Origin of the sequence: Halochromatium glycolicum (assembly GCF_016584085.1) — a bacterium.
Lineage (GTDB): Bacteria > Pseudomonadota > Gammaproteobacteria > Chromatiales > Chromatiaceae > Lamprobacter > Lamprobacter glycolicus.
Genome location: NZ_NRSJ01000002.1, coordinates 168,621 through 221,363 on the forward strand (window position 1 = coordinate 168,621; position 52,743 = coordinate 221,363).

Here is a 52,743-nt window from a genome sequence, read left to right on the forward strand (position 1 = left end):
CACCGCGTCGCCCACCGGCACGCTTTGCAGCACGCCGATCAGCGCGGTCAGCTTGTCGGTGTATGATTCGCCGAAGACGCCGAAGGCGTGGCGCAGGACGCCGGTTATATGAGCCGGTTGGAGATGGTCGGCGGTGCCCGGTTCGGCCACGGTGCGCGCGAAGGCGGTCAGCGCCGGGGCGTCGCGGGCCTCGACCGCCTGGGCCTCGATCGCCTCGTAAAACGGCGCGGGGCGGACGAACGCCAGGTCCTGTCGGCCGGTGCGCGCCAGATAGTCGCGCAAGTACGCATAGACCAGGGTGACCGGCGCATAGAGGCGGGTGATCGAGCGCGCCGCGATCAGCGCGTCGAGCGCGGCGTCGAAGCCGTCGTCGTGGATGCTCGGCAGGCGGTGCCAGTCGGCCTCGGCCGCGATGGCATCGTGGGCGAGCGACGAGGCGGCGAGCACCGTTTCGCCCCGGCGCAGGGCGTCGCGGATATAGTCCCGGCCGGCGGGCGTGGACGAGGGAAACACAAGCGTGGTCATGGGCCCGCATAGCGCTCGCGATAGGGGATGAAAGTCGGGCGGTCGGCTAGGGGGTCAAGCGCCTTCATGGCGTTGAAAAACCCGGCGGGCGTGATGTATCGGGGCGTGTCGCCGCTCAGCTGGGCGTTGGCGTGCGCGGCTTCCTGTGCCTGGTGTTGCAGATAGGTTGACGCGCATTTGGCCATGCCCACGTGCAGGACCGCGTGCGGGCGCCGATCGTTGGGGCTTGGCGGGGGCACCATGGCGATCAGACCCGTCTCTGCGCGACGCCGAAGTGGAAGGCGACGCGGATACCGTAGAAGTCGTCGTCCTGGAAACCGAGCCGCACATTGGCGAAGTGGCGGTAGAGCGCCAGTTCCAGGTCGCCCCGGTCGGCAAAGCCGGCAAGCCGGGTGCCGTTGCGGCTGGCATAGGGGTCGGCGGCAATCTTAAAGGTGTGCCGGTCGATGGCCTTGGCGTCGCGGAAGATGAAATTGTCCGTGTGCGGCACCGAAAAAATCAGGTGCCCGCCGGGACGCAATACCCGCGCGATCTCGGCCAGATTGTCGTCGAAGCGGTCGTCGACTTCCAGATAGTAGCAGCTATGACAGGCCAGCACGGCGTCGAACGCCTGGTCGTCGAACGGAATCCGAGCGTTGGTGCCGACCCGCAGGTCGACCGGCGCGTCGGCGAAGCGCTCGCGGGCCAAGGCGACGATGTCCTCGGCCACTTCGACGCCCGCGACCCGGGCGCCGGCGTTGAGCAACAGCGGAAAGTTACGGCCGTCCCCGAAGCCCAGGTCGAGCACCGCCCGGCCCTCCCAGCCGCCGCCGAAGGTATGGCGCGGATAGGTGCCGAGCAGCGTGCGCACGACGAATTCGCTTGGGTAGAGATGGTTGCCGCGCGCGGCCCACTGCCGATAGAGGGTGGAAAACTGTTCGCCGGTCATCGCGCTATCCGTCGCCAAGCGCCAGGCCGAAGCCGGCGGTGCCGAAATCGTTGCCGCAGTAGAACAGCCAGGTGCGGTCGCCGTCCTGCAACACGGCGGGATAGGCGACCATGCCGCTGTCCCAGCCGGTGGGCGACGGCACCAGCCCGGCCAGGTCGTCGCGGCGGGTCCAATGGCGCAGGTCGTCCGTGACCGCGCAGCCGATCCGATAGCCGCGGTCGGCGGAGCGGAAGTCGGTCCCGTAGCGGTAGGAAAACAGCATCATCCAGCGCCCGTTGCGGCGGAACACGCTGGGCGTGGTCTGGCATTCGTCGTCGACCGCCAGGGGCAGGAACGGCCGGCCCTCGCGCCGCCAGGCGATGCCGTCGGTCGAGGTGGCGTGGAACAGCCGATAGATCGGCTCGATATCCTCGCTCTGCCATTCGATGCCGGCGCCGTACCACATGTGCCACAGGTCGCCCTCGCGCCGCACATGGGGGCAGGCGTGCAGGAACGGTTCGTCGGGCGTGGCGCCGATCACCGGGCCCTTGCCGTGGCGCTCGAAGGTGGCGCCGTCGTCGCGGCTGATCGCCAGGCCGATCGCCCAGTCGAACGGCACCGATACCTTGCGCGTCCAACCCACATAGTACATCCACAACTCGCCAGTGTCCGGGTGGCGGGTGATGCCCTGGACCATAGTGCCGAATTCATCAAACTCACCGCGCCGCCCGAGTGCAAGGACCGGTCCGTCCGAGACGCCGAGCAACCGGGTTGGGTTGTGGCGGTCTAAGTCAACGTAGGCAACTCGCGCACGATACTTGCCGTCAGCATCCAGGGGCGGACGCACGTTGCAGAATACGCGGATGCGGTCGTCGAGCACGAGCGGTGTGGGATTCTGAGCGTGGCTGCCGATCCAATCGATGGCATGTGCATGGAACACTAACCCTCGTTTCCGCCAAACCAGCGGTTTCAATGTTCGGCTCCTTCCGAATTATCGTCCTTGAGGATCAGTTGATCGAGCCAGGCGTGCAGGCTGATGCCCGCCTTAGCCGCCTGCTCCTGGGCTTGGCGCTTGGCCTCGGGTGTCACGCCTTCGAGCTGGCCGTAATATCGTGTGCGGTGAGTCCCACCGCGGCGTCCGGGGATCGGAAAATCCAGGTCAGCATAGGGTTCGCCCTCGCCGACGGTAAATGAGATCACGTAGAACACGCCCCCAATGATCCATTCGCAGAGCACGTCGCGTGCCTCAATAGGAATATGCTCAAACGGAACCGGGCAGCGATAGTGTGGGTTAGAATTCATCAGGACGCGACCCATTTCGGTGTCGCGCAGCCAGACTGGCATGTTCTCATCGCCGATCACTACGCGACCACCGAGTTTGGTGACGCGTGCCGCCTCGCGAAAGCAACGTCCGATATCTGAAAACATATTGACGCCGCCGAAATGAAACACGGCGTCAACGCTATTATCGGCGAGAGGGAGATAGCTACCGTTAGCCAGTGCAACTTCCGTTGGTGTAGCGAGTTGAGTCGCCTTATCGCGTGCTTGGCTGAGCACTGGCCGGGCGAGTTCCTGCAATAGCAGTCGGCCATTAGGTCCAAGGCGCTCAGCGATGAGGGCGCTGGTCCTGCCGGTACCACAGCCGAACTCCAGCACGGTCTGGCCGGCTTTGAGGTTCAGCCGGTCGACCATACGACTGCGCTCGGTTGTTTCGTCGGTATTAAATGTGTCAAACGTTAGATGGATGTATTTGTCGTAGACGTCAGCTACACCTTCATAGGTGGCTTGAGCGGTGCGCTCGGGCGCACCGAGTTGTCTTGGCCAGATAAGATCAGGTATGCCGTCTTGGATTTCAAAACGCGTACCATCGGTTCCGAGCAGTCCCGCGCTAATGCCGTCGTCACCAATGTCTAGGCTGAGTGAAGTAGAGTCGAAGGGGTGGCGATAGAGATGCGCTGCGGTAAGCGAAGGCGTGTCGTTTATCGTCATGTTCTTGGAAGTGAATGGTTAAGCTTGGATCGCCGCAAGATGTGCGCCGCGTGAAATTGAGTTGAGGTCGCCACTAATTCGATCAAGCAGAACGAACCCGTCAGGCTTGTTGAGCACTAGGAAGTCGGGGCCAGTCAACACTATTTGGTTGTCGCCTAAGTCCGCTGACATCCTATCAAGTTCGCTGCCGTAGATGATGGATGCTGCCTGCGTGCTGAGATCGACACCGTCGATTCGGAAAGAGGCCGCCTGATTAGGGGTTGCGAACGCGCGTACCTTGCGCACGATTAGAGAGGCATCGTCTTCCGGTTGAATCTGCTTATCGGCGGCGTGGATGGTGTAATAAACGGTATCGATAGCGGTGGGCTGCGCCAAGTCTGGGTCGGGGGCGAAATCACGGGCTAGGGCTTGCCGAAACACTTGACGTTCGGCTTCAAACACCATCTGGTAGAGTATTCGCACGTCGGCGCCGTTTGGAACGACAAAACGGCTACGAGCGATCAATGGTCCAGTATCGATACCGTCGTCCATCAAGTGGACAGCTGCGCCCGAATCTCGGTCGAGAAGAATGGCGCCATTGACCGGATCGGCTCCACGTAGGTCTGGTAGTGGGCCGGGATGGACATTGATGAAGCGTTGGCCAGGCCGTGCGATGTCGCTGATTGGCAGGATGTACGGCATGCCGTTGCATAAGAGGATATCGAAGTCGAGGGATGCCAATGCGTTCAATAGGTCGCGTTTGGACGCAATGCGCTGCACATTGGCGCCGACTTGCTCGGCCTGGCGGTCTAAATAGGCACCAGTGACCGCCAGAGTCTGAACCAAATTCATGCCGGCCTTTAGCGCTTCCTGCCAAACGAAGGCGCGGTTGCCGACGAAAACGACCCTTTGGTCGCTGGACTCTGCCATCGCAATTCAATTAGTTGGGGTTTTGTGGCAGGAAGCTTCAGGTATGCAGCCCAGCCGTATTTTCTCGACGATTATATCGATGAATATGCTTTGGCTCACAATCGCAGCCCTCCGTCTAACTCCAACACCCGGCCACTGAAATAATCCGCCTGCATAATCCAAAGCAGCGCTTCGACAACTTCCTCAATGCTCCCCATCCGCTTGAGCGGCACCTGATCGACCCACCGAGCCAGCTGGGTCGTTTCCAGCGCATCGGCCGTACCGGTGGTGTCGCAGAAGCCAGGTGCGATGGCGGCCACGCGGATGCCAAGCCGGCCGAGTTCTTTCGCCCAGACGACGGTCAATGCCTCAACGCCGGCTTTGGCGGCGGAGTAAGCACTTTGCCCTGCATTGCCTCGGGCGCTGATCGAACTGACATTGACGATCACCCCGCGCGCGCGGCGCTGGACCATGTCGGCAGCGACGGCGCGGGTCACATAGAACAGGCCGTGAAGATTCACGTCCATGACTTGGTGCCAAAGCTCGAGCGAGTGGCGTGGTTCGCTGCGTTCCAGCGGGTTGATCAACGGGGCGCTGCGCATGATGCCGGCATTGTTGACCAGGATGTGAATCCCGCCGAAGCGGTCTGCGACGGTGGCGACCGCCTGCTCGACCTGTTCGGGATCAGCCACGTCGCAGGGGAGGCAGAGCAGCTCCGGGTGCGCGGCGGCCAGTTGGTCCAGCCGCTCGCGGTCGCGATCGAGCGCGGCAACGCGCGCACCTTCCGCCAGTAGGCGCTCGGCGAGGGCGCGGCCGAAGCCGGCGGCGGCGCCGGTGATGAGTGTCGGTTGCTGGCGAAGATCCATCGGTGCTAAGCGGCCGAATCCTGTTCGACGTTCCACCCTGGAAAGGCCAGCGCGCCGGGATGGCATTTGAGCGCGCGAGCGAGGGACTTGGCCTGCTCGATGTCGAGGGCGGAGCGGTCGGATTCGATCTCGACTAACGCCGCCAGCGGCAGCCCAGCGCGCGTGGCGAGTTCCTCTTGGGTCAATTCCTGAAGCTCGCGCAGGATGCGCACGGATTCCCCAGGCGAGAGCTCGATGCTGCGCGTAGCCGGACGAAATTCGTTCATGTCACCTTCTCCGATAATCATGTGGCGTCACGCTCATAACGGCGACCTGGGCTAAGCCGTTGTTGAGACGATAAATCACCCGATATTGATCGTTCAAGCGTGATGATCGGTGCCCTTGCCATTCGCCTTGGAGGGATTCGTCACGAAATCCGCGAATCATCCGGATGCCAGCCGGCCCCGAGAGCGTCATGATGTCTTTCCATTTCTGATAGCGTTTGACGATGTCGGCCGGGAGCCGTCTGACTTGGCGTGCGATCCGGCGATGCTCGACGATAGTCCACATCGGCTGGCCGCTGCTGGCTACAACACGCGTTCTTCACCCAGCTGCTGCCCCGATCTTGGCGCTGATCAGTGCGCGAATCGCAGTGATCGAGGTCATATCTGCGATCTCGTCGCCGCTCAGGCGCAGGTCGTAGGCGGTTTCGATGGCCAGAATCAGTTCCATGTGCGAGAGCGAGTCCCAGGTGGGGATGTCGCCCAGGCGCAGCCCTTCAAGCTGGGCCGGGTCGCTGAGCTTGAGGGTGCGGAGCAGGATGGGGTCGAGATCGGGCATGGCGCGATGCGGGTTTCTTACAGTCGAAAGCAGGCTGAGAGCCGGACAAACTGGTCAGCGTTGAGCCGGTGCGGTTCGGTGTCCGCGGCGATGACCACGGAGCCGGCGGGTAGCGGTTTGCTGGTAGCGGTGTGGGCGCCGAGCAGGCAGCGTTCGCCGAGGGTGATCTCGTGCCCGATGGTGGCGTTGAGACCGACGAAGCTGCCTGCGCCCAGGACGCTGGCGCCGCCGATGGCGCAGCCGCCGGTGAGCCAGCAGTGATCGCCGATCTGGGTGTGATGACCGATCATGGCGCCGCCCCAGACGAAGACATCGTCTCCGAGGGTGACGGCGGGTTGAATGGCGGCACCGTCCATGACGATGCTGTTCTCGCCGAGGCTGTAGTCGCCTGGCACGTGGGGGCTGCGGTAGCTGGCGAGTCCATAACCTAGCTCGCGCGCCCAGGCGACCTTGTCGGCGCGTAGCCGGTTGATGCCTTGGTAGCCGAGCGCGACGAACAGTGCGTTTTTACCGGGTGGGTAGGCGGCTGGCAGATCGTCGGCGGCAAGCAGTGGTTTGCTGAGAAAGGTCTCGCTGGTGCGAAAGGGGGCATCGCAGGCGTAGGCGAGCAGGCGATAGTGGCTGTCGCGCTCGAAGTAATAGCTGGCCGCTTGGGCGATCTTGCCGGCGCCGAAGATGATGAGCGGTTGTGCCATGGGTCTTTATCCTGCGCTTGGGTGTGGTATGTCGCCCTGTTCAGCGATGGCCAGACGGTTGATCTTACCATTGCGATTGCGCGGCAGGTTGTCGTAGTGGGTGACGCGCGTGGGTAGCATGTAAGCCGGCAGGCGCTCGGCGAGCTGCGCCTGGAGCGCGTTTTCGGGCAGTTCGGTACAGACCGCGGCGAGGATGATCGGCGCGCCTCCGGTCTGGTCTGGCAAGGCGACGCAGGCGGCTTCGCGCACCTCGGGGAGGGCGGCAAGCGCGGCTTCGATCTCGTCGAGCTCGATGCGATGGCCCATGCGCTTGATCTGCCGATCGGCGCGGCCGACGAATAGCAAGACCGCGCGTTCGGCGTCCCAGCACACCCGGTCGCCGCTGCGGTAGAGGATGTCGCGATAGGCGGTGTGGGTGGGGTTTTGCACGAAGGCGGCGGCGGTGCGCTCCGGATCACGATAGTAGCCGAGCGCGATCTGCGGGCCGCCGAGCAGCAACTCGCCGACCTCTCCTTGCGAGACCGGGCGATGCTGTTTATCGACAATCAAGCCGGTGAAATTGGTGGCGAGCGGGCCGAGCGGTAGCAGCGCCTCACCGGCGAGGTCGGCCGCTTGTACGGGGTGGCTGGAGCAGATGCAGGTGCCTTCGGTGGGGCCGTAGACATTGATCAGCGCGGTGTGCTCGCCGAGCAGTCGGTGCAGCTCGCGCAGGGCGGGCTTCGGGAAGCCTTCGCCGCCGAACAGCATGCGGCGCAGCTGAGGGAGATCGCCTGGCTCCAGTGCGCGCAGGCGCAGCATGTAGACCAGGAGCGACGGCACCGAGAACCAGAGGGTGCAGCCGGCCGTGGCGACTGCTTTGACCAGATGGCGTGGGTTCTTGGTCAGCGCTTCGCTCATCGGGGCGAGCGCGGCGCCGGCGAACAGGGCGCCGTAGAAGTCGAAGACGGCGTTGTCGAAGTGCATCGGGTTGATGTTGGTGAGCACATCGTCCGGCGTGATGCCGATGTCTTGCTGGCACCAGCGGGTGAAGTTGAGCAGGCTCTGGTGGGCGATGACGACGCCTTTGGGGGTGCCGGTGGAGCCCGAGGTGAACATGAGATAGGCCGGCGTGTGCCCAGGCACACGATCATCGGCGCCTGTTGGGGTGAGGTTGTGCAGCTCGGCTTGGTGTGCTGGTGTGCTGTAGTTCAGCGTTGGTGGCAGCGTTGTTTGTGCTTGTTGTGCCGCTTCCTGCAGCGCGGCGATGGTGGCCTGATGCGGCTCGGCATGGGCGATCAAGGCCGGGCGGGCGGTGGCGAGCATGGCGCGCAAGCGTGCGGGTGGGCTGCCGGGATCGAGGTTGGTGTAGAGCAGGCCCAGGCGCAGGCAGGCGAGCATCAGCGCGTAGGCGGTTGGGCTTTTGTCGTGCAGGATGGCCACGGCACCGTCAAGGCCGAGGCCCTTGGCTTGCAGCCAGGTGGCCCAGCGTCCGCTGAGCTGATCCAGCTCGGCGTAGGTGACCCGGTCGCCATCGGGGGGCTGCAGCGCGATGCGCTTGGCGTGGCGGCGAGCAACATCGGCGAAGGCGAGGCCGAGGTTAAGGCTGTTCATGGACGATGAATTCGTAGTGGGGCAGCGTGGCCTGGGTGCCTTGGATGCCGACGCACATCAAGGCGTCGATAACCGAGAGGTTGGGCTCAAACGTATTGCTCTGTTGACGGTACGCCGGTGCATGGGATTGTAGGAAGCGCAGCTCGATGCACTGGGCCGCGAAGGCCTCCGCTCGGTAAAGGGTTTGGCCGTTGATCGGGTTGATGTAGAGCGTTGCGCCTTCGTGCTGGCAGCGGGCAAGGATGCGCGCTTGGGCGTTGGCTGCGGTCAGTTGGGGCGTGTCGCTTGCGCGCTTGAAGCGAGTCGCGAGGCCGAGCGCCGTGGCGAGGGCGCGCAGCGAGCCGTCCAGCCAGTCGATAAGCCAGGGGCTAGGATTGTGCACCAGTGGTGCGATCAACTCGCTGGCTTCGGCCCGGTAGGGCGCTTTGCCATAGGCGTGGGCCAAGGTCTTGAGCCATTTTCGGCGCCAGGTACTAATGCCGTCGGCCACGCGCAGATCCTTGATCAGGACGTTTTGGCTCGCGTTGGCTAAAGGTAGGGTGAAGAGCCAGGGTGCGCCGTTGACTAGCAAGCGATTGCGGTTGACCCAACCGCGGTTGATATAGGTCACGTCGTCGTAGAAGACAAAGGTGTCCACCGCGTGTATGAGCTGGAGATAGCCCAAGTAGGGGAACAGGTAGGGCTGCATGATGGCGAGGCGGTGCGGGGTCTTGAGCGCACCATCGAGCTTGCTGTTGTTTTCGGCCTGTGTGGGCGGCCGTTTCATCAGGGGGTCAGCAGTTGGATGATGCGGTTGAGGTCGTCATCGCTGAGCGCTGGAAAGATGGGCAGGCAGATGATGCGTCTGCTGATCTCGGTGGCAACGGCCAGGTCAGCGGCTTGGACGGACGGCAAGCCCCGGTACATCGGGAATTCGCTAATCAGCGGATAGAAATATCGGCGGCCGTGAATATCCGCTGCCTTGAGTTTGTCGTAGAGCTGATCTCGGCTCAGCGGATAGGTGTCCTCGACCACAATGGGGAAGTAGGCATGGTTGTCGACGACTTGGCTGCCGCGCGGGAGCAGGCGGATGCCAGGAATATGACTGAGGCCTTCTCGGTACTGATCATCGATGGCGTGCCGGCGGGCGAGGGCTTGGCTGACGTGCTTGAGCTGCAATAGTCCCAACGCAGACTGCATCTCGTTCATCTTGCCGTTGATGCCGCTGGCGACCACGGTGGTCTCGCCGACGAAGCCAAAGTTTTTCAGGTGGTCGATGTGCTGTTTGGTCTTGTCGTCCGGGCAGGCGATGGCGCCGCCCTCGCAGGTGTTGAAGACCTTGGTGGCGTGGAAGCTGAGCACCGAGAGGTCGCCATGGCGCAAGATGCTACCGCCCTGGTCCTGCACGCCGAAGGCATGCGCGGCATCGTAGATGACCTTGAGGTTATAGTTATCGGCGATGGTCTGGATGGCTTCGACGTCGCAGGGGTTGCCGTACACATGCACCGGCAAGATGGCGGTGGTGCGCGGGGTGATGGCAGCTTCGATGCGATTGGGGTCGAGGTTGAGGGTGTGCGGGTCGATGTCGACGAACACCGGCTGAATCTCGTTCCAGAGCAGGGTATGCGCGGTGGCGACAAAGGAGTAGGGCGTGGTGATGACCTCGCCGGTGATGCGCAACGCCTGCAGCGCGGTGAGCAAGGCCAGGGTGCCGTTGGCGAACAGCGCCAGGTGCTCGACGCCCAGATACTCGGCGAGCGCCTGCTCCAGCTGGTTGTGGAATGGCCCGCTGTTGGTGAGGCGCTTGTTGTCCCAGATTTGCTCCAGGTAGGGGATGAACTCCTCTAACGGAGGCAGGTGGGGTTGGGTGACGTAGATGGGTTTTGCGCTCACAATACGAAACCTATCGGCCGCTACTGGGGTTGCTTGAGTGGCGGTTCGCTATTTTTGACGATCTTGGTATGTCATTCAGTGAACACCGTCAAACGCCCGATTCACAGTCTCCGGCCAATCCGGTGAGGAGATTCGGCCGCCGCGGATGCCACGGCACATCAACGACCCGGCCTTGATGAGCTGGCTCTGCGCCTGGCGACACCGACCTCAGGCAGGCTAACAGCTAACAAGCTTACAGCGTGATGCCCAACGCCCTGCGCTGAATGCACCAGCAGAGCCCGTCATGTGGACCTGTATCGATCGGTAGATCGAGCAGGGCCGCGACTAGGGTATCGAACAAGGCGAGCGCCGCGGCGAAGGCAAGCCCCTGCTGCGCCTGATAGAGCGCACATTCGGCCCGACCGATAATCGGTTTCGCCAGCAGATTCAGTGGCAATCTGCCAGTGCTACACTGAACCAATCAACCCGAGACGCGAAGACCATGGCCACCACACTCGATGAGGTTTGGGCCCTGTTCAGGGAGACCGACCGTAAGTTTCAAGAAACTGATCGTAAGTTTCAGGACACGGATCGACTGATTGGCGAACTGCGCGAGCAGTCGCGGGAGACCGACCGTCGATTTCAGCAAACCGAGAAGCTGGTGAACACCATCAGTCGTCAACTCGGAGAGCAGGGCAACCGGCTCGGCGACTTCGTCCAGGCCATGGTCAAGCCCGCCGTCGTGCGGCTGTTGCGCGAGCGCCAGTTACCGGTGCATCAAGTCCTGAGCAATCTGCTGGCGTTCGACGACGATGGCTGCCCGCTGATGGAGATCGACCTGCTGGTGGTCAACAGCGAGGTCGCCGTGGCGGTGGAATGCAAATCCCACCTCGGCACCGACGACGTGCGCGAGCACCTGGAGCGGCTTGCGCAGTTCAAAGACTGCTTTCCCCAATACGCTGGCTGTAAGCTTCTCGGTGCGGTCGCGGCCATGGTGCTGCCCGAGGACGTCGGCCGTTTCGCCTACCGGCAAGGCTTATTCGTGCTCGCCCAATCCGGTGATGGGGTGACGATCCGCAACGATGCCCGCTTTGAGCCGCGTTCCTGGTAGGCGAGGCCAATCCGGTAACGGGCGACCGCCATGGACGAGATCAACAACCCCCATGACGTCGACTTCCGCCAGCGCTTCACCCGGCGCGAGATCGCGCAAGACTTTCTGCGTCAGCAACTACCAGCAGAGCTGCTTGGAGATGGTGGATCGCGACAGTCTGCAGATCAGCAAAGACAGCGACGTCTCCAAGGAATTGCGTGCGCCGTATTCGGATCTGGTCTATCGGCTGCGATGGCGTGTGCCCGATCAGGCTGATCCAGTGCGCTTGAGCGGGCATCGACGCCAGGCGCTCGCCATCCGGTCGCACCATCGCCGTCAGCAGGGCAGGGCGAAGCCGCCCAGGCCACGGGTGATCAAGCCGATGCGGCAGCGCTTGATCCGGCCGATGCGGCGGCGACGCGCGATCAAACAGCGGCGCCAGCCACCCTCGCACTCCACGTCTCCATCCTGTTTGAACACAAGAGCCAGACCGACTCTTGGGTCTTACTGCAACGGCTGCGCGACATCGCGCTGCAGGGCGAGGCCTACCGCAAGCAGCATCCCGAGGCCAAGACCCGGCCGCAGCACTGAGAGCCAGGGCAACGACCTCGCAAAGCCGATAGACCAAGGTGGCGAGGGTCCTGACGGAGTCGACCTCACGGAGCCGACATCGAGCCGCTGTTACTCCGCCTGCACGCGCTCGCGCAGGGCCTGCACGCGTTCTTCACTCAGCCCGGTCGCCTGGGCGATCTGCGCGTTCTCGAGCAGGCCGAGCCGCAGGAGGTTGCGGGCGCTGTCCTCGCGGCCGCGCTGCTCACCGCGCTTTTCGCCGCGCTTCTCGCCGCGCTTTTCGCCCCGCTCCTCGGCATCCTTGAGCAAGGTCGCCTCATCATGCAGCGCGCGCTCGCGCGCCAGTGCCCGATAACGGGCCTCTTCATCGGTGCTGAGGGCCTTGAGCTGCTCCATGGCGTGCTGCACGGGTGGGTGGCTGATCTGGGTCATCACCGTGGTCTCCTGCCAATGTTCAAAGAAGGTGACCCAGTCCTGGAGCGGACCGGTGTCGAGGCCGAGCCGATCGGCCTTTTTCAGTTCGATCAGGTTCAGCTGCAGGACGTTCCCGAGCGTCACCTGCGGCTGGGTCGCATCGCGCAGCTCGAACCGCCAGCAGGCCTGCTGGCGCTCGGTCTCGCTGGCGTCGAAGAGCGCGAAGTCGAGCAGATGAATGCCGACGACCGCCTTGAGGGCGCTGTAGTCTTCCCCGGCGCCCAGCTGTTGGCTGAGCAAGCGCGCCCGATAGAAGGCGCTGTGCTGGCCCCAGGCGGGATAGCGACGCACCTGCATCTCGATATTGTAGTGGTGGCCGCCGGCATCGCGGGCGAGCACATCGAGCACGATGGCCTTGGCCTGCAGATCGGCGTCGCTGATGCCGGGGTTGATAACGTCCACGGCGGTGATGTCGGGCAGGTCGGGACGCAGATCGTTGATCAGCGCGACCAGCAGCTCAGGGTCGCTGGCGAACAGCCGCTTGAAGACGTAATCGTTCTTGGGGTCGAGCAGGCGCTCCATGCGGCGGCTCCGGCGGGCAGGGCGTTGAGTGCGTCAAGGCTAGCAGGTTTGCGGCATGAGCAGCGGCTGGCTCGCCGAGCAATCGCTGGGCAAGCCGCCGGCGGTCGACGAGATCAACAACCCGCATGACGTCTACTTCCGCGAGCGCTTCACTCGGCGCGAGATCGCGCAAGACTTCCTGCGCCAGCACCTGCCGGTGGAGCTGCTTGAGGTGGTGGATCTCGAAAGCCTGGAGATCAGCAAGGACAGTGACGTCTCCAAGGAATTGCGCGCGTCGTATTCGGATCTGGTCTATCGGCTCAGATGGCGTGTGCTCGATGAGGCTGATCCAGCGGCGCCCGAACGGGCTGATCCAGCGGCGCCGGAGCAGGCTGATCCAGCAGGGCCTGAGCGGGTTGATCCCGCTGTGCCCGAGCAGGCATCGGCGCAAGGCGCTCGCCATTCGGTCGCACCATCGCTGTCAGCAGGGCAGGGCGAAGCCGCCCAGGCCACGAGTGATCAAGCCGATGCGGCAGCGCTTGATCCGGCCGATGCGGCCGCCACGCGCGATCAAACAGCGGCGCCAGCGACCCTCGCACTCCACGTCTCCATCCTGTTTGAACGCAAGAGCCAGACCGACGATTGGGTGTTGCTGCAACGGCTGCGCGACATCGCGCTGCAGGGCGAGGCTTACCGCAAGCAGCATCCCGAGGCCAAGACCCTGCCGCCGGTCTACCCCTTGGTGCTCTATCACGGCCAGAGCGTCTGGCGCATGCCGAGTGATTTCCACGCCCTGATCCGGCCGCTACCAGAGGCGCTCAAGCCTTATGTGCCGCAGTTTCGCTACGCCTTGCATGATCTCTCGCCGCGTAGTGATGCGGAGATCAAAGGCGATGTGCTCACGCGCTTGGTGCAGCTCGCGATGCGCTGGATCGTCAGTGACCAGCCGCTGGAGCATTTGGAGCGGTTGATCAGACTGATCGAGCAGATCGCTGACCGTGACACGGCGCTGCAGATTCTGGAATCGCTGCTGCGATATTATGTCCAAGGGACACGCCGGGTGGAAGAGGATGACGCCCGCCGCTTGTTGGAACAGACCGCACCGGGAGACCCCATCATGCAGACGTTTATTGATCGGTCTCTTGAGCAGGGCCGCGAGCAGGGCATCGAGCAGGGCCGCGAGCAGGGCAAAGCCGAGATTCTGCTGCGCCTAATGGAGCGCAAATTCGGTCCCACCGACGCCCGGCGACGTCAGCAGATCCGAGAGGCGGATGCCGAGACGCTGCTGGAGTGGTCCGAGCGCGTCCTCACCTCCGAGACGCCGGAGGCGGTGTTTCACTAAGGTGTCGATGCCATGGCGAGCCGCAGCGATGGCCGCTTCGAGCTGCGCTCAACTGGCGGCTAGCGGGAAGCGCGATTTGACATGGAAAACACAGCGTTTCAGATCGAACTGGCCTGGGATACACTTAAGGCCGACACGAATCGCGTCAAGCATGGCATCGATTTCGCCATGGCCGCTGAGGTGCTGCGAGATCCGATGGCACTCAGTATCCTGGACCAGGAACATGGTGGGGACGAGGAGCGCTGGTTCACGCTTGGTGCGACAACAACCACAGGCCAACTGTTAGCCGTCTCTCACACCTGGGAGGAACAGTCCGGTATCGCTTACGTTCGGATCATCTCGGCGCGGGAAGCGACAAGACACGAAAGACGCCAGTACGAAGATAACCCTGTATAAACCCATCATGAATACGACACACTCAAACGACGAGATTCCCGCCGAGATCGATTTTTCGGCCGGTCAGCGCGGGCGCTTTTATCGGCCGCAAGCACAATGGCATGTGCCGGTCTACCTCAACCCTGAGGTCCAGCAGTACTTTCTTCGCCGCGCCGAAGAAAGCGGTCTGGACTTTGACCAATTGATCAATACCCTCTTGCAGAAAGACATGGAATTGCTTGAGACCTTTGCGCCAGGATCGTCGTCGTAAACACGACGAGCATTAGGCCCCTCGGCCCAAGACCCTGCCGCCGGTCTATCCCTTGGTGCTCTATCACGGCAAGAACCTCTGGCGCAGATCAAGGCCGGCGAGACGGCATTGAGCACATGGGTGCTTTTGGCATCGCCCTCGATGACGAAGTCCATCACCAGTCGATTGGTCTTGCGCTCGACCCGTTGAGCACGGATGCACGGCCGACCTCGCTGATGAAAGCCCACGGCCTCGGCGCCGTTGAGCAGGGTCGCAGCTTCGGCGACCAGATAGGAGCGACGCTGTTTGCGCGGTTCTTGCTGGACCGGGCGAGACCACAACTCCTCAATGCTCACGCCGCTGTTTGTTCAGCCAGGCCTCGATGAAGGCGGGATCGAGCCCCTTGAGGCGTTCCTCGGGATCGAGCCCCTTGAGACGCTCTTCGGGATCAAGCCCCTTGAGACGTTCCTCCGCACTCATGTGCTCAAGCATCAGCGTCTGGGTTTCTTGCAAGAAGTCTTCTAAGGTATAAGCCATCTCAGGTGCCTCGCTCAGGTAATTGAGATACAACCGCTCGAGCAGCGCCAGGGCGCCATTGTCCGGGTTACGCCGGGCACGCTCGCGATACTGACGCACCGCCTCGCGCAGACGCCCAAGCTCGCTGGCGAACAAGGCTCAGGGCGCATTGCGTGGCGTCTGTTCGATGGTATTCAGCACGATCAGACGCACCACCTGGCTGCCCCATGCCAGGTCATAGAGTCCAGGCGCCCCCGCCGGTTCCAGCCGATGCTGGGCGGCCAGCGCCTTGGGATCACGCGTGGCCACGGCATAGAGCCCGAACGCATCAGCCGGTAAGCGCGCGCCCTTGGCATCCAGGGTGAGCTTGCGGTAATTGATGTAATGCCCCACCAGCTCATCCAGTGCCCAAGCATCCAGCGCCTCGTGCTGCGATTTGTAGGTCAGCAGATTGTGCGCCCGCAACGCCTCCAGCCCGTCCGGCAGATCCGGCGGCAGCGGGGGCGGGGAGCCGGGTTCGGGCGCCTCGATGATGACGACATCCAGCAGTTGGCGCTGCAGCGCCAACTCGTACTCCAGCTCCACCCGCCAAGGCGCTCCTTGGAACAGTTGGGTCAGGGCAATGCCGAACAGGCGATGCCATTGGCGCAAGCGCTCGTCGGTCATGATGGGAGTGGGTGAGCGCCGAGTGGACCTCAATGGGGTGAGTGTAGCGGATGCGCGGGTTGATCGCCGCGACGCTTGGCTGCTGGAGCCTCTGGCGGATGCCGAGCGATTTCCACGCCCTGATCCGGCCACTACCAGCGGCGCTTAAACCCTATGTGCGGCAGTTTCGCTATGCGCTGCACGATCTCTCGCCGCGCAGTGATGCCGAGATCAAAGGCGATGTGCTGACCCGCCTGGTGCAGCTGGCGCAGCGCTGGATCGTCAGCGACCAGCCGCTGGCGCATCTGGAGGTGATCAACCCGTTGTCCTCTTGATGCACACCGACAAACAAATCTACCTCGTCAAAGCCCTGGAGCGGCGCATCGACGGTGTCGTGCTGCTCGCCACCTTTCTGCCCTATCTGGTCGAAGACCGCGAACGCTTGCGCGAACAAACCCCGCTCGCCTATGGTCAGCTTCAGCAAGCACCCCTGCCTGAATCCGCGCGCAGTCACTGTCTCGACGTTTAGAGGAGATCCTCAGTATGCTCGGTGAAATGATCCCACTCGAACAGACCCGCGCCTATCGCGAGATCGTGGCGAAGAACCAGCCGATTTGGCTGGAGGAAGGCTGCGAGGAAGGCCGTCGGCGCGAAGCCGAACGGGTGGCGTTCCGCCTTCTGCGCCGCCGCTGACCTCGAGACCTGGCTCGCCGCGCACCCAACACCGCAACAGACCGCCTGCGACACCACGCCATGATGCATGCCACCCACAACCCTGAAGCCGACTACCTGCAATGGCTGCAAACCCAGGTCAACCACCTGCGCGCCGGACGGCTCGATTGCCTGGACCGCGAGCAACTGGTGGAGGAACTTGAGGGCATGAGTCGCAGTGAACGACGGCAATTGCGCAACCGGCTGGTGGTACTGATGATGCATCTGCTCAAGCTGCGCCATCAGCCAGACAAACAATCGCGCAGCTGGACCGTGACCATCATCACCCAGCGCACGGACATCAAACTCCTGCTCCGTGAAAGTCCGAGCCTGAAACCCAGCTTGCCCGAGGCGCTTGCAGCGAGTTACCCGCGTGCTCGCCAAGAAGCCGCCGATGAAACCGGCCTGCCGCTCTCGACCTTTCCAGACCAGCCTCCCTTCACCTTGGATCAGGTGCTCGACGAAGACTATTGGCCCGAGCCTGGGGAGCGCTAACGCCTGTGCTGGCGGCTGGCGAAAAACAGGACGCTGTCGGGCCATGGAAGGCGTTCGAGGGCAAGCGATCCTGCGGCGAGGCGTCTAGCGATCAAGAACCGCAAACGTGCCGCAGCGCGCGAAGCCAGGCCGCACTGTCCGCAGCCTCAATGACAGGCCCGGTCAGTTCGAGCAGCAGGTCGAAGTCGTCGATCTGCTCCAAGATCGACCGCGTCTCATCGGCGACTGCGGGGCCGAAACGTTTGTCGATCTGGCGCACCAAGATGTTGCGGCTCGGTCGGAGCGCCTCGAGTCGCGCGCGACGCGTTGTCTCTTCCGGGTTCGGTTGCTCGCGGAACGGCCAGAAGCGGTCTGGCGTGGTCGCATAGTCGTGCTGGAGCAGAGCCAGGGATGTGATGTTGATGTCGGAGGCGCGGACGATCTCGCGCAGCGCATCTCGCTGTTCGCATTCCCACTCATCCGCGGTTGCATCGGTCACCGATAACAGATCGGTGCCGTCACGCCGGCACAGCTCGATCGCCATCTGCCCGATCCGCAAGGGCCGCTGCGAATCGATCCAGAAAAAGAATCGGAAGCGATAGGCAATATCCCAGGCTGGCAGCCAGTCGCCGGCGATGGCACCCATGTCGGCGCTGCGCGTGGGCTGGGTGATGTATTGCAGCCAATCCAAGAGGTCGAGTCGCAGCGCATAGTCTCGCCATGGGCGCAGAAAATGGGCCGTGGCAAGAAAGCGCCGGACTCGCTCCAACAGTGGATCGGTCTGCGGCGGGATCTCGAAAGGCTTTGCCGTCAGCGCCTCGTCGAGCGCGAAGCGGAGATGAAAATCCGGCCGCTCCTCGGGTGGCTTGTACCGATGCCAAAACTGACGCTGCTCCTCATCCGAGGCGCGTTGCAGCAGGAACAAGAACGCAGCGGTGGCAAACTGTGGCGGCAGCGTCGCATGGAGGTCGCCGAGCTGGTCACGCAACAGACGATCGAGCCACGCCACCGGCAACTGCCCGCCGAGTTGCTGCATGCGTTTGTTGAACAGCCGATACTCGGCAAGCGCATTCTCCGGCGTGCCGTCGCCCCACTTGTAGAAGCGCATGGCCAAGGTCATCGTGCCCGATTCGGGGTCGATGATGTAGTAGTCGTACCAGGCGCGTGTTGACACCTTGGTCTCCTAATTCAATGCAGATCCCCACCGAGCAGCCTGCCTTGCCTCCCTCTTTAGCAGGTGCGAGTATCCGTTAACGAGTGGTGTGGGTCGCTGCGTTCTAACGGGTTGATCAGCGGCGCGGTGCGCATGATGCCGGCGTTGTTGACCAGGATGTGAATCCCGCCGAAGCGGCCTGCGATGGTGGAGACCGCGGGCTCGACCTATTCGGGATCAGCCACGTCGCAGGGGAGGCAGAGTAGCTCCGGGTGTGCGGCGGCCAGTTGGCCCAGCCGATCGCGGTCGCGATCGAGTGCGGCAACGCGGGAACCTTCCGCCAGCAGTCGCTCGGCGAGGACGTCGGCTGAAGCTGACGGCAGCGTCGGTGATGATGCTCACGGAAGCTCTTGGTGATCTGTGATTTCACGGAATGAGCTTACTTAAGTGGCTCTGTCTTTGCCGTATCGATCTCGGTCTGGACTTGTTGAATCATCGCATCCCATTGCGCGTCGTTGGTCTGCTCAAAGGCCGTTTCCCATCGAGCTTCATCCCGAAGTTCATCAAGTACTAGGGTGGCAATCGTATCCTGCACAGTTGCGGGCATCTTTGAGACTTCGGCCATCGCCTGACCGCCGAAACGCTGGAGGCCGTCTTCCACTGAGCGCGGCGCACCGCTGCGCGTGCCAACAGTGACGCGATCCGCGACGACCCGGCCGCAGCACTGAGAGCCAGGGCGACGACCCCGTAAAGCCGATAGAGCAAGGTGGCGAGGGTCCTGACTGAGTCGACATCGCGGAGCCGACATCGAGCCGCTGTTACTCCGCCTGCACACGCTCGCGCAGGGCCTGCACACGCGCTTCATCCAGCCCAGTCGCCCGGGCGATCTGCGCGTTCTCGAGCAGGCCGAGCCGCACGAGGTTGCGGGCGCTGTCCTCGCGGCCGCGCTGCTCCCCGAGCCTTTTGCCGCGTTCTTCACCAAGCTGTTCAACGAGATTTTTGCCACGTTCCTCGGCATCCTTGAGCAAAGTGGCCTCATCATGCAGCGCGCGCTCGTGCGCCAGTGCCCGATAGCGGGCCTCTTCATCGGCGCTGAGGGCCTTGAGCTGCTTCATGGCGTGCTGTACGGGTGGGTGCGTGATATGGGTCATCACCCTGGTCTCCTGCCAGTGTTCAAAAAAGGTGACCTACGCCTTGGGTGGTGCCGACCACGTCTCGGAACAGGTACCAGCGGCGGCTGGGGTCTTGTTTCAGGCGTTTGAACCAGGCGCGGTGCTCGTCGAGGCTGATCTCATGGTGGCGATAAATGGCCCGGCGCATGGAGGGGGCGTTTTGCCAGGGCAGGATGCGTTCGAGGTCGGATTCAGGGACGGCTTTCAGTCGAATGCTGAGTCGGGAAAGAAATCCGGGTCGAGTACCTGTTTGAGCGAATAGGGGCTGTGCTCTGGCACCCTGACCGCTTCGCGATGCAGCGCAAAGGTCTTCTCTGCAGCCCGCCGTGCCTGCTGCCAGGCCTTCTCGAACAGCTCGGGGGGCATGATGTTTGAGGCTAGGCGTGGCTTAGAAACGGTATCTGAAGCCGACCGAGACGCCGTAGGTACGCAACCCTGTCTGGATCCGGTCGATGACAATGCCATCGGGCAGGGTGTTCATGGCCATACGTCCGCGGTTGGAACCAACCTCACCGAGATCGTTATAGCGCAATGCGATGTCTAGGGTCGTCCGGTCGCCGATTCGGATGCCGGTGCCGAGGGCGAGCGTGTAGGCGACCTCCCAGCGCTCGCCGGAAGGAATGACACTGTAACGATGGTTGCCGGTATTCTCCGGGAAGCTGAATCGTAGTCGGCCGAGCTCATTTCTTGCTACCCCGATCCCGACTCCAATGTAGGGTTCGACGATCCCCAGGTCGATCTTGGTCAGCGTGTCGAGATTCGTGAACAGGTTGAGCATCCCTGTCCAGGATTCGAGCTCGCCTGAGGCGGGTTGACGAGTGCCGACACCGAGAAAATTGGCGTTGCCGTCGAAGTCCAGATCGCCTCGGTAGGCAACCGACAGATCGCCGCGCAGCCAGGGCAGGAAACGGCGGCCGACCGCGAGCTCCCAAAGTGGTCCGCTGCCGAAATCGCCGTACGCGCCGATGGGTCTTCCATCGGGACCGCGCGCGCATCCGAACAAGGCTGGTGGTGCTTTGGATGCGCAGTCTGCATCCGAGAGGTCGGCGTCTTCGGATCGTTCGTAGCCCAGAGCACCGCGGACGTACCAATCGCTGGCCGCCGGCTCTATGGAGAGGGCCATCATTGCAAGCACGGCTAGGGCAGTCAGGTTGAACTGTTGCAGTCGCTGGTGGGTATTCATCGTCGTGACAGCAATCGCTCACGGAGACAGCGAGCCTTGAATCCTGCCCGAAACCAGTGCAAAAGGCGACCAGTCGCCTGCGCGGCCTTGATCATCGCCTGGCTCAATACCTGGCTTAGCGGTCAATGATGATCTACTTAAGCAGTAAAATCAGACGCTTGCCTTGCTGATCTTGGTCCAGACGCTGCAGCTGGACCGAGGCGTGATCAAGGCCGCCTGCGCACTTGCGGGGGCTAGCTTGGCGCTTGGGCTGCTCGGGGACCGCGCCTCGCGCCGGGCCGATTTGCTGAGCGGTGGATTAGGCGTTCTGTGGTCCGGGCTGGCCGGCCTCGACGATGAAGGCGGCCTGCCTGTGGCAGCTCGGGTTCTTGACTTTCACCGATGAGAGCCCGAGCAGGTCGGCCTGGACCCGCTCGGGTGTTACCTCGAGCCGAAGGTAGCCGCGCTCGGTCCCGTTCGCGTAGAGGATGTGCGGGTTTTCGCGCTTGACGGCCTGGATGCGCTCCTCCGGTCGGGACTGTGAGGTGATCGAGGTGGTCACGAATTCGCTGGCTACGGTTGGCGATTCGGGTTCATCGAAATCCTGCTTCAGGTTCGTGACCCAGAACGAGTGCACGTCGCCGCCGAGCACGACCGGGTTGCGTGGTTGGCGCTCGGCGAGGACGTCCAGGAGCCGACGGCGGGCAGCTGGGTAGCCGTCCCAGCCGTCGGAGAAGAAGGCCTGGCCCGGCCCGGGCTCGCCATCTGCTTGCGCCATCAGGGTCTGCTGACCGAGCAGATTCCAGCGCGCCTCGGATGCACGCAGGTTTGCCGCCAGCCATTGCTCCTGGCGCGCGCCGAGCATCGTTGCCTTCGGATCGTGGCGGCTGGGGCAGTCGCGGATCACGGCCGAGCCGGCGCGCCCTGGCCTGGGGCAGGGCTGGGGGCTTCGGTACTGACGGTTATCGAGGAGGTGCAGATCAGCGAGCTGTCCATAGTGCAGCCGTGTATGCAGGCGTAGGTTCGGCCCGAACGGCACCATCGTGCGTGGCAGCGGCATGTGCTCGTAGTAGGCCTGGTAGGCCGCGGCCCGGCGCTTCAGGAACCAGGCCGGTTCGTCGTTGTTTTCAGAGATCGGCCCGGCATAGTCGTTCTCGACCTCGTGGTCGTCCCAGACGACCAGCCAGGGGCAGCTGGCATGGGCGGCTTGTAGGTCCGGGTCAGCCTTGTAGAGGGCATAGTGGCGCCGGTAATCGTTGAGCGTGACCGGCTCTTGCGCGCCTTGGGAGCGGACCAGCTCATCGCCCCAACTCGATTCGTAGATGTAGTCACCTACATGCAGGAAGAGGTCAAGTGCGTCCGCAGCGACATAGCGGTAGGCGCTGAACCAGCCCTGGGCGTAGTGCTGGCAGGAGCCGACACCAATGCGCAGCCGCGATACCTCGGCTTCGCGCGTTGGTGCAGTGCGCGTGCGCCCAATCGGGCTGGTCGCATCGGCGACCTGGAAGCGATACCAGTACTCCCGATCCGGCTCCAGCCCATAGGGTTCCAGGTGCACCGAGTGCGCCCACTGCGGCTCGGCATAGGTGGTGCCGCTCGCGGCAAGCCGGCGAAAGCCAGGGTCGTGGGCCAGCTCCCAGCGCACTGGGATGGGCCGCTCCGGGAGACCGCCATGCGGGGCTAGCGGCTCAGGCGCGAGCCGGGTCCAGAGGACCAGTGATCCAGGGCCCGGATAGCCGGAGGCGACACCAAGGGTGAAAGGGTAGCGCTCGAGCCTTGGGACGGCGCGCAGCGGGCTGGCCGCTGTCGCCGCCCCAAGCGCCCCGATGCCGCGCAACAGGGCGCGGCGCCTGGGGGAGAATCGTTTGGACATGATTCGGCTCTTCGTCAGCAAAGCTCGTGCATTGACGCAGAGACGTGATTCCTGTGCGTCACTGCGGCCGGAGACCACGCGCAGCTCGGCATGGCGCGGCCGAACTGCTGCCTTGTTCGCATCCTAAACCGCGTCCAGAGACAGAAACGTCATTTTTCCGCAGCAGGCGCGGTCAAAATTGCACATCCCAAACTGGACGCAGTGTAGTACGGCAAGGTTTCCAGAAAATGACCGTGCGGCAGCTTACAGCGGTTGAGCAAGTCTAAGGCGATTTCTGTCAAAGCTCATACCGCCTTGCTGGTCTTTTCGCTCGCCTTCTTCGTCGCGCCGCCGGTCACATAGCCCGGCTATGCTCCCGGCGACGCTCCTCGAAGGCAAACGAAAACCCTGCGCAATTCGGTACGAGCTTTTCCGGCAATCGCCTAACGAAGGTTCCGGCTAGTGTGCTGGCATGGTGCCGGTCCCATGTGTCACGCGCTTGACGGGCAGGGTCAGGGATTGCCGGCTACCATCATCGAAGCCGAGGTGGAGCTCGATGCTGTCGCCCGCCCTCAAGTCCTCAGTGAGGCCGATCAGCATCACATGCAATCCGCCTGGCTGAAGCTTGACGGTCTCGCCGGCCGGTAATTCGATCTGTTCGAGCTGGCGCATCCGCATCATGCCGTCTTCCATCTTGTGGGTGTGCAGCTCGACGACTTCCGCCGCGTCGGTCTCGCCGATAACCAACGCGCGATCCCGGTTACTCGTGTTGGTTAGGTGCATGAAGGCCGCACTATTCGGCTGTCCGGGCGGCACCGCGCGGACGTAGGCGTCTTGGACCTCGATCTCGGTAGCCGGCGTTGCGGGCTGTTCCGCAGCGCAGAGGTTGAGCGATAACAGTGGCAAGACGATCAGGAAGGGAGAGAGAGGACGGAAGGCGCGCTTTGTGGTGTTCATCGGTTTGGGTCCGGGATCAGGGAAAACGACTGCGCGACCACCGCGCAGGCAATGTCGGTGCAAAGTCTACAAGTAAGACGCTGTAGAAGGCAGCAGGCCGATGATGCGCTAGCAGCAGCGCAGGTGCTTGGGATCACTCGTTGTGCAAGGGAACAGGCTGTCCGTCTGCACATCGGGAAGCTGGGCGCACTGCAAGACCTGGGCGATCGGAATTGTGCTGGGAGATCGGAATGATTGGCAGGCGCTCCGGCGACCCAGCAGGCAGTTCCATTAACCGGGAGGCGGTGTGGGGGGCGACGTCGGAGCGAGCAGCTGCATCAGTCGCGCTGCCTTGTCGAAGGTTTCGCGGTACTCCTCATCGAGCACTGAGTCATGCACGAGTCCGCCGCCGGACCAGAACCGAGCCTGCCCGCCGCTGTTGACGATGGTACGGATTGCGATGTTGGTGTCCATAGCACCGTCGAAGCCGAGATAGCCGATCGCACCGCAATAGATGCCGCGGCGATGGGGCTCGAGCTCCTCGATGATCTCCATCGCGCGGATCTTCGGTGCGCCGGTGATCGAACCGCCCGGGAAGCAGGCGCGCAGCAGCGATGCCGCGTCTTCGCCGGCCCGGAGCTCACCGCAGACGGTGCTGACGAGATGATGGACGGACGCATAGGTCTCGGTCGCGAAGAGGGCCGGGACCTGGATGCTGCCGGGTTGGCAGACCCGGCCGAGATCGTTGCGCAACAGATCGACGATCATCAGATTCTCGGCGCGATCCTTGGGGCTCTCGGCCAGTGCCCGCCGCAATGCGGCATCCTCGGCGGCGTCGGAGCTGCGCGGACGGGTGCCCTTGATCGGCCGGGTCTCGACGCGGCCGCCCCGCAGTGCCAGGAAGCGCTCCGGCGACGAGCTCAGGACCTCGCCAAAGGGCGTCTTCAAGTAGGCCGAGAAGGGCGCCGGGTTCAGTTGGCGCAAGCAGCAGTAGGCGGGCCAGGGATCGCCGTTGGCCGGGGCGGCAAAACGCTGTGCGAGGTTGACCTGATAGCAGTCACCGGCCTGAATGTAGTCTTGTACGCGCCTGAAGGCGGCGGCATAGGCGTCGAACGAGAGGTTCGAGTGCAACGGGGCGGTCGCCCGCAGGGCGGTGCCCACTGCTCGGGCGGTCGATGCGGAATCCGTGACCTCGGCGCTTGGCCTCGCACGTCCGCAGGCTGGTCCAATGTTCGCGGCTTCGATTCCGCTGCGATCGGAGCCCGCCACGGTTTCATCAGGCGGCTCGCGGCCGACCTGCTCTCGATAGCGGGCGCGACCCGCCGCTCCGGAATCGGGAGACGATTCGTGGATCGTCGCCAACGCCGGCGTGAGATCCTGGAGCAGGCGGGAGAAATGTTCCACTAGCTGCGGCCAGCGGGCGCAGGTCCGTGCGCTCCGCCCGGCGCCGACGAGCCAGCTGCGGCGCTCGAGGTGATCGACCAGCAACGCCCAGTCGAAGATGCCGATTGCCATCTCCGGCAGGTCTTCGGCATCGGTCGCTTGCAGCGGCAGGCGCTCGATGCGCCGCGCTAGATCGTAACCGAACCAGCCGATCGCGCCGCCGGCGAAGGGCAGCCCAGCAGGCGCCTCGGTGCGCGGACCCAGCGCCTCGCGCAGCAAGGCGAACGGGTCGGCTTCCGACCAGCGGGTGCCCTGGGCGTCACGGATCGCGGTGGATCGGCCGCGGGTGACCAGGGTCGCGGTTGGATCGGCGGCGAGGATGTCCCAGCGACCATCCCCGCCACTGGTCGCCGCGCTATCGAGAAACATCGCCCAGGGGCGATCGGCGAGCGATGCAAACAGCTGCGCCGAATCGGCCAGGTAGGGGAGCTCGGTCAGGTAGCGCATTGCTGGTCGCCGCCGCGACGTCAGCGGCGCCTTGCGGTTCGCGCCCCGCTGGGCACGGGGCTTGCCGGTCGGTGTGGCTGCCCGCTTAGGCGATTTCTGTCAAAGCTCATACCGCCTTGCTGGTCTTTTCGCTCGCCTTCTTCGTCGCGCCGCCGGTCACATAGCCCGGCTATACTCCCGGCGACGCTCCTCGAAGGCAAACGAAACTCCTGCGCAATTCGGTACGAGCTTTTCCGGCAATCGCCTTAGTCGTCGCCCGCGCGCTGGTAGGCGTCGGCGAGCTGCTTCTGAACGTTGGCCGGGACCGGGGCGTAGTGGCTGAGCTCGAGGCTGTAGGTCCCTTCGCCGCCGGTGATCGACTTCAGCCGCGATTCGTAGCCCTCGAGCTCGGCGAGCGGGGCTTCGCCGTCAATCACGATGCGGCCGCCGCTCTTCGCCTCGCTGCCGTTGATGCGGCCGCGGCGGCCGGACAGATCGCCGGCGAGATCGCCCATGTTGTGGTCGGGCGCGGTGATCCGGATCTTGACCACCGGCTCGAGGATCGCCGGCTTGGCCTTGAGCACGGCCTCGATGAAGGCCTTCTTGCCGGCGGTCGCGAAGGCGATGTCCTTGGAGTCGACCGGATGCGACTTGCCGTCGTAGACAGCGACGCGCACGTCATCCATCGGATAGCCGGCGATCGCGCCTTCCTCGAGCACCTGGCGTACACCCTTCTCGATCGACGGGATGAACTGATTCGGGATGCAGCCGCCGACGGTCTCGTCGACGAACTCGAAGCCGGTGCCTTGCTCACGCGGCTCGATGCGCAGATAGACCTCGCCGAACTGGCCAGCGCCGCCGGTCTGCTTCTTATGTCGGTGATGCCCCTCGGCCTTGGCGGTGATGGTCTCGCGATAGGGGATGCTCGGCGGTCGGGTCTCGACATCGACATGGAACTGCTCGGACAGGCGGCGCAGCAGGACCTTCAGATGGACCTCGCCGAGCCCGCGCATCACGGTCTCGTTGGCGGCGGCATTGTGCTCGACATGGAAGCAGGGGTCTTCCGACTCGAGCTTGTGCAGCGCGTCGTTGAGCTTTTGCTCATCACCGCGCTTGGTGACATTGATCGCCAGCCCGAACAGCGGCATTGGGCACTCGATGCTGCGCAGATGGAAGTGATCTTCGTCGTGCGAGTCGTGCAATACGGCGTCGAAGTGGATGTCGTCGACGCGCGAGACGGCGAGGATGTCACCCGGCACGCCTTCGTCGACCTCGATCAGCTCGCTGCCGTGGATGCGATAGAGGTGCGTCACCTTGAACGGCTTGCGGGCATCGCCGATGTAGAGCTGGCTGTTCGGCGTGATCCGGCCTTGATGGACGCGGAAGATCCCGATCTTGCCGCGAAATGGGTCGTTGATGACCTTGAAGACATGCGCGATCGCGTGCTTGCTTGGGTCTGGCTCGACCCTGACCGGCTGCATCTCCGCGCCTTCACCGCGCATGAACGGCGGGGGATTGCCCTCGGCCGGGTTTGGCATCAGGCGCACCAGTACCTCCATCAGCTCCTTGATCCCGGCGCCGGTCTCGGCCGAGCAATAGCAGATCGGCACGAGATGGCCTTCCCGCAGTGCCTCTTCGAACGGGTCATGGAGCTGCTCCGGCTGGAGCTCTTGCCCTTGCTCCAGATAGACCTCCATCAACTCTTCGTCGACCTCGACGACCTGATCGATGATCTGGCCATGCGCCGCCTCGACCGATGAGAAATCGGTGGCGTCGCCGGCCGGGTTGAAGAAGCAGTCGATCACCCGCTTGCCGCCGTCGGCCGGCAGATTGATCGGCAGGCATTCGTTGCCGAAGGTGTCGCGCAGTTGCTCAGTGAGCGCGGCAAGGTCGGCGTTCGGGTTGTCTATCCCGTTGACGATGAAGATGCGGCACAGATTGCGCTTGTCGGCCGCCTTCCAGGCGCGCTGGGTGATCGGCTCGATGCCGTTTTCGGCATTGACCACGATCGCGGCCGTCTCGACCGCGTTGAGCACCGAGAGGGTGCGACCGAGGAAGTCCGGGTAGCCGGGCGTGTCCAAGAGGTTGATGTGCTTGCCGTGCGCGCCGAACCCGGTGATGCCGACATCCAGCGAATGCTTGAGCTCCTTCTCCATATCATCGTGGTCACAAACCGTCGTGCCTCTTGTGACGCTGCCAGGCTCGGAGATGGCGCCAGCACTAGCCAGTAGCGCCTCGACGAGGGTGGTCTTCCCAGAACCGGCGTGACCGACGAGGGCGATGTTACGGACGTCCTCGGCGTTGTAGTCAGACATGAAGGAACCCTTCTCGCTGCAGGTGGTAAGCGGAGGCCGCCGCCGTTGCGGCAAGCCGGATTGGCCGAGCGAGTATAGCGTAACCAACTGGTCATTTCGGGCGGCGTCATTGGTGCAAACGGCATGGCGCGTGCTTTGGATCAATTCGCCCCTTACCATTCAGCTGACGCCACTCGCTACCTGCTCCCTCTCGGCAGCACGGACAACCGGCAGTGAAGGCATGCTCCGGGTGCGATCTGCTGTCAACATGGGTGCACCCAGCGGGCGGCGGCTGGCTTGTTTCGGCGGGGTGTTCCGTGTCAGGAGAGGGCTTCGGATGTTCGATATCGTCTGGATTGCGGTGGCGTTCGCACTCGGCCTCGGGGCGCGGCAGATCGGTCTGCCACCGCTGGTCGGTTACCTGGTCGCGGGCTTCGTACTGCACGCTTTTGGTGCCCGTGAGAGCGCCCTACTCGAGGAGGTCGCGGACATCGGCATCACCCTGCTGCTGTTCACGATCGGCCTCAAGCTCAAGATCAAGAGCCTGGCCCAGCCGCATGTGTGGGGGACGGCGACCCTGCACATGTTCGCAATGCTTGCCTTCGCGGTCCCGCTGCTGTTGGCGCTCGGAGGGCTCGGCGTTCCGTTGTTGGCCGGAGTGGACTTCCAGACCGCTGCGCTGCTCGCGTTCGCCCTCAGCTTTTCGAGCACCGTCTTCGCGGTCAAGGTCCTTGAGGAGAAGGGCGAGATGGGCTCGCTTTACGGCACGATCGCGATCGGCATTCTGATCATCCAGGATGTTGCCGCGGTGCTGTTCCTAGCGTTCTCGGCCGGTAAGGTGCCGACGGTTTGGGCGTTGTTGCTGCTGTTGCTGATCCCGGCGCGACGCGGGCTCCTGTGGCTGATGAGCCGGGTGGGTCATGGCGAGCTCCTGTTGTTGTTCGGGCTGACCCTGGCGATGGGGACCTCAGAGCTGTTCGAGATCGTCCATATGAAGGGCGATCTCGGCGCGATCCTGATCGGCGTGATGGTCGCGAATCACCCCAAGGCGAGCGAGCTCGCAAAGTCACTGCTGGACCTGAAAGACCTGCTGCTGGTCGGCTTCTTCTTGAGCATTGGACTGCATGGGGCACCGTCGCCGGGCATGGTCTTGTTTGCGGCACTGCTACTGATCGCGCTCCCCTACAAGTGGTATCTGTTCCAGACGCTGATGCTCTGGTTCGGTGTGCGCGGGCGTACGGCCTTTCTCGGCGGTCTGACCTTGGCGAATTACAGCGAGTTCGGTCTGATCGTCACGGCGATCGGGGTCGAGAACGGCTGGCTCGATCCGCGGTGGCTTGCGATCGTCGCGCTCGCGCTCGCGTTTTCGTTCATTGCAGCGGCGCCGGCGAGCAGCCGCTCCCATTCCTGGTATGAAAGGATCAGCGAGTGGCTGCGCGCACGTGAGCGCAAGCGCCGGCTGGCCGAGGAGGCGGAGATCGATCCGGGTGACGCCAACGCGATGGTGGTCGGGATGGGCCGTATCGGCAGTGGTGCCTATGACGAACTGGCCCATGAGCGCGGACTGCGGCCGGTCGGTGTCGATGCCGACCCGGATACGATCGCGCGTCACCAAACGCAGGGGCGCTATGTCGTGCAGGGCAGTGCGACCGACGCGGACTTCTGGCACCGGCTGCATCTCGATGACGGCCATATGCGGCTGGTACTGTTGGCCATGCCCCAGGTCTCCGAGAACCTGTTCGCCGCCGAGCACCTGATCAAGGAGGGGTTCACTGGCACCATCGGTGCGATTGCGAAGTATCCCGAGGATGAACAGGCACTGCGGGCGGCCGGCGTCCAGCTGGTGTTCAATCTCTATGCCGAGGCTGGGGCCGGCTTCGCGCAGCATGTCTGTGCTGAGAGCCATTCGGTGCCAGCAGCGATGCCGGCGTCCGTTGCGTCGAGCTGAGCGGCCTCTGCGAAGGTATCCAGGCTGTTCGCGGACCAGCGCTCACCGGGTGCGCTCTAGGATGAGCGTCCTGGTACGCGTCGAGCGCAGCGGGGAGGTCGTGGTTGCTTTCAAGAGGATCGGCGCGTGCCGCTTCAGCTGCGGCATCAGCATGTGGCCCATGAGGTTGAGCAGAACAGTAATTGTTATCAGATCAAGCATCATCTGAGTCTCCTGCCTAGTCGTGGCGCGTCCGGAGGGTGGACAGCGACAGATTAGCCAGGGAAGCGCGTCCGCTGCGCTAACGCGGTCACAGTTCGCTATGTGGCTGTTTAATCAACGAGAATTTACCGATTGAACTGTGAGGCCGTTGGCAATTGCGTGATGGGCCAGGTGGGCGCCAGGGTCATCGAGAGTTGATGGTTCCGGCGGTTGGGCCTGCGTGAATCACACCACCGTTCCCCCTTACTCGGCGTTTTCAGTGCCCCATGGGTGTGCCAATGCGGGCTCAAGACAGCCTGAGCTGGGGGGTCGCTGCGGCTGTTGCGTGGCCGTTTCCCGCCCTGTTGGGCGTCGCTCGGTTTCATCGGTGCCGTCGACGCGAATGAGCTCCCGCCCCATCAGCAGCGGCATCAGCAAGAAGCTCGCGGCGCTGACCAGGCCCGCGATCGTTAAGGCGTCTAGATACATCGATAGCTCCAGCCTGATCCAAGGCTTCGATTATTAAAGTAAAACAATATTACTAACTGCTGAATTGGTCATCAAGACGACCCCGTCACAACCCATCAATTTGGCGTTCGCGTCTTATCGGCGGTGGATTCGTGCTGCGCTCAGCAGCCAATAACGATTGGCCGCTTGTGGCCCTGGTCCCGTCGGTGATATTGATGGCCGTATCATCGACAGGTCCAAGCCATCGATCGGGTTCACTGGCATCTGGGGTAGTGGCGGATTCGGTGCCCGGCGTCCATCACGAGCGCGCGGCATGAATGACTCCATCAAGGCCGGCCGAACGCAACAGCCGGATTCCGGTCGTGCGGGCGACGGCGGCCCTTCCAAGACTCCGCCGACCATCGGACTCTCGGGCCGAATCGCCCGAACCTTCATCAATACCCCGGTCACGCCGATGCTGCTGATCGGGGCGCTCTGCATCGGCATGCTCGGGCTCTTGTTCACGCCCAGGCAGGAGGACCCGAAGATCTCGGTGCCGATGATCGATGTCTTCGTCCAGTATCCCGGCGCCTCGGCCGAGCAGGTCGAGAGCATGGTGACACTGCCGCTCGAGCAACTGATGATGGAGCTGACCGGGGTACGCCACGTCTACTCGGCGACCCGGCGCGGCGGCGCGATCGTCACTGTGCGCTTCACCGTCGGCGAGGACATGGGCGAGTCCATCGTCAAGGTCCACGACAAATTGCAGGCGAACATGGACCGGATGCCGCCGGACGTGAAGCCGCCGCTGGTCAAGCCGGTCAGTATCGACGATGTGCCGATCGTGACCCTGACACTCTGGTCTGAAGAGATCGACGATAGTCAGCTGCGCAATCTGGCCCTCGATGTGCTGCAGGAGCTCGGGTCGGTGCCCGATACGGGTAAGGGGTTCGTCGTTGGCGGCCGCGAGGAGCAGATCCGGGTCGAGGTGATGATGGAACGGCTGGCCGGCTATGGGATCACGCTGGATCGGATCGCCGAGACCATCCGCAGCGCCAACGCCGAGACCCAGACCGGCGCGACCGAGGGCGGCGGAAGCGCCTATAAGGTTTATTCCGGCGCCTTCTTGAACGATGCCGAGGATATCGCGCGGCTCGTTGTCGGCAGCCAGGGCGGTCATCCCATCTATGTCCGCGATGTCGCGCGGGTGCTGCCGCTGCCGGAGGAGACCCATCAGGTCGTCACCCATACCACCGGACCGGCATATCAGGGTGAGCACTCGGCCGACGGTGCCCAGGCGGTGACGCTGGCGATCGCAAAGAAGGAGGGCTCCAATGGCGTCACGGTGGCCGAGGCCGTGCTCGATAAGCTCGCGGCCCTGGAGCAGCGGCTGATCCCGAGCAATGTCCAGGTCGAGGTCACCCGCAACTACGGCCAGAGCGCCAACGACAAGGTCAACGAGCTGCTCAAGGCGATGTTCGAGGCGGCGGTGATCGTCTCGATCCTGTGCCTGGTCGGGTTGGGCTTGCGCGCCGCGATCGTCGTGATCTCGGTGATCCCGGTGGTCATCCTGCTGACGATCTGGTGGGCCTGGGTGGTCGACTACAGCATCGACCGGGTCAGCCTGTTCGCACTGATCTTCGCGATCGGCATCCTGGTCGACGATGCCACCGTCGTCGTCGAGAACATCTTCCGCCACTGGCTCGAGCTCGGCAAGACCTCGATCAGCGAGGCGGTCGCCGCGGTCGACGAGGTCGGCAATCCGACCATCCTCGCCACCTTCACCATCATCGCGGCGCTGCTGCCGATGGGCTGGGTCAGCGGTCTGATGGGGCCGTACATGCGCCCGATCCCGGTGCTGGGCTCATCGGCGATGTTCTTCTCGCTCGTCGCCGCGTTCGTGTTCACGCCCTGGTTCGCGCTGCGGGTGCGTCCGCGGCTGAAGGCGCTGGAGCGGGCGGAACGGCGCGAGCAGCGTACGCGTGCGATCGTCGGTCGCTTCTATCGGCCGCTCGTGATGCCGTTGATCCGGGATCGGGCGCTCGGCCAGGCGTTCCTCGTCGGCACCATCGCCGCCACGGCCCTGGTCTGTACGTTGTTCTACTTCAAGGTCGTGCCGGTGAAGATGCTGCCGTTCGACAATAAGCCGGAGTTCAGCGTCGTCGTCAATCTGCCCGAGGGCACGGCGCTGCCGGAGACCGCGAACGTGGTGCGGCGGCTCGCCGACAAGCTGCAGGAGCTGCCGGAGGTGGTCGCGATCCAGACCTATGCCGGCACCGCGCAGCCGTTCAACTTCAACGGCATGGTGCGCCACTACTATCTGCGTGAGGAGTCCTGGCAAGGCGACCTGCTGGTGATGCTCAAGGATAAGCATGAGCGTGAGCGGGGGAGCCATGCGATCGCGGTCGCCGCGCGCGAGCTGCTCGCGCCCTTGGCCCATGAGCTCGGCGCCCGGGTCGCGGTGGTCGAGATGCCGCCCGGTCCGCCGGTGCTGCAGACCGTCGTCGCCGAGGTGTATGGCCCGAGTGCCGAGATACGTCGCGAGGTCGCGCGCGATATGACCGCGATGTTCGAGCAGGCCGACGGGATCGTCGATGTCGACAACTACCTGATCGAGCCGTACAGCTCTTGGCGCTTCGAGGTCGACACCGAGAAGGCGGTCCGACGCGGGATCTCGGTTGACACCATCAATCGGAATCTCGCGATGGCCTTGGGCGGCGCCAAGGTCGGCGACGTCAAGCGCGGCACGGTCCAGGAACCGACCTACATCGTGATCCAGGTGCCGCTCTCATACCGCTCGGAGATCAGCGCGCTCGGCAGTCTGCCGATCGCGGGGCCGGACGGCCGCCGAGTGCCGCTGGCCGAGCTCGGCCGTTTCGTGCGCCAGCCCGAGGGCCAAATCATCTATCACAAGGATCTACGCCCGATCGAGTACGTCGTCGGCGAGATGGAGGGTCGCCTCGGTGCACCGATCTACGGCATGCTGGCGGTCGAGGATCGGCTCGAGGACTATGATCCGCCCGGCCCCGGCAGCACGATGAGCGGCATGCCGGACGGGCTGATCGCCCCGCCGAAGACCGACGCAGTGGCCGATTTCGAATGGACCGGCGAGTGGACCGTGACCTACGAGACCTTCCGCGACATGGGCCTCGCGTTCATGGCCGCGCTGGTCCTGATCTATGGCCTGATCGTCTGGGAGTTCCGCGACTTCGCGCTAGCGGGGCTGATCATGTCGCCGATCCCACTGACCCTGATCGGTATCATTCCCGGCCATCTGATCATGGGCGCCGAGTTCACCGCGACCTCGATGATCGGCATGATCGCACTCGGCGGGATCATCGTCCGGCAGTCGATCCTGATCGTCGAGTTCGTCAAGATCGAGGTCGCGCGCGGGAAGCCGGTGCGCGCGGCCGCGGTCGACGGCGCCGAGATCCGGATGCGGCCGATCCTGATCACCTCGCTGACGCTGATGGCCGGTGCTTGGGCGATCATCGACGACCCGATCTTCCAGGGCATGGCGGTGAGCCTGCTGTTCGGTGCCGGTGTCGCGACCCTGATGGCGGTGATCGTGATCCCGCTCGGCTGCATCTCGCTCAAGCGGCAGTTCTATCTGGTCGAGACCGAGAGTGGGGAGCGCACCCTGTCGGCCCGCTTTCAGGAGATCGAGGGGGACGCCGACATTGAGGGTCCGGACGCGGCAGCGGTTCGTGATCGGAGCGACGATCGGCGAGGGGCGACCTCCGAAACAGGCGCAGGAAGGGGTGACACCGTTATCATAGGCGAAGCGGTGCGCCGCGCGACGCCGACCTGGCTGCGGGCTTGGTGGGCGAGCTTGTCTGCGTTCATTTGGCTGAAAACGATAGGAGCAAAGATGTTCGGCCTCCTCAGCGATCTCCTCGTCGATCTCTTCCGCTGGCGGCGTGGGCCGCACGACCGTCCCCAGCACCCGTCGCCCGAAACGGCGCTAGGTGCCACGTCTCAATCCGCGCCAACGGGCAGTCCCTCGGAGCCTTCGGTCTCTGCGGCGCCAGCCGAGTCAGAGGCCGCGCCGGCATCGACTCGACAACAGGCGCCTGCGACGGCATCGCCAAGCGGCGATACTGTGGCGCGGGCAGCGTCGACAGCCGAGGCCCCAGCCAACGGGGCTCCGCCGAAGAAGGCCCCAGCCAAGAAGGTCTCGACCAAGAAGACGAGCACAAAAAAGGCGACCGCGAAGAAAGCGACAACGAAGAAGGCCCCGGCGAAGCAAGGCGCCACAACGAAGGCGACGGCCAAGAAGGCGTCGACCAAGAAGGCCCCGGCCAGCAAGAAGAAGACTGGACAATCGACCAAGCGCGACACCAGTAAGGACTCGGGCTCATCCAGCTAGGACGTGTCCATCGTTTGCTTCCGGAGGCTGTCGCGACCACCGGTGGCCCCGGAATCGTGGAGGCATTATCGGACAGGCACTCGCCTTCGTCGGGAGCGAACCGGGCAGGCTAAGGCGATTTCTGTCAAAGCTCATACCGCATTGCTGGTCTTTTCGCTCGCCTTCTTCGTCGCGCCGCCGGTCACATGGCCCGGCTATGCTCCCGGCGACGCTCCTCGAAGGCAAACGAAAATCCTGCGCAATTCGGTACGAGCTTTTCCGGCAATCGCCTAAGATCCCGCTTCAGCCTACCACGCCGCCGCTCGAGCGAATGGGGCCACGATGCTCGCTTTGCCTGCTGCACCGCTGGCGCGCTGGTCCGTCAGGCTGAGTACGGGTCCGTTCTAGGCGGCGAGCGCCTGCGGCTCGTGCGTCAGGCAACCCTTCGGACAGACGCGTGAGCAGGCCTCGCAGCCAATGCAGTCCATGCTGTCTTTGAGGTTCATGACCATGCCCGGCGCCTCATCGAAGTCGTCGTCGAAATCATCGTCGTCATCCAGGTCCAGCTCGTCGCGGTCGATCAGTTCGAAGACGTCGCGCGGGCAGACCTTGAAACAGCGGCCGCAGCCGATGCAGTTGTTCTGATTCAGGTCGACGATGAACGATGGGGTCCATTCGCTGCCGCCACGGGTGACTCCGGTGATGGTGCTCATTACGCTGCTCCGCTGGTTTGGCCCTGATCGTGCCGCCGTTGATTGACTGCGGGGCGCTCTCAGGGGAGGACTGAAGGGGTATGATTGGCTCGATACCGCGCTGATTGTGATCGCTGGTTCACTGGATTGCCGGACAGAAGGCGCCTTCAAACCTCGTCTTTGCAGGCCCTGCGCTCCGGCATAGAGGCCGAATGGCGACAGATGATCCGCCGGCTCGACCGCTGGTCAGGCTTCGGCTGCCGCCTGGGCCGCTTTGAGTCTGGCGTTGGCTTCGGACCAGGCCTGGCAGGCGTCATAGGTCGCTTGAGCCATGGCCGGTATCTCCTCGAAGGCGGCCGGTAGGCGGTCTTCGACCAGGTCGTGCAATTCGCTCGCGCGCTCGCTGGCGATGCGCTTCGCCTTCTTGGTCGCCTTCTCGAGGGCCTTGAGATCGTCTTCGGTCATCGGTTTGCTCTCAGGTTGACTCGCGCAAGCTCCTGATTGATCTGTCTGCAGGAGCCAGTCTGTTGGGGCGTCTTAGAGGCCGGCGACGTCACTGTGCTCGCCGATCAGCTCGAGCGCGACGGCCAGCAAGGTGTCGGCCTCGTGCTTCATCTTAGACAGCGACGGGAAGCCGAACCGATGTACGTCGCGTAGGGTGCGATCCATCACCACCAGCTTCCCGACCGTGATCAGCGCGCGGCCGAAGCCCTCGTGGCTCAGATGGAGCAGCGGGATGGCGCGCAGCCCGCATTCCTGCTCGATCATCACCGCGATCGCGTTGTAGAACGCCTGCAGGCGGGCGACGACGATCTCGTCCGGGTCGCCGACGATCGGGATCTCACGCTTCTTCGCCTTGGTCAGCACATAGGGTTCGAGGATCTCGGCTGGCGAGAGGTTGTCATAGGTGCCGTAGGGGTCAATCGCGCGGACTTGGCGGACCATCTCAGTTGCGAACTCGGTGCCGAGCACCGGATCATCGGGTGAGATCGCGGGGCTGGGTGGGGCTTCGGGCGTCGCAACGGTCATCGGGTTCTCCTGGTCTTTGAGGCCCTATCAAAATTTGCTGATGGCGGAAGCCATTTTGCTAGGGTTTCTTCGTACTGGTTCGGGGTGCTGGCTCGGGGCGCTGGTCTTAGCCGCCTACCGAAGGGTGGGTCTCGGGAATCAGGATCGGCGGCCGATCATCGGCGCGGCGCAGCAGGATTGGGCGAAAGCGCGCGCGGGCGCCGGTGCCGCCGGTGATCAGCGCGGTCAGCAGCAGGCCAAGGGCGAGGCCGAGGATGCCGACCACAGCGCTGCCGAGATCGCTGACGGCGAGCGCATCGGCGGCGCTGGCGCTGCCGACGAAGGTCAGCAGCGGCAGCAGATAGGCGACCAGCGAGGCGCGCACCAGGGTCGGGTTGCGCACGCCGATCAGCACCTGATCGCCGGGGCTGACGCCGATCGGGTCCCGCACCCGCAGGCGCGTTGCGGCGCCGTTGCCGAAGATCTTGGCAAGGGTTGCGCTCTCGCAGCGATCGGCGCGCCCGCAGCCGGCGCAGCCGGTCTCGCGGGCGACCTCGATCAAGGCCGCGCCGTCGGCGACGGCGAGTACGGTGGCGCGTTGCTCGATCATCGGGCGGTCTCCTGGATCGCGCTCATTCCTGCCAGCCCTCGGCCGCCATCGCATCGAAGCGGCTCGCGCTGCGCGGGGCCTGCTGCTCGATCGCGCGCTGCAGCCAGGCGCTCGGGCCGTCGCGCAGCTCGCGCTTGAGCGCATGCAGCAGGGCGCTGATCAGGGTGCCAGGGGTGACCTTGATCGGCTGCACGCCCTGGGCGCGCAGTTTGCCGATGGCCGAGGCGCCGACCGCCTGGCAGTAGACCGCGACACAGCCGTCCAGGGCCTCGATCTTGGCGCCGAGCTTGTCCTCATTGCCGTCCATGTCGAGGCGGCCGAACTGCGCGACCTCAAGCAACGAATAGCCGCTCGGGCCGACCCGGTAAACCGCGAAGCCTTCGGCGGCGCCAAAGTGCTGATCGACGCGCTGACGATCGCTGCTGGCAAAGGCGACCTTGACGGTGACGGGGTCGGCCTCCTCGGTGCCGACGAGCTTGAGCTGGCGTTTCATCGTCATGGTGATGGGCTCGCGTCAATCTGTATCTAGAGATCGTCTGAATTCACCAAGGCGCGGGGGAACCGATGCGGCGACCGGCCTCGCCAATGGCCTCGGAGGCGCGCTCGCCTCTCTCTGGGTGCGAGGCGGCCATAGGGCTCAAGCGGCCGCGACGCCGTGGTGCGGGTCTTGCGCCTGGCCGTCGCGCTCGCCCTCGGGCCATTGCTTGAGCCGGGAGCGATAGGGCGCGATCTCGCCCTTGTGCAGCCCGAGCAGGATGTTGGCGAGGTCGAACAGGGTCTGGCGGCTGCCCGAGTAGCCGATCCACTGCCGCTGCCAGCCGCCGACCCGATCGAACTGCGGGAAACCGGCGCGTAGCAGCGGGATGCCAAGTCGCTCGGCGGTCGGGACCCCATGGCTGTTAGTGATCAGGACCTCGGCGCCGTTGGCGCGGGCGAGCTGCTCGAGGTCCTCGAGATCGCCGATCTTGATCTCACTGGTGACCGCCGCGCGCAGGCTCGGTGCATTGGTGGGGGCGACGGCGGCGACCGTCTCGGCGCCCAGGCTCGCGAGCAGTTGCGTGAAGCCGACCAGCAGATCGGCGTCGGCGGCGAGTGCGATCCGCGCCTGGCCGAGCGCGAAATGGCTGTCGAGCATCGCGTCCTGGAGCTGCGAGCGCTGGCGCTCGATGCGCTCCGGCACCGGCTCGGCGCTGATCTCGGCGAGGGTCGCGATGAAGCGGTCCATCGCGTCGAGCCCCATCAGGTGCGGGAAGCGATGATCGGGCACGCCGGTGCGCTCGGCGAGCAGGTCGGCGGCGCCGGCCATCGAGCCGCCAATGACGAGCGTCGCCGCGGCATCGCCGAGGGTCGCGAGCTCGTCGAGCGGGGTGCCGCCGATGGTCAGCGCGTTGTAGTCGCTCTCGGCGAGATGGCCGTCGAGCGCATCGGCGATGTCCGGCAGAACGACCGGCCGCAGCCGGAAGCGTTCGAGCAGGTCCTTCAGGTGCTCGATGTCGCCGGTGGTCAGGTGTGAGCCGACCAGGACATTGACCTGGCGCTGGCGGCGTCCGGGCCGCGTGCCGGCAGCGGTCGCCTTCGGGACGAGCTCGTCGATCAGCGCCCGCACCGCGGCGTTGAAGCCGGTCTCGAGGCAGCCACTGTAGTCCGGCGAGGCGACCGGCACCACCGCGACCCGCTCGCATTCGGGATGGGCGCTGCGGAACTGGCGCACGGCGCGCTTGATATCGGCGCCTTGGGTCTCGACCAGTCCGGTGGTCGGCAGGCCGATCAGCGCCGGGTCGTGCTTCTTGCAGATGGTCGCGAGCCCCTCGACCACGGCGTCGTCACCGCCCATGATGGTGCTGACCTGGTCCATCGCCGTGGTCTGCATCGGCATCGGCTCGCGGAAGTGCTGGATGAAGAAGATCTTGCCGAATGCGGTGCAGCCCTGGGAGCCGTGCAGCATCGGCAGTGACCGATGCATGCCGAGGAAGGCGAGGGTGGCGCCGAGCGTCGCGCTGGCCTTGAGCGGACCGACCGAGAGCGCCTTGTTGCGCTTGACGATCGTGGGGCCGATGGTTTCGGCTTGGCCCGGGGAGCCTGTTGTGGGGTTTGCTCTGTCGGCGGTCTGCCCGCCTGTCAGGGCGCCGGCCTGACCGGCGTTGCGCGGGCCACTATTCGACTGTCCAACGGTAACGGGTTGCTCAGCCATCGGTTACACCTCCACTGTGGTTTGGGCTTGAGTCGGCGTACCGGATGTCGTGTCGGGCGGCGTGGCCCGTTGCTCGCGAGCGCCAGCACTAGCGCCGGCGGCGGCACTGTCCTGACCCCGCTTGGCCTGACCCTGACCCGTTCTGGCTGCGCTCGCGGCCGTGGAGTCCTGGGCGAAGGGGGGCTCAGCAGCGGCGGTGCTCGGCGTCATCGCGCCGGCGCCGGCACTGCCGGCGAGACGCCAGGGCGGGACACTGCGCACGGCCGGCCAGATCGGGCTCTCGATGGTCAGGCAGAGCTGGCGGGCGAGCTCGAGCATGCCGTCGTAGCCGGCATAGCCGTACTCGCGTTCCTGATTGATATCCAGGAACGGGATGCGGGCCTTGAGCGCCGTGTACTGGTTGCGGCCGCCGGCGACCATGATGTCCGCGCCTTCGCGCCAGTAGAGATCGAGCAGGTTGCGCGGGTTGCCGTCCTCGATCATCACCGCGTCATCGCCCATCAGCGCGCGGATGCGGGCCTTGTCGTCCTCGGTCGACTTGCGGGTGCCGGTCGCGACCACGGTCATGCCAAGGTCCTGCAGGGCCGAGACGATCGACCAGGACTTGACCCCGCCGGTGTAGAGCAGCACCCGCTTGCCGCGCAGCCGCTCGCGCCAGGGCTCGAGCGCGGCGTCGAGACGCGCCTCCATGCGGGCGATCAGCGCCTCGGTGCGCTGGCTCAGATCCGGGTCGTCGAGCAGCCGGGCGAAGTCGCGCAGCGCCCGTGACATGTCCTCGACGCCATAGAAGCTGCCCTCGAACCAGGGCGTGCCGAAGGCCTGCTCGAGCTTGCGCGCGACGTTGATCATGGCCTTGGAGCAGACCATCATGTTGGCCTCGGCGCGATGCATGGTCTGCACCTCGTGGAAACGCGCATCGCCGGAGAGGGTGCAGAGCACGCGCAGCCCCAGTTCGTCGAGCACCGGCAAGACATGCCAGAGCTCGCCGGCGATGTTGTATTCGCCGACCAGCGAGACGTCATGGACCTTGAAGTCCGGCCGCTCGATCCCGGGTGGGACCGGGTCGGGCTCGCGGCCGCCGCAGACCTGCTTGACCATGGTCTCGCCGGCGATGCGGTTGCCGAGGTTCTTGGTGCCGTAGAAGCCGGCGGCATCGACCGAGATCACCGGCTTGCCCCAGCGTTCCGAGGCCGCCTTGCAGACCGCGTCGACATCGTCGCCGATCAGCGCCGGCACGCAGGTGTTGTAGACGAAGACCGCGGCCGGGTCGTAGCTGTCGATCGCCTGCTTGATCGAATGGAACAGGCGCTTCTCGCCGCGGCCCATGATCACGTCCTGCTCGGTGAGATCGGTGGTCATGCCGAGCTTGTAGAGGCTGGGGCCGGTCGAGCGGCTGCCGCGGTTGTCCCAGGCGCTGCCGGCGCAGGCGATCGAGCCGTGCACGATATGGGCGACATCGCCGATCGGCAGCAGGGCGATCTGGGCGCCATCGAAGGCGCAGCCGCCGGCGGTGGCGCCGGGCTTCGGCTTCGCGCAGCCCGACTTGCCCTTGTTGTTGTGCTCGCAGGCGGGCTCGTCCAGCAGGGCGGCGATGTCTTTCTGTTTCATGACCTCGGGTTCCGACGGGGACGCGATTTGGAAAGAAGCGATTGGGGAAGGGTTAAGCAGACGGCGTGCCAGTGCCTGTCCGGTGCTCGAACCGGTGCTCCAAGACGGCAGGGCTGGAGCCGCGATGGGGCGGCATTGGATCGGTGATGGGCCGGTAATGGGGCTAAATCTCGGCGTTCTGATTGCTGATTTTCCAAAGTTGGATAGGAGCTTAGCGACTGGTGAGCAGTGATCGCTCGGCCGGCACACCGCAGCCGGCGCACCCCAGCCGGCGCATCGCGGCGGGACATCGCGGCGGATTGTTGCAAAGCGAACAACCGTCGCCAGTTGCCGCCTTTGCAACAGGTTCAGCAGGAGACGAGCGCGGGTTCCAGCGCTCCGTTGAACAGTCGGCAGGTGGCGAGGAGACGGAGCGGCCTGGGGCGTCTGTGGTAAGAACAAGGCGAGGCTTCAGGCCAGGGATCGGCGTTGGCCGAGTGCATGCGTTGATTGACCATCTAATACAGGGGGTTAATCAGCGCGTAAGGGGTCCGACGCCGGAGCCATTCGGCCGTCTCGGCTGGGCCCTGCTCTGACGCCAGGCGTGCCGCGCTGCGGCCATGGACAAGGCTCGAGACAGCTTCCGGTCCGCTGTCGGGGAGGTCGGGCAAACCGATCGACCCGAAGCTGGCGCTGGACTTGCTTGCAAGCCGAGGATTCCCTCCGATCCTTAAGGACGTCCCATGTCTATCGAACTGTCCGATCTCGCCAACGCGCTGCGCCGCGGCGATCTGACCCCCTACCTCGGCCCCGGTGCGCTGGCATCGGTCGTCGACACGCAGACCGGAGCGCCCATCCCTGCTGACAGTGACAGCCTGATCCTGGCGATGAACAGGGGCCGGCCGATGTCGAAGCGGCTGATGTGGGAATTCCCGCGTGCGGCGATGGATGTCGAGCTCAAGCGCGGCCGCAGCGCGGTGACGCGCTTCCTCGATGCGACCTATGGGCAGCGCGCGTGGACACGGGCGCCGGTGCATGAATGGCTCGCGACGCTGGCGCCGCCCTATGTCATCGATATCAACCGCGACACCCAATTGCAGGATTCCTATGCCGATCGGCCGCATACGCTGATCCGCGGCATCGCGCGCATCGCCGGCACCGATTTCCGCTTCCGCCTCCACGCCTTTGACGGCAGCCGCTACCAGGAGATCGAGCAGGACGCGGTCGATCCGAACCTGCCAATCCTGTTCAAGCCGCTCGGCAGCCCGCGCCCGGATGCCACCTACATCGCCTCGGATGCCGACTTCGTCGACTACCTGACCGAGCTGATGGGCGGCTTCGGCGTGCCGCGGTTCCTCAAGGAGTATCGGGTCGGTCGCCAGTATCTGCTGCTTGGGATGCGCCTGACCCGCGACACCGAGCGCATGGTCCTGTCGGACCTGATCCATGCCGCTGATGAGCCGGCCGGCTGGGCGCTGATCCCGGAGCCGACCGAGAAGGAACGGCGCTATTGCGCCGGCAAGCAGATCGAGATCATCGAGGCCGATATCGACGAGCTGCTTGAGGCCGATGGTTTCCATAGCGAGGCCGCGGCTGCCGAGGTGGGGTGCTGAGATGGATGCAGTACAGGAGCGGCCGGACCGCTATATCAGCTTCCGCGGGATCGACTGTGACGGCAATGCGCAACGTTTCGTGACGGCACTTCGCGTGGTCATGGACCATGGCGAGCGCGATGATCCGTTCTGGCGCTATTTCGAGGCCAAGCTCGATGGCCGCAACGGGCCCGAGCACGACGCGCTCTATCATATCCACTGCCATCTGAACCCGCTGCGCGAGCTGCTCGAACGCTGGGGCGAGCAGGAGCTGGAGGGGATGCTCGAGGAGCTGGAGCTGGAGTGCTGTTGAGCGCATCGGTGCTGCGGTGCTGCGGTGCTGCTTTTGGCATTTGATCGGCCAGATGCCGCGATGCGCTCAAAATGCAGCTTGACCTATGGTGGACGGTAATTCCATCTGGCATGCTGGCCAGCCATGCGAGCGCGACAGCTCTTCCGCTATAAGGCCCGGCAAGGTGAGATGATCTGCGAGATGGTCATTTGGTCGCTGCCGGTGTCGACCCCGGAGCGACCGCATGGCCTCAAGTATCGGTTATTCTGCGGTCAGGCTGGAGCCTGTGTGGTGCGCTACGACAATGAGACGGGCAAGGGCGATCACCGGCACCATGGCGATCGTGAGGAGCCTTATGCGTTTTCATCGCTGGAGCAGTTGCTCGCCGATTTCCGTGCCGACTGCTCGGAGCTCGCCGGCTGGAGGTGGGAATGAGCGTTATCGAAATCAGTGTGCTGACGCCAGACGCGGCCCTGCAGGCCTTTTCTGACACCTGGGCCGCGGCCGAGTCCGGCGATGCAATCAGACCGCGATTGGCCTTCGGCAGCTTGCGGGAGCTGTTCTCGGCGATCACCGAGAAGCGGCTGGAGCTATTGCGTCATGTCGCTGCCGACGAGGGAGTGAACGTGCAGCAGCTCGCGCAGGCGTTGAATCGAGACTACGACAGGGTGCACGCGGACGTCGCGGAGCTCGTTGAGCTCGGGCTGTTGCAGCGAGACACGAATGAAACCCTATTTGCCCCCTATGACGAGATCTTGATCCACGCGGGTATCCGTGATGCTGCATGACCCGCATCAATCGAGCACGACGACAGGCTCATGTGGAGACCCGGGCCACTCTGAAGGGGGATGCTCGAGTTGAATTGTTTCCTGCTCTGGGTGCGGGGCAGCAAGAGTGGCATCACCGCGATGATGTTTCGGCTCGGCACAAGGGCGCCAGCTTGAGCAACTCCTGCGCCTGGACGAGGCACTGTTGGCGGACCTCGGGATCGAGCGTGCGCACCCAGCGTGACGGGAAGGCGGATGGACCGTAGAGGGCGCCGGCGATCATGCCGAGGATGGCGCCGGTCGTATCGGCGTCGCCGCCGCGATTGACCACGTCGATCAAGGCCGTCTCGAGGTTGTCGGTGGCGAAGAGGGACTGGAAGACGGTCCTCAGGGTGTCGGCGATGAAGCCGCTCGGGTTCTCGGACCGCTTGCGGTCGTAGGCGAAGACCGGTTCCTCGGCGACCAGGGCTTCGGCCAGGAGCTTGAGATCGGTGCGGGTGCCGCCGAGCAGGGCGGCCTGGACCATCCGGATCACGCACAGGGTGCCGGCGTCGGAGGTCGGATTGTTGTGGGTGACATGGGCTTGACGCTGATTCGCCTCATCGACGAGGTCGTGATCGGCGCCCAGCGTGGCCAGGGCCACCGGTAGGCAGCGCATGCAGGCGCCGTTGCCAGCGTCGAACGCGCTCTCCTCGGACTCGGCCTCGCCGGTGCGCCGGTAATGGGAGATACCCCGGCGCACGGTGTTGCCGATGTCGATCGGCTTGCTGCGCATCCAGGCGCTGAAGGCCTCGGCGGCGGACTGGGCGTCGAGACCGCCGGCGGAGAGGATGCTGCGGCCCAGGGCAAGGGCCATCTCGGTGTCATCGGTGACCCGTCCCTTGCGCAGTTTGAGCCAGCCGCCGCCCTTGATGTCGCGATGCTCCCGGTAGTGGGTGCGGATCTCGCGCGGCGTCATGAACTCGACGGTGGCGCCGAGCGCATCGCCGACGGCCAGACCGAGGTAGGCGCCGATCGCGCGACGTTTGATCTGATCGCCGCTGCCGTTCTCGGCGACGAGCAGGAATTCAGTTCTCAGGGCCGAAACAAACATGATAGTCGACGCAGACCTCGCAGGAGGGTGAGCGACAGGTGTAGATGCCCTCGGTCTCGCACAATTGCTTGTACAGAAACCGTTTCCATTTCATGTCGGCATCATTACGTTGGGCGACAGCGGGGAAGTTTCGTTCCATCAGCTGACTCAGCTCGGCGCGCTCCCAGAGACCGAGGTCTTGCCAGAGGTGATCGCTTCCCATGCAGCCCGTCGCCACGATCACGGCCAGCCAGCGTTGGTTGCCGCTTGGCCTTGCAATATCATTAAGCAATAGACGGACCAGCTCATCGAGCTCGTCTAGCCGGCTTGGGTCAAGCGTGCAGCCGGTCTGCTGCAGCGCCGAGAGAGGGAGCGCCGGGAAGTGATGCGCGACCAATGCTTTGAACTCCGCGGCACCGAGACCGAGCCAGTCTGGCATGGCGCCGCGCCCGCACTGCTGGCTCGCGAGCATCGAGGCGAGGGGCCGCGCATTGGGGTCACCAGCGGCATGGCCCAGCAGCCACTGCCGCCAGTCATCGACCCTTGTCCTGCTCGGGCAGGCCGCCAGCGGCGCAGCCGCTGCCTGGTTCGGGCCGGGCATACCGCCAGGGTCTGCGTGTTCAGCCCCTGAGTGCCCAGACCGCGGTTGCCCAGACTGCGGTTGCCGAGACTGTAGGTGCCCAGACCGTGGGTCGCCAGACCACTGATCCAGGGTAACGCGATCCTCGGCCTGGCGAAAAGTGGCACCGATGCCAGCCATCGGTCAGTACTCGACCAGGATGTCTTCGTCGCGGACGATCATCTGGCAGGCGAGCCGCCATTCGCTTGGCATGTCGTCCACATGAAGCTGATCGATCTGATCCTGCGTCAGCTTGCCGAGCTCCTTGAGCACAGTCTGCTCCTTATCGGTCAGGAAATAGCCCATGCGATCCTTCTCATCGATGCTGGTCACGCGGACCAGGCAGTGGCCGCATTCGCCATCCTGACAGTCGAATTGCACCGGGATCTTGTTCTCCTTGGCGAGCTTGAGCAGGGTCTCGGTGTGGCTACCGGCGACCGCATAGACGGTCTTGTCCTTGAAGTCTGGATTGGAAAAGGTGACGAGGGCCATGGAACGCTCCGTAGTTTGAAGTTTGAAGTTTGAAGTTTGAATGGTGAATTCATTCAGGCCGGCTTGACGGTGCAGTCGCCGATGATCTGGGCCTGACAGGCGAGCCGGTCGTGGCGGCTGGCCATGTTCTCGCGCAGGACCTTCTCTTCCAGCACCGAGGGCTCGGTCAGATTGTTCCAGCCCTCGGTGACATGCATCATGCAGGTGCCGCAGTCGCCCTCGCGGCAGCCGTAGATGATCCCGGCGCCGACCTTTTCAGAGACGTCGATGACACGGATACCTGCGGGGACGTTGACGGTTTGGTCGATGTCTTGAAAGGTGACTTTCGCTTTTGGCATGGGGTTGATCACTCTCGCTCGTTGGTGGGTTGATAGGGATGGGTTGCCTTTGGCGGCTCTGAGTGAGCGCGCCGTCGCTCGGTGTCAGCTCACAGCTCGGAGAAGTCCAGGACGCGCTTTGCGCCGCCCCCCGTTGAGGGCGGGTCGGTCGCTGTGCTTGCGTCAGTGCCACGAGTCGTGCTCGTGCCCGTGTCTGAGCCAGCGCCAGCGCCAGCGCCAGCGTCGCCTTGCATCAGTGCTTGCGCCAGCCGTTGTCCAAAGGCCTGGCTCTCGGTGAGTTCGTCCTCGGTTGGCACCAGCTTCACGCGCAGGCCCGGAACCGGAACCCGCAGCTTGAGCCCGCGCAGCCGGTCCTCGATCATCGGCACCGCCTCGCCGCTCCAGCCGTAGGAGCCGAAGGCGGCGCCGAGCTTGCCGCGCAGATCGACCACGGTCAGCGAGGACAGCAGGTCCCAGATCGGTTTGACGGCATCGCCGTTGATCGTCGGTGAGCCGAGGACGATCCCGTCGGCCTGCTCGATGAGATCGACGAACGGCTGCGTCTCGCCGCCCTCGAGGTCGTGCAACGAGACCCGCACGCCAGGCACGCGCTCGGCGCCCGCTCGGACCGCGTCGGCCATGCGCGCGGTGCTGCCGTAGGCGCTGAGGAAGAACAGGATCAGCGAGCGGTGGTCGTTGCCCTCGGTCACGGCCTGCTCGAAGCCCTCGTCGCACAGCGCCAGCTCGCGGTACCGGCTGATGTAGCGGCGTGGCCGCTCGCGCAACACCGGACCATGGGCCGGCGCGAGCAGGGCCAGCGGCAGCGGCGCGATCAGGCGCAGGGCATCGCGCAGATGCGCCTTGAACGGGCGCATGATGTGCGCGTAGTAGTATTCGAACGCGAAGCGGAAATCGCCAACCCGGTCGTTGAACAGGCGTGCGTCGCAGTAATGGCAGCCGAACAGATCGCCCGAGAACAGCACCTGCTCGTCGGCGAGATAGGTGCACTGGGTGTCCGGCCAGTGCAGGAAGGGCGTGTGCAGGAAGCGCAGTGGCCGATCGCCGAGGTCGATCTCGTCGCCGTTGTCGGCGGTCTCGTAGTCGAGCTGGTCGGTCGTCGGCTTCAGCAGCGCCTTGAGCATCGCCGGCGCGCGCTTGGAGATCAGCAGCCGTGCCTGCGGTGCGCGGCGCAGCAGCTCGGGCAGGGCGCCGGTGTGGTCGGGCTCGAGATGGTTGAGCACGATCACCCGGATCTCGTCGTAGCGGGCGACCGATTCGAGGCGGCTGAAGAAGGACTCCGCGTGTTCCGCCTTGACCGTGTCGATGACCGCGACGCCGTCGCGGCCGCGCACGACATAGGCGTTGTAGCTGGTGCCGTTGCTCGTGCGCAGGATCAGATCGAAGTGGCGCAGACCTGGGTCCAGCGCCCCGATCCAATGCACGCCGTTGGCGATCTCAACGGCGTCATTGCCGGCGGCGATGGCATCGTCGCTGTTCATGGATGATTCCTGTCCTTCGCGGGATCGCGTGACGGTTGGCGGTTGGCCGTGCAGGTGCGCGGGCTCAGACTCGGCGAGCCCACACTGTGCGAGCCTGGCTGGGAGGAGCCTGGCTGGGAGGAGCCCAGCTTCAGCGAGCCCGGATCTCAGCCATTGCCTCGGCGATGCGCTGCGGCGGGATGCCGGTCAGCGAGCCGGGCGGGTTGACCGGCGCGCCCAGTGCGTCGAGGATCGCGCCCTCGATCGGGCAGATGCTCGCGCACTGCGGCTCGGCATAGTCGCCGACACATTCGGTGCACTGGGCGGCGTCGATGACGAAGTGCGGCTTCGCGGCCTGAATGGCCTGGCTCGGGCAGAGGGGCTCGCAGGCCCAGCAGTTCACGCAGCCATCGGTGATTTGGTAGGCCATGGTTCGGTCTCGGTTGCAGTTCAGTGTTTCCATCGGTGCGGCCTCGCATGACGCGGGGCGCGACGAGTCTCGCGATCAGCGTGCTCCGCGTGCGCTTGGCGCGGCGTCTCAGCTCGGGTGCGCCTCGGTCTTCGCGCCCCATCGCCCGTGTCCAGTTTCCTGTTCCAGCTGCGTCGTCCAACCCCTTTTCTAACGCCGGCGTCCAGTGTCAGAGTCGGATTCCGGTGTGGCCGTTGGACGTTCTGGCCCGGGCAAACTGAATCAGGCGCAAACTGAGTCAGGCACTTAGGGCGGCGTCGGCGATGCGCTCGCCCGGCTGCCCGTTCGCGCTGAGCTCGGCATAGACGGCGGCGACCGCGTCCTCGATCGGCTCCATCGCGTGCTCGCCGTTCGGGGCGATGCCGGCGGCCTCGAGCGCGTCCCAGGGCTCGATCCCGATCTTCGAGCAGAGCACGGCCTCGCAGCCGTCGAGCGCGCGGAGGGTCCCGGCGAGCGCCGTCTCCGCTTCACCGCAGGTATCCCCGCCGCTGCAGTAGGCCTCGACCCGGCGCGTGCCGACGAAGCGCACCTGCTGCTCATCGGCCTCGTAGACCAGGAATTCGCGCGCATGGCCGAAGTGCTGATTGATCAGGCCGCCGCCGCTGCTGGCGACGGCGATGCGCAGCGGACGGCTGGCGCTCCGGCTCGGCAGCTCGGCACGCCGGCGGGGGATCGATGCGACCGAGACGAAGGCCTGATTCGGCGTCTGTGGGGGCGCCGCGCGCTGGGCCTGTCGCTTGGCCTCGATCTCGGCATGGACCGCCGCCCGGCGCTCCATTGCGGCAGCGTAGTCGATCTCCATGGTGTCGATCTTGTCCTGCGTGAACTCGGCGCCGCGGTCCTCGCCGAGCATGCCAACGGCATCCGCGCGGCACTGGCGGCAGTGGCGCATCATCGCCATGTCGCCGGCGCATGCGTCCTGAAGCGCCTGCAATTCGTCATGACTCGGACCGCGCTGGCCCATCAGGCCGTAGAAGGTGCCGTGCTCGGGCTCGGCGATCAGCGGCATCACGTTGTGTAGGAAGGCGCCCTTCGCCTTGACGACGCGGCTGACCTCCTTCAGGTGCTGATCGTTGACGCCCGGGATCATCACCGAGTTGACCTTCACCAGCACACCGCGCTCGGCGAGCATCTCGAGGCCCTTCTGTTGCTGCTCGATCAGGATACGGGCCGCTTTGATCCCCTTGATGCGCCGGTTCTTCCAGAAGATCCAGGGGTGGATTTGCGCGCCGATCTCGGGGTCGATGCTGTTGATGGTAATGGTGACGTGGTCGATGTTGTGCTCGCAGATCGCGTCGACCAGCTCCGGCAACGCGAGGCCGTTGGTCGAGACGCACAGCTTGATGTCCGGCGCCTTCGCGGATAGCTCGCGGAAGGTGGCGAGGGTGCGCTCGGGGTTGGCAAGCGGATCGCCCGGGCCGGCGATGCCGAGCACGGTCATCTGCGGGATGGTCGCGGCGACGGCGAGGGTCTTCTTGACCGCCTGCTCCGGCGTCAGCAGCTCGGAGACGACGCCGGGGCGGGACTCGTTGGAGCAGTCGTACTTCCGATTACAGTAATGGCACTGGATGTTGCACGCCGGCGCGACGGCGACGTGCATCCGGGCATAGTGGTGGTGGGCCTCTTCGGAGAAGCAGGGATGGTCCTTGACCTTGGCGCGGATGGCCTCGGGAAGATGGGCAAGCTTGTCCGGCTTGCTGCCGCAGCCGCTCGCCGAACAGCCGCCGGCCGTCGCGCGCTCTGGGTGCAGAGTGGTTACATGTTGCGCCATCTGCTGGGTCTCCTCGAAGTCTGTCGGCGCCGTCGACACGGCGCAGGAAAGCGTCTTCAAGGCTAGTAAGCAAAGGCTGTGCCCAGGTTGAAGGAGAATTTAAGTGGTTGATGGATAAGGGACTGGAGCGGGTGCGCCGGCGCGGCTGTGGGGGTGTCGACAAAGCGCGAGGCGTCCTTGTCGGGTCTGCGACGCGTGCAGGTTGCAACAGGATGTGCTCGGCGGTGACCGAGACCAGCAGCCTGTTCAGGCTAGGCGGCCGGTTTCGTCAGGCCTTTTGATTCGGGGTCTCACCAGCCAATCGCAGGACCTCGGCAACGAGTGCATCGGATAGCCGATAGCCTTGTTGCGAGAGTGCCCTCAATACCGGCTCAACGGCGTCCAGTCGTCCGCGCTGCTTCGCGGCCAGCAACACGCCGGCGAGTCCGACAACCGGGATCGCGCGGCGCCGCGCAATCGCCCGTCCGCGTCGTTCGTCGATCAGCAGGAAGCGAGACGGCAATGTCTGCGCCAGCACGATGGCGGCCGACTCGCCGGCGTCAAGGACAAGGCTCAATTGGGCGAAGTCCACCTCGTCATCCGGAGGTAAAGGGTGAGACCGAATGTCACCTTGGGCAACGGCGTCTGCCAGCACGCGTGCACCGGGTCGGTCTAAGCCGAGGCGTAGCTCACTCAGCACGATCTCAGGGACGATGACGGGACCATAAAGCGACGCCAACAGCGAGAGTCGCTCGATTCGAGCCAAGGCAATCAGCGGGCCCGCGTCGGCGACGACGATCGTACTCATCTCGGTGTGGATTGAATCGATCTCTAAAGCGCGGTGTCCATTTCCTCCGCAAGTTCTTCAGGCGGGTAGTCCACCGCGGGCAGTCCGGCGCGCCCGAGCAGATCGATGAATTCATCCAGTGCAAGCCCAGCGAGCTTCGAGGCTTGGGCCAGAGTAATGCGCTGCTGCTCAAATAGCGTCAAGGCCAGTGCACGATGAATACCTTGATCGATGAGTCGCCGGTCGAACGGCACAGCAAGGATTGCGGGTCGTCCACGTTTGGTGATGATCGCCGGCTGGCCGAGCTCGGCGTCCTTTACGAGATCACTGGAACGTGTGCGGAGATCGCGTATCGAGAAGATGTCGAGGGGTTCCACTTGGGGCAGCACAGGGTTGTAACATTTGTGCTCGCGAAGCGTAGCACACGCGATCGTCGTTGCTGTGCCTTGATCAGCGACGGGTAGCGCCAACTCGGTGCACTCGGCTGCACCAACGGTCGCAGCGCTGTTCCGAGTTGGTGCGCTTAGGGCTTGGATCGACGCCGCGGGCTTCTGATTATCGTTTTGTCAGAATAGGTTACCTTTTTGGTGCGAGATTTGCTTCGCACGGCCCGGCAGCATCCCGCTGCTGGCGAACCGTCACGAAGGCTTACACCACAGGAGACCTCTGGATGATAGCGATCCCGTCTTGCAAACCAATGCTGCTCGGCGCCGGCCTGGCGCTGGGGCTGAGTGCCTCGCTCTCCGGCTGGGCCGAGGAGTCGGCCGATGCGAATGCCGACTCCGGCGACGAGACCATTAAGGTGGGCGTGCTGCATTCGCTCTCCGGCACCATGGCCATCAGCGAGACCACGCTCAAGGACACGATGCTGATGCTGATCGAGCAGCAGAACGAGGAGGGCGGTCTACTCGGCAAGCAGCTGGAGGCGGTCGTGGTCGATCCGGCCTCGGACTGGCCGCTGTTCGCCGAGAAGGCGCGGCAGCTGCTGGAGCAGGACAAGGTCGCCGCCGTGTTCGGCTGCTGGACCTCGGTCTCGCGCAAGTCGGTGCTGCCGGTGTTCGAGGAGCTGGACGGGCTGTTGTTCTATCCGGTCCAGTACGAGGGCGAGGAGTCGTCCGAGAACGTCTTCTACACCGGCGCGGCGCCGAATCAGCAGGCGATCCCGGCGGTCGATTATCTGAAGGACGAGCTCGGCGTCGAGCGCTGGGTGCTCGCCGGAACCGATTACGTCTACCCGCGCACCACCAACAAGATCCTCGAGGCCTACCTGAAGCAGAACGGCGTGGCCGAAGAGGACATCATGATCAACTACACCCCCTTCAGCCATTCGGACTGGCAGTCGATCGTGGCCGAGATCAAGAAATTCGGCTCCGAGGGCAAGAAGACCGCGGTGGTCTCGACCATCAACGGCGACGCCAACGTACCCTTCTATAAGGAACTCGCCAATCAGGACATCTCGTCCGAGGACATCCCGGTGATCGCGTTCTCGGTCGGCGAGGAAGAGCTCTCGGGCATCGACACCGCCCCGCTCGTCGGGCACCTCGCCGCCTGGAACTACTTCATGAGTGTGCCGACCGATGCCAACGATGAGTTCATCGAAACCTGGCATGCGTTCATCGGCAACCCGGATCGGGTGACCAACGACCCGATGGAGGCGCACAAGATCGGCTTCGATCTCTGGGTCAAGGCGGTCGAGAAGGCCGGCACCACCGATCCGATGAAGGTCGAGGAGGCGATCGTCGGGCTGACGACCGACAACCTCAGCGGCGGCACCGCCGAGATGCTGCCCAACCATCACATCACCAAGCCGGTACTGATCGGCGAGATCCAGGATGATGGCCAGTTCGCGATCGTCTACCAGACCGAGGCCGTGCCTGGCGATGCCTGGTCGGACTATCTGGAAGGCTCGAAGGACCTGGTCGGCGACTGGACTGACCCAATCCAGTGCGGCAATTACAATACCAAGACCGAGGAATGCCTCGGCTCGGAAGAAGCGGCCGAATGACGGATCGTGCCGGCGTCGGCCTGCTGCGGGCGCGCCGGTCGACGTTCGGCTCATCAGGTCTGCTCGTTTGGCGAGTGCGTACCAGTCGCGCATAATCGCGACGGCCGATCCGGGCCAGGCCGTCTTCGCGTCGAGATCGGGAGCGAGCGGCCGGGTCCCGCTGCCAGGGATGGCAGCCGCTGTTCCAAACTGGGGCCAGTGTAGCGATCATGACGGCGCGCCACCCCGGAGAATAGAATGCTCGCTGCCGCTACTCCACGGCAAACATGGTCCAGCTTGGGGCGCGTCATTCGGCCAGACACCAGTCTCCGGAGGATGACGTTTTTGCGCTCTGGCCAGGGTTTCGCTCCCTCGTCTGCTTTTGGGTTGCCGCATCGATGAGCCGATCCCGCTCTGCTTCGACAAAACCGTTGGGCTCACTCGGTGTGCTTGTTACCGGCCTGCTGTTGACCTTGCTGTGGGCCGGGCCGGTGGCCTCCGAGCCCACGTCTCCCCAGCCTTCGGCTGTCGAGCCCGCGGTTGCCGACGAGCGCGTGTCTGCCCCGTCCGCGACTGCCCAGCCCGAGTCAGCCGAGT

Annotated in this window: 61 protein-coding genes (1 of these 61 cut by a window edge); 15 read left to right on the top strand and 46 right to left on the bottom strand. The window is 64.4% G+C overall.

All coding sequences use genetic code 11. The features are described 5' to 3' along the window. From CKO40_RS02045 to CKO40_RS02115, 15 genes are all read right to left on the bottom strand, one after another. On the bottom strand, positions 1-525 hold the 5' portion of the coding sequence (locus tag CKO40_RS02045) for a class I SAM-dependent methyltransferase (RefSeq protein ID WP_200344255.1). It extends 558 nt beyond the left edge of the window; 525 of the gene's 1,083 nt are visible here — the first part of the coding sequence; the start codon lies at positions 523-525; its stop codon lies beyond the left edge, outside the window. Beyond that, a complete protein-coding gene (locus CKO40_RS02050) occupies positions 522-767 on the bottom strand; it encodes a hypothetical protein (RefSeq protein WP_207173324.1) in 246 nt (81 codons plus the stop codon). The genes CKO40_RS02045 and CKO40_RS02050 overlap by 4 nt, the downstream gene beginning before the upstream one ends. 5 nt (positions 768-772) lie before the next feature. Then, positions 773-1,453, bottom strand: coding sequence for a class I SAM-dependent methyltransferase (locus tag CKO40_RS02055; protein ID WP_200344259.1), 681 nt, complete (start codon positions 1,451-1,453; stop codon positions 773-775). Positions 1,454-1,457: 4 nt separating this feature from the next. Further along, positions 1,458-2,405 carry a glycoside hydrolase family protein gene (locus CKO40_RS02060; protein ID WP_200344261.1) on the bottom strand — a complete coding sequence of 316 codons (948 nt, stop codon included), beginning with the start codon at positions 2,403-2,405 and terminating at the stop codon, positions 1,458-1,460. Next, positions 2,402-3,421, bottom strand: coding sequence for a class I SAM-dependent methyltransferase (locus CKO40_RS02065; protein ID WP_200344263.1), 1,020 nt, complete (start codon positions 3,419-3,421; stop codon positions 2,402-2,404). Before CKO40_RS02065 ends, CKO40_RS02060 begins: the two co-directional genes overlap by 4 nt. An 18-nt stretch (positions 3,422-3,439) precedes the next feature. Further along, on the bottom strand, positions 3,440-4,330 hold the full coding sequence (locus CKO40_RS02070; RefSeq protein ID WP_200344265.1) for a formyltransferase family protein: 891 nt from the start codon (positions 4,328-4,330) through the stop codon (positions 3,440-3,442). 95 nt (positions 4,331-4,425) lie between these two features. Further along, on the bottom strand, positions 4,426-5,175 hold the full coding sequence (locus CKO40_RS02075) for an SDR family oxidoreductase (RefSeq protein ID WP_200344267.1): 750 nt from the start codon (positions 5,173-5,175) through the stop codon (positions 4,426-4,428). A 5-nt stretch (positions 5,176-5,180) separates the two neighbouring features. Then, positions 5,181-5,441 carry a helix-turn-helix domain-containing protein gene (locus CKO40_RS02080; RefSeq protein WP_200344269.1) on the bottom strand — a complete coding sequence of 87 codons (261 nt, stop codon included), beginning with the start codon at positions 5,439-5,441 and terminating at the stop codon, positions 5,181-5,183. 1 nt (position 5,442) lies between these two features. Continuing rightward, on the bottom strand, positions 5,443-5,724 hold the full coding sequence (locus CKO40_RS02085) for a type II toxin-antitoxin system RelE/ParE family toxin (RefSeq protein ID WP_200344271.1): 282 nt from the start codon (positions 5,722-5,724) through the stop codon (positions 5,443-5,445). 33 nt (positions 5,725-5,757) lie between these two features. After that, the gene (locus CKO40_RS02090; RefSeq protein ID WP_200344273.1) at positions 5,758-5,994 is read right to left on the bottom strand and encodes an acyl carrier protein; all 237 of its coding nucleotides are present in this window, start codon (positions 5,992-5,994) and stop codon (positions 5,758-5,760) included. A gap of 17 nt (positions 5,995-6,011) precedes the next feature. Further along, complete coding sequence (locus tag CKO40_RS02095; RefSeq protein ID WP_200344275.1) at positions 6,012-6,689, bottom strand: LbetaH domain-containing protein; 678 nt, start codon at positions 6,687-6,689, stop codon at positions 6,012-6,014. 6 nt (positions 6,690-6,695) lie between these two features. Beyond that, the gene (locus CKO40_RS02100) at positions 6,696-8,279 is read right to left on the bottom strand and encodes an amino acid adenylation domain-containing protein (protein ID WP_200344277.1); all 1,584 of its coding nucleotides are present in this window, start codon (positions 8,277-8,279) and stop codon (positions 6,696-6,698) included. Continuing rightward, positions 8,266-9,045, bottom strand: coding sequence for a WbqC family protein (locus CKO40_RS02105; protein ID WP_200344279.1), 780 nt, complete (start codon positions 9,043-9,045; stop codon positions 8,266-8,268). Before CKO40_RS02105 ends, CKO40_RS02100 begins: the two co-directional genes overlap by 14 nt. Further along, entirely contained in the window at positions 9,045-10,151 is a 1,107-nt protein-coding gene (locus CKO40_RS02110) for an aminotransferase class I/II-fold pyridoxal phosphate-dependent enzyme (RefSeq protein ID WP_200344281.1), read from the bottom strand. Before CKO40_RS02110 ends, CKO40_RS02105 begins: the two co-directional genes overlap by 1 nt. Before the next feature lie 232 nt (positions 10,152-10,383). After that, entirely contained in the window at positions 10,384-10,587 is a 204-nt protein-coding gene (locus CKO40_RS02115; protein ID WP_200344283.1) for a hypothetical protein, read from the bottom strand. Positions 10,588-10,632: 45 nt separating this feature from the next. Here CKO40_RS02115 and CKO40_RS02120 point away from each other — a divergent pair, with 45 nt between their 5' ends. Then, positions 10,633-11,241, top strand: a complete 609-nt coding sequence (locus tag CKO40_RS02120; protein WP_200344285.1) for a DUF3782 domain-containing protein — start codon at positions 10,633-10,635, stop codon at positions 11,239-11,241. A 660-nt stretch (positions 11,242-11,901) separates the two neighbouring features. Here the strand turns inward: CKO40_RS02120 and CKO40_RS02125 are convergent. Beyond that, a complete protein-coding gene (locus CKO40_RS02125; RefSeq protein ID WP_200344287.1) occupies positions 11,902-12,786 on the bottom strand; it encodes an Rpn family recombination-promoting nuclease/putative transposase in 885 nt (294 codons plus the stop codon). Between the two features lie 55 nt (positions 12,787-12,841). Here CKO40_RS02125 and CKO40_RS02130 point away from each other — a divergent pair, with 55 nt between their 5' ends. The 3 genes from CKO40_RS02130 (at position 12,842) to CKO40_RS02140 (ending at position 14,753) form a co-directional block, all read left to right on the top strand. Then, positions 12,842-14,107 carry an Rpn family recombination-promoting nuclease/putative transposase gene (locus CKO40_RS02130; RefSeq protein ID WP_200344289.1) on the top strand — a complete coding sequence of 422 codons (1,266 nt, stop codon included), beginning with the start codon at positions 12,842-12,844 and terminating at the stop codon, positions 14,105-14,107. A gap of 81 nt (positions 14,108-14,188) precedes the next feature. Continuing rightward, positions 14,189-14,503, top strand: coding sequence for a BrnT family toxin (locus CKO40_RS02135; RefSeq protein WP_207173326.1), 315 nt, complete (start codon positions 14,189-14,191; stop codon positions 14,501-14,503). 7 nt (positions 14,504-14,510) lie between these two features. Further along, positions 14,511-14,753 carry a hypothetical protein gene (locus tag CKO40_RS02140; protein WP_200344291.1) on the top strand — a complete coding sequence of 81 codons (243 nt, stop codon included), beginning with the start codon at positions 14,511-14,513 and terminating at the stop codon, positions 14,751-14,753. Between the two features lie 324 nt (positions 14,754-15,077). Here the strand turns inward: CKO40_RS02140 and CKO40_RS24045 are convergent, their stop codons facing one another. Further along, positions 15,078-15,404, bottom strand: coding sequence for a hypothetical protein (locus CKO40_RS24045; RefSeq protein ID WP_242476722.1), 327 nt, complete (start codon positions 15,402-15,404; stop codon positions 15,078-15,080). Positions 15,405-15,407: 3 nt separating this feature from the next. After that, positions 15,408-15,914: a hypothetical protein gene (locus CKO40_RS24050; protein ID WP_242476723.1), complete on the bottom strand. Its 507-nt coding sequence runs from the start codon at positions 15,912-15,914 to the stop codon at positions 15,408-15,410. Between the two features lie 50 nt (positions 15,915-15,964). On the opposite strand from CKO40_RS24050, the gene CKO40_RS02150 reads away from it, so the two are divergent. From CKO40_RS02150 to CKO40_RS02160, 4 genes are read left to right on the top strand one after another with little or no spacing between them, the layout of a single operon-like run. Continuing rightward, positions 15,965-16,228 carry an Rpn family recombination-promoting nuclease/putative transposase gene (locus CKO40_RS02150; RefSeq protein WP_200344293.1) on the top strand — a complete coding sequence of 88 codons (264 nt, stop codon included), beginning with the start codon at positions 15,965-15,967 and terminating at the stop codon, positions 16,226-16,228. Then, the gene (locus CKO40_RS24055; RefSeq protein ID WP_242476724.1) at positions 16,228-16,422 is read left to right on the top strand and encodes a hypothetical protein; all 195 of its coding nucleotides are present in this window, start codon (positions 16,228-16,230) and stop codon (positions 16,420-16,422) included. Before CKO40_RS02150 ends, CKO40_RS24055 begins: the two co-directional genes overlap by 1 nt. A 14-nt stretch (positions 16,423-16,436) precedes the next feature. Beyond that, positions 16,437-16,586 carry a hypothetical protein gene (locus tag CKO40_RS24060; protein ID WP_242476725.1) on the top strand — a complete coding sequence of 50 codons (150 nt, stop codon included), beginning with the start codon at positions 16,437-16,439 and terminating at the stop codon, positions 16,584-16,586. A 60-nt stretch (positions 16,587-16,646) separates the two neighbouring features. Continuing rightward, a complete protein-coding gene (locus CKO40_RS02160; protein WP_200344295.1) occupies positions 16,647-17,099 on the top strand; it encodes a DUF29 domain-containing protein in 453 nt (150 codons plus the stop codon). 91 nt (positions 17,100-17,190) lie between these two features. On the opposite strand, the gene CKO40_RS02165 is transcribed toward CKO40_RS02160, so the two are convergent. From CKO40_RS02165 to fusA, 10 genes are all read right to left on the bottom strand, one after another. Next, complete coding sequence (locus CKO40_RS02165) at positions 17,191-18,252, bottom strand: hypothetical protein (protein WP_200344297.1); 1,062 nt, start codon at positions 18,250-18,252, stop codon at positions 17,191-17,193. A gap of 418 nt (positions 18,253-18,670) precedes the next feature. Then, entirely contained in the window at positions 18,671-18,892 is a 222-nt protein-coding gene (locus CKO40_RS02170) for a hypothetical protein (RefSeq protein ID WP_200344299.1), read from the bottom strand. A 157-nt stretch (positions 18,893-19,049) separates the two neighbouring features. Further along, complete coding sequence (locus tag CKO40_RS02175; protein WP_200344301.1) at positions 19,050-19,382, bottom strand: RpnC/YadD family protein; 333 nt, start codon at positions 19,380-19,382, stop codon at positions 19,050-19,052. A gap of 22 nt (positions 19,383-19,404) precedes the next feature. Beyond that, positions 19,405-19,551 (bottom strand): hypothetical protein, encoded by a 147-nt coding sequence (locus CKO40_RS02180; protein WP_200344303.1) that lies wholly within the window; start codon positions 19,549-19,551, stop codon positions 19,405-19,407. A 56-nt stretch (positions 19,552-19,607) separates the two neighbouring features. After that, positions 19,608-19,769 carry a DUF29 family protein gene (locus tag CKO40_RS02185; RefSeq protein WP_200344305.1) on the bottom strand — a complete coding sequence of 54 codons (162 nt, stop codon included), beginning with the start codon at positions 19,767-19,769 and terminating at the stop codon, positions 19,608-19,610. A 22-nt stretch (positions 19,770-19,791) separates the two neighbouring features. Next, positions 19,792-20,586, bottom strand: a complete 795-nt coding sequence (locus tag CKO40_RS02190) for an outer membrane protein (RefSeq protein WP_200344307.1) — start codon at positions 20,584-20,586, stop codon at positions 19,792-19,794. A gap of 298 nt (positions 20,587-20,884) precedes the next feature. Continuing rightward, on the bottom strand, positions 20,885-22,438 hold the full coding sequence (locus tag CKO40_RS02195) for an alkaline phosphatase D family protein (RefSeq protein WP_200344308.1): 1,554 nt from the start codon (positions 22,436-22,438) through the stop codon (positions 20,885-20,887). 438 nt (positions 22,439-22,876) lie between these two features. Then, positions 22,877-23,374, bottom strand: a complete 498-nt coding sequence (locus CKO40_RS02200; RefSeq protein ID WP_200344310.1) for a copper chaperone PCu(A)C — start codon at positions 23,372-23,374, stop codon at positions 22,877-22,879. A gap of 270 nt (positions 23,375-23,644) precedes the next feature. Further along, positions 23,645-25,243 (bottom strand): aminodeoxychorismate synthase component I, encoded by a 1,599-nt coding sequence (gene pabB / locus CKO40_RS02205; RefSeq protein WP_242476726.1) that lies wholly within the window; start codon positions 25,241-25,243, stop codon positions 23,645-23,647. A 245-nt stretch (positions 25,244-25,488) separates the two neighbouring features. Then, positions 25,489-27,537 carry an elongation factor G gene (fusA, locus tag CKO40_RS02210; protein ID WP_200344312.1) on the bottom strand — a complete coding sequence of 683 codons (2,049 nt, stop codon included), beginning with the start codon at positions 27,535-27,537 and terminating at the stop codon, positions 25,489-25,491. A 316-nt stretch (positions 27,538-27,853) separates the two neighbouring features. Here fusA and CKO40_RS02215 point away from each other — a divergent pair, with 316 nt between their 5' ends. Further along, positions 27,854-29,464 (top strand): cation:proton antiporter family protein, encoded by a 1,611-nt coding sequence (locus tag CKO40_RS02215; RefSeq protein WP_200344314.1) that lies wholly within the window; start codon positions 27,854-27,856, stop codon positions 29,462-29,464. 42 nt (positions 29,465-29,506) lie between these two features. Here CKO40_RS02215 and CKO40_RS02220 read toward each other — a convergent pair whose 3' ends face one another. Next, positions 29,507-29,665 carry a hypothetical protein gene (locus CKO40_RS02220; protein WP_200344316.1) on the bottom strand — a complete coding sequence of 53 codons (159 nt, stop codon included), beginning with the start codon at positions 29,663-29,665 and terminating at the stop codon, positions 29,507-29,509. Positions 29,666-29,908: 243 nt separating this feature from the next. Beyond that, positions 29,909-30,133 carry a hypothetical protein gene (locus CKO40_RS02225; protein WP_200344318.1) on the bottom strand — a complete coding sequence of 75 codons (225 nt, stop codon included), beginning with the start codon at positions 30,131-30,133 and terminating at the stop codon, positions 29,909-29,911. A 292-nt stretch (positions 30,134-30,425) separates the two neighbouring features. Between CKO40_RS02225 and CKO40_RS02230 the strand changes: the two genes are divergently transcribed. Then, positions 30,426-34,460 carry an efflux RND transporter permease subunit gene (locus tag CKO40_RS02230; RefSeq protein WP_200344319.1) on the top strand — a complete coding sequence of 1,345 codons (4,035 nt, stop codon included), beginning with the start codon at positions 30,426-30,428 and terminating at the stop codon, positions 34,458-34,460. Positions 34,461-34,843: 383 nt separating this feature from the next. Here the strand turns inward: CKO40_RS02230 and fdxB are convergent, their stop codons facing one another. The 7 genes from fdxB to nifE form a co-directional block, all read right to left on the bottom strand. Beyond that, complete coding sequence (fdxB, locus tag CKO40_RS02235) at positions 34,844-35,152, bottom strand: ferredoxin III, nif-specific (protein WP_200344320.1); 309 nt, start codon at positions 35,150-35,152, stop codon at positions 34,844-34,846. Between the two features lie 225 nt (positions 35,153-35,377). Further along, positions 35,378-35,596, bottom strand: coding sequence for a CCE_0567 family metalloprotein (locus CKO40_RS02240; protein ID WP_200344321.1), 219 nt, complete (start codon positions 35,594-35,596; stop codon positions 35,378-35,380). Positions 35,597-35,668: 72 nt separating this feature from the next. Beyond that, the gene (locus CKO40_RS02245) at positions 35,669-36,160 is read right to left on the bottom strand and encodes a NifX-associated nitrogen fixation protein (RefSeq protein ID WP_200344322.1); all 492 of its coding nucleotides are present in this window, start codon (positions 36,158-36,160) and stop codon (positions 35,669-35,671) included. Positions 36,161-36,266: 106 nt separating this feature from the next. Continuing rightward, positions 36,267-36,749, bottom strand: coding sequence for a SoxR reducing system RseC family protein (locus CKO40_RS02250; RefSeq protein WP_200344323.1), 483 nt, complete (start codon positions 36,747-36,749; stop codon positions 36,267-36,269). Between the two features lie 22 nt (positions 36,750-36,771). After that, positions 36,772-37,248: a NifB/NifX family molybdenum-iron cluster-binding protein gene (locus CKO40_RS02255; protein ID WP_200344324.1), complete on the bottom strand. Its 477-nt coding sequence runs from the start codon at positions 37,246-37,248 to the stop codon at positions 36,772-36,774. A gap of 138 nt (positions 37,249-37,386) precedes the next feature. Continuing rightward, on the bottom strand, positions 37,387-38,940 hold the full coding sequence (gene nifN, locus CKO40_RS02260; RefSeq protein WP_200344326.1) for a nitrogenase iron-molybdenum cofactor biosynthesis protein NifN: 1,554 nt from the start codon (positions 38,938-38,940) through the stop codon (positions 37,387-37,389). Positions 38,941-38,943: 3 nt separating this feature from the next. Next, complete coding sequence (nifE, locus tag CKO40_RS02265; RefSeq protein ID WP_242476727.1) at positions 38,944-40,548, bottom strand: nitrogenase iron-molybdenum cofactor biosynthesis protein NifE; 1,605 nt, start codon at positions 40,546-40,548, stop codon at positions 38,944-38,946. Between the two features lie 722 nt (positions 40,549-41,270). Between nifE and CKO40_RS02270 the strand changes: the two genes are divergently transcribed. The 4 genes from CKO40_RS02270 (at position 41,271) to CKO40_RS02285 (ending at position 43,199) form a co-directional block, all read left to right on the top strand. Beyond that, on the top strand, positions 41,271-42,140 hold the full coding sequence (locus CKO40_RS02270) for an SIR2 family protein (protein ID WP_200344328.1): 870 nt from the start codon (positions 41,271-41,273) through the stop codon (positions 42,138-42,140). A gap of 1 nt (position 42,141) precedes the next feature. Beyond that, positions 42,142-42,432, top strand: a complete 291-nt coding sequence (gene cowN, locus CKO40_RS02275; RefSeq protein WP_200344330.1) for a N(2)-fixation sustaining protein CowN — start codon at positions 42,142-42,144, stop codon at positions 42,430-42,432. Positions 42,433-42,555: 123 nt separating this feature from the next. Next, a complete protein-coding gene (locus CKO40_RS02280) occupies positions 42,556-42,846 on the top strand; it encodes a toxin-antitoxin system TumE family protein (RefSeq protein WP_242476728.1) in 291 nt (96 codons plus the stop codon). Continuing rightward, positions 42,843-43,199 carry an HVO_A0114 family putative DNA-binding protein gene (locus CKO40_RS02285; protein WP_200344332.1) on the top strand — a complete coding sequence of 119 codons (357 nt, stop codon included), beginning with the start codon at positions 42,843-42,845 and terminating at the stop codon, positions 43,197-43,199. The genes CKO40_RS02280 and CKO40_RS02285 overlap by 4 nt, the downstream gene beginning before the upstream one ends. Before the next feature lie 112 nt (positions 43,200-43,311). On the opposite strand, the gene draG is transcribed toward CKO40_RS02285, so the two are convergent. From draG to CKO40_RS02330, 9 genes are all read right to left on the bottom strand, one after another. Further along, positions 43,312-44,271 carry an ADP-ribosyl-[dinitrogen reductase] hydrolase gene (gene draG / locus CKO40_RS02290; RefSeq protein ID WP_200344334.1) on the bottom strand — a complete coding sequence of 320 codons (960 nt, stop codon included), beginning with the start codon at positions 44,269-44,271 and terminating at the stop codon, positions 43,312-43,314. Then, positions 44,246-44,851 (bottom strand): nitrogen fixation protein NifQ, encoded by a 606-nt coding sequence (locus CKO40_RS02295; RefSeq protein ID WP_200344336.1) that lies wholly within the window; start codon positions 44,849-44,851, stop codon positions 44,246-44,248. Before CKO40_RS02295 ends, draG begins: the two co-directional genes overlap by 26 nt. Before the next feature lie 162 nt (positions 44,852-45,013). Continuing rightward, positions 45,014-45,361 (bottom strand): 2Fe-2S iron-sulfur cluster-binding protein, encoded by a 348-nt coding sequence (locus CKO40_RS02300; protein ID WP_200344338.1) that lies wholly within the window; start codon positions 45,359-45,361, stop codon positions 45,014-45,016. 53 nt (positions 45,362-45,414) lie between these two features. After that, positions 45,415-45,699, bottom strand: coding sequence for a 2Fe-2S iron-sulfur cluster-binding protein (locus CKO40_RS02305; RefSeq protein ID WP_200344340.1), 285 nt, complete (start codon positions 45,697-45,699; stop codon positions 45,415-45,417). An 89-nt stretch (positions 45,700-45,788) separates the two neighbouring features. Beyond that, positions 45,789-47,177, bottom strand: coding sequence for an FprA family A-type flavoprotein (locus CKO40_RS02310; RefSeq protein WP_200344342.1), 1,389 nt, complete (start codon positions 47,175-47,177; stop codon positions 45,789-45,791). Between the two features lie 130 nt (positions 47,178-47,307). Further along, complete coding sequence (locus tag CKO40_RS02315) at positions 47,308-47,586, bottom strand: 4Fe-4S binding protein (protein WP_200344344.1); 279 nt, start codon at positions 47,584-47,586, stop codon at positions 47,308-47,310. Between the two features lie 277 nt (positions 47,587-47,863). Continuing rightward, positions 47,864-49,396, bottom strand: coding sequence for a nitrogenase cofactor biosynthesis protein NifB (nifB, locus tag CKO40_RS02320; protein ID WP_200344346.1), 1,533 nt, complete (start codon positions 49,394-49,396; stop codon positions 47,864-47,866). Between the two features lie 268 nt (positions 49,397-49,664). Next, on the bottom strand, positions 49,665-50,183 hold the full coding sequence (locus CKO40_RS02325; protein WP_200344348.1) for a PIN domain-containing protein: 519 nt from the start codon (positions 50,181-50,183) through the stop codon (positions 49,665-49,667). A gap of 23 nt (positions 50,184-50,206) precedes the next feature. After that, positions 50,207-50,632, bottom strand: a complete 426-nt coding sequence (locus CKO40_RS02330; protein WP_242476729.1) for a type II toxin-antitoxin system prevent-host-death family antitoxin — start codon at positions 50,630-50,632, stop codon at positions 50,207-50,209. 200 nt (positions 50,633-50,832) lie between these two features. On the opposite strand from CKO40_RS02330, the gene urtA reads away from it, so the two are divergent. Then, positions 50,833-52,167 carry an urea ABC transporter substrate-binding protein gene (gene urtA / locus CKO40_RS02335; RefSeq protein WP_242476730.1) on the top strand — a complete coding sequence of 445 codons (1,335 nt, stop codon included), beginning with the start codon at positions 50,833-50,835 and terminating at the stop codon, positions 52,165-52,167. Positions 52,168-52,743: the final 576 nt, after the last annotated feature.

What these genes read in the sequence shown, in the direction of transcription:
- CKO40_RS02050 (WP_207173324.1), bottom strand. Translation starts at nt 767, where the DNA reads ATGGTGCCCCCGCCAAGCCCCAACGATCGGCGCCCGCACGCGGTCCTG.
- CKO40_RS02055 (WP_200344259.1), bottom strand. Translation starts at nt 1,453, where the DNA reads ATGACCGGCGAACAGTTTTCCACCCTCTATCGGCAGTGGGCCGCGCGC.
- CKO40_RS02065 (WP_200344263.1), bottom strand. Translation starts at nt 3,421, where the DNA reads ATGACGATAAACGACACGCCTTCGCTTACCGCAGCGCATCTCTATCGC.
- CKO40_RS02070 (WP_200344265.1), bottom strand. Translation starts at nt 4,330, where the DNA reads ATGGCAGAGTCCAGCGACCAAAGGGTCGTTTTCGTCGGCAACCGCGCC.
- CKO40_RS02075 (WP_200344267.1), bottom strand. Translation starts at nt 5,175, where the DNA reads ATGGATCTTCGCCAGCAACCGACACTCATCACCGGCGCCGCCGCCGGC.
- CKO40_RS02080 (WP_200344269.1), bottom strand. Translation starts at nt 5,441, where the DNA reads ATGAACGAATTTCGTCCGGCTACGCGCAGCATCGAGCTCTCGCCTGGG.
- CKO40_RS02085 (WP_200344271.1), bottom strand. Translation starts at nt 5,724, where the DNA reads ATGTGGACTATCGTCGAGCATCGCCGGATCGCACGCCAAGTCAGACGG.
- CKO40_RS02090 (WP_200344273.1), bottom strand. Translation starts at nt 5,994, where the DNA reads ATGCCCGATCTCGACCCCATCCTGCTCCGCACCCTCAAGCTCAGCGAC.
- CKO40_RS02095 (WP_200344275.1), bottom strand. Translation starts at nt 6,689, where the DNA reads ATGGCACAACCGCTCATCATCTTCGGCGCCGGCAAGATCGCCCAAGCG.
- CKO40_RS02100 (WP_200344277.1), bottom strand. Translation starts at nt 8,279, where the DNA reads ATGAACAGCCTTAACCTCGGCCTCGCCTTCGCCGATGTTGCTCGCCGC.
- CKO40_RS02105 (WP_200344279.1), bottom strand. Translation starts at nt 9,045, where the DNA reads ATGAAACGGCCGCCCACACAGGCCGAAAACAACAGCAAGCTCGATGGT.
- CKO40_RS02120 (WP_200344285.1), top strand. Translation starts at nt 10,633, where the DNA reads ATGGCCACCACACTCGATGAGGTTTGGGCCCTGTTCAGGGAGACCGAC.
- CKO40_RS02125 (WP_200344287.1), bottom strand. Translation starts at nt 12,786, where the DNA reads ATGGAGCGCCTGCTCGACCCCAAGAACGATTACGTCTTCAAGCGGCTG.
- CKO40_RS02130 (WP_200344289.1), top strand. Translation starts at nt 12,842, where the DNA reads ATGAGCAGCGGCTGGCTCGCCGAGCAATCGCTGGGCAAGCCGCCGGCG.
- CKO40_RS02135 (WP_207173326.1), top strand. Translation starts at nt 14,189, where the DNA reads ATGGAAAACACAGCGTTTCAGATCGAACTGGCCTGGGATACACTTAAG.
- CKO40_RS02140 (WP_200344291.1), top strand. Translation starts at nt 14,511, where the DNA reads ATGAATACGACACACTCAAACGACGAGATTCCCGCCGAGATCGATTTT.
- CKO40_RS24050 (WP_242476723.1), bottom strand. Translation starts at nt 15,914, where the DNA reads ATGACCGACGAGCGCTTGCGCCAATGGCATCGCCTGTTCGGCATTGCC.
- CKO40_RS02150 (WP_200344293.1), top strand. Translation starts at nt 15,965, where the DNA reads ATGCGCGGGTTGATCGCCGCGACGCTTGGCTGCTGGAGCCTCTGGCGG.
- CKO40_RS24055 (WP_242476724.1), top strand. Translation starts at nt 16,228, where the DNA reads ATGCACACCGACAAACAAATCTACCTCGTCAAAGCCCTGGAGCGGCGC.
- CKO40_RS24060 (WP_242476725.1), top strand. Translation starts at nt 16,437, where the DNA reads ATGCTCGGTGAAATGATCCCACTCGAACAGACCCGCGCCTATCGCGAG.
- CKO40_RS02160 (WP_200344295.1), top strand. Translation starts at nt 16,647, where the DNA reads ATGATGCATGCCACCCACAACCCTGAAGCCGACTACCTGCAATGGCTG.
- CKO40_RS02175 (WP_200344301.1), bottom strand. Translation starts at nt 19,382, where the DNA reads ATGACCCATATCACGCACCCACCCGTACAGCACGCCATGAAGCAGCTC.
- CKO40_RS02180 (WP_200344303.1), bottom strand. Translation starts at nt 19,551, where the DNA reads ATGCGCCGGGCCATTTATCGCCACCATGAGATCAGCCTCGACGAGCAC.
- CKO40_RS02185 (WP_200344305.1), bottom strand. Translation starts at nt 19,769, where the DNA reads ATGCCCCCCGAGCTGTTCGAGAAGGCCTGGCAGCAGGCACGGCGGGCT.
- CKO40_RS02190 (WP_200344307.1), bottom strand. Translation starts at nt 20,586, where the DNA reads ATGAATACCCACCAGCGACTGCAACAGTTCAACCTGACTGCCCTAGCC.
- CKO40_RS02195 (WP_200344308.1), bottom strand. Translation starts at nt 22,438, where the DNA reads ATGTCCAAACGATTCTCCCCCAGGCGCCGCGCCCTGTTGCGCGGCATC.
- CKO40_RS02200 (WP_200344310.1), bottom strand. Translation starts at nt 23,374, where the DNA reads ATGAACACCACAAAGCGCGCCTTCCGTCCTCTCTCTCCCTTCCTGATC.
- pabB (WP_242476726.1), bottom strand. Translation starts at nt 25,243, where the DNA reads ATGCGCTACCTGACCGAGCTCCCCTACCTGGCCGATTCGGCGCAGCTG.
- fusA (WP_200344312.1), bottom strand. Translation starts at nt 27,537, where the DNA reads ATGTCTGACTACAACGCCGAGGACGTCCGTAACATCGCCCTCGTCGGT.
- CKO40_RS02215 (WP_200344314.1), top strand. Translation starts at nt 27,854, where the DNA reads ATGTTCGATATCGTCTGGATTGCGGTGGCGTTCGCACTCGGCCTCGGG.
- CKO40_RS02220 (WP_200344316.1), bottom strand. Translation starts at nt 29,665, where the DNA reads ATGCTTGATCTGATAACAATTACTGTTCTGCTCAACCTCATGGGCCAC.
- CKO40_RS02225 (WP_200344318.1), bottom strand. Translation starts at nt 30,133, where the DNA reads ATGTATCTAGACGCCTTAACGATCGCGGGCCTGGTCAGCGCCGCGAGC.
- CKO40_RS02230 (WP_200344319.1), top strand. Translation starts at nt 30,426, where the DNA reads ATGAATGACTCCATCAAGGCCGGCCGAACGCAACAGCCGGATTCCGGT.
- fdxB (WP_200344320.1), bottom strand. Translation starts at nt 35,152, where the DNA reads ATGAGCACCATCACCGGAGTCACCCGTGGCGGCAGCGAATGGACCCCA.
- CKO40_RS02240 (WP_200344321.1), bottom strand. Translation starts at nt 35,596, where the DNA reads ATGACCGAAGACGATCTCAAGGCCCTCGAGAAGGCGACCAAGAAGGCG.
- CKO40_RS02245 (WP_200344322.1), bottom strand. Translation starts at nt 36,160, where the DNA reads ATGACCGTTGCGACGCCCGAAGCCCCACCCAGCCCCGCGATCTCACCC.
- CKO40_RS02250 (WP_200344323.1), bottom strand. Translation starts at nt 36,749, where the DNA reads ATGATCGAGCAACGCGCCACCGTACTCGCCGTCGCCGACGGCGCGGCC.
- CKO40_RS02255 (WP_200344324.1), bottom strand. Translation starts at nt 37,248, where the DNA reads ATGACGATGAAACGCCAGCTCAAGCTCGTCGGCACCGAGGAGGCCGAC.
- nifN (WP_200344326.1), bottom strand. Translation starts at nt 38,940, where the DNA reads ATGGCTGAGCAACCCGTTACCGTTGGACAGTCGAATAGTGGCCCGCGC.
- nifE (WP_242476727.1), bottom strand. Translation starts at nt 40,548, where the DNA reads ATGAAACAGAAAGACATCGCCGCCCTGCTGGACGAGCCCGCCTGCGAG.
- CKO40_RS02270 (WP_200344328.1), top strand. Translation starts at nt 41,271, where the DNA reads ATGTCTATCGAACTGTCCGATCTCGCCAACGCGCTGCGCCGCGGCGAT.
- cowN (WP_200344330.1), top strand. Translation starts at nt 42,142, where the DNA reads ATGGATGCAGTACAGGAGCGGCCGGACCGCTATATCAGCTTCCGCGGG.
- CKO40_RS02280 (WP_242476728.1), top strand. Translation starts at nt 42,556, where the DNA reads ATGCGAGCGCGACAGCTCTTCCGCTATAAGGCCCGGCAAGGTGAGATG.
- CKO40_RS02285 (WP_200344332.1), top strand. Translation starts at nt 42,843, where the DNA reads ATGAGCGTTATCGAAATCAGTGTGCTGACGCCAGACGCGGCCCTGCAG.
- draG (WP_200344334.1), bottom strand. Translation starts at nt 44,271, where the DNA reads ATGTTTGTTTCGGCCCTGAGAACTGAATTCCTGCTCGTCGCCGAGAAC.
- CKO40_RS02295 (WP_200344336.1), bottom strand. Translation starts at nt 44,851, where the DNA reads ATGCCCGGCCCGAACCAGGCAGCGGCTGCGCCGCTGGCGGCCTGCCCG.
- CKO40_RS02300 (WP_200344338.1), bottom strand. Translation starts at nt 45,361, where the DNA reads ATGGCCCTCGTCACCTTTTCCAATCCAGACTTCAAGGACAAGACCGTC.
- CKO40_RS02305 (WP_200344340.1), bottom strand. Translation starts at nt 45,699, where the DNA reads ATGCCAAAAGCGAAAGTCACCTTTCAAGACATCGACCAAACCGTCAAC.
- CKO40_RS02310 (WP_200344342.1), bottom strand. Translation starts at nt 47,177, where the DNA reads ATGAACAGCGACGATGCCATCGCCGCCGGCAATGACGCCGTTGAGATC.
- CKO40_RS02315 (WP_200344344.1), bottom strand. Translation starts at nt 47,586, where the DNA reads ATGGCCTACCAAATCACCGATGGCTGCGTGAACTGCTGGGCCTGCGAG.
- nifB (WP_200344346.1), bottom strand. Translation starts at nt 49,396, where the DNA reads ATGGCGCAACATGTAACCACTCTGCACCCAGAGCGCGCGACGGCCGGC.
- CKO40_RS02325 (WP_200344348.1), bottom strand. Translation starts at nt 50,183, where the DNA reads ATGAGTACGATCGTCGTCGCCGACGCGGGCCCGCTGATTGCCTTGGCT.
- urtA (WP_242476730.1), top strand. Translation starts at nt 50,833, where the DNA reads ATGATAGCGATCCCGTCTTGCAAACCAATGCTGCTCGGCGCCGGCCTG.